General features: G+C 34.4%; 35 protein-coding genes (1 of these 35 running past the window's edge). 10 read left to right on the top strand and 25 right to left on the bottom strand.

Going from position 1 to position 57,671, the window contains the following annotated elements; translation table 11 throughout:
* Nucleotides 1–410: the 5' portion of a lysophospholipid acyltransferase family protein gene (locus tag NQQ59_RS24010; RefSeq protein ID WP_144216505.1), read on the bottom strand. It extends 337 nt beyond the left edge of the window; the window shows 410 of its 747 coding nt (coding positions 1–410); it begins with the start codon at nucleotides 408–410; the stop codon falls past the left edge of the window.
* Nucleotides 411–535: 125 nt separating this feature from the next.
* On the opposite strand from NQQ59_RS24010, the gene rnpA reads away from it, so the two are divergent.
* The 3 genes from rnpA (at nucleotide 536) to NQQ59_RS23995 (ending at nucleotide 3,505) form a co-directional block, all read left to right on the top strand.
* Nucleotides 536–940 carry a ribonuclease P protein component gene (gene rnpA / locus NQQ59_RS24005; protein ID WP_144216503.1) on the top strand — a complete coding sequence of 135 codons (405 nt, stop codon included), beginning with the start codon at nucleotides 536–538 and terminating at the stop codon, nucleotides 938–940.
* A 70-nt stretch (nucleotides 941–1,010) separates the two neighbouring features.
* Nucleotides 1,011–1,865, top strand: coding sequence for a DUF4349 domain-containing protein (locus NQQ59_RS24000; RefSeq protein ID WP_144216501.1), 855 nt, complete (start codon nucleotides 1,011–1,013; stop codon nucleotides 1,863–1,865).
* A 2-nt stretch (nucleotides 1,866–1,867) separates the two neighbouring features.
* Entirely contained in the window at nucleotides 1,868–3,505 is a 1,638-nt protein-coding gene (locus NQQ59_RS23995; protein WP_144216499.1) for a S41 family peptidase, read from the top strand.
* 424 nt (nucleotides 3,506–3,929) lie between these two features.
* Here NQQ59_RS23995 and NQQ59_RS23990 read toward each other — a convergent pair whose 3' ends face one another.
* The 16 genes from NQQ59_RS23990 to NQQ59_RS23915 all read right to left on the bottom strand — a co-directional run bounded on the left by NQQ59_RS23990 (nucleotide 3,930) and on the right by NQQ59_RS23915 (nucleotide 40,577).
* Nucleotides 3,930–4,571 (bottom strand): DUF1579 domain-containing protein, encoded by a 642-nt coding sequence (locus tag NQQ59_RS23990; protein ID WP_144216497.1) that lies wholly within the window; start codon nucleotides 4,569–4,571, stop codon nucleotides 3,930–3,932.
* A gap of 536 nt (nucleotides 4,572–5,107) precedes the next feature.
* On the bottom strand, nucleotides 5,108–6,076 hold the full coding sequence (locus tag NQQ59_RS23985) for a DUF4837 family protein (protein WP_144216495.1): 969 nt from the start codon (nucleotides 6,074–6,076) through the stop codon (nucleotides 5,108–5,110).
* Nucleotides 6,077–6,122: 46 nt separating this feature from the next.
* A complete protein-coding gene (locus NQQ59_RS23980; RefSeq protein WP_144216493.1) occupies nucleotides 6,123–7,937 on the bottom strand; it encodes a LysM peptidoglycan-binding domain-containing protein in 1,815 nt (604 codons plus the stop codon).
* Nucleotides 7,938–8,047: 110 nt separating this feature from the next.
* Nucleotides 8,048–9,235 carry a phosphoglycerate kinase gene (locus NQQ59_RS23975; RefSeq protein ID WP_144216491.1) on the bottom strand — a complete coding sequence of 396 codons (1,188 nt, stop codon included), beginning with the start codon at nucleotides 9,233–9,235 and terminating at the stop codon, nucleotides 8,048–8,050.
* A gap of 264 nt (nucleotides 9,236–9,499) precedes the next feature.
* A complete protein-coding gene (locus NQQ59_RS23970) occupies nucleotides 9,500–10,006 on the bottom strand; it encodes a hypothetical protein (protein WP_144216489.1) in 507 nt (168 codons plus the stop codon).
* A complete protein-coding gene (locus NQQ59_RS23965; protein ID WP_144216487.1) occupies nucleotides 10,003–10,707 on the bottom strand; it encodes a pirin family protein in 705 nt (234 codons plus the stop codon). Before NQQ59_RS23965 ends, NQQ59_RS23970 begins: the two co-directional genes overlap by 4 nt.
* 19 nt (nucleotides 10,708–10,726) lie before the next feature.
* A complete protein-coding gene (locus NQQ59_RS23960; RefSeq protein ID WP_144216485.1) occupies nucleotides 10,727–11,473 on the bottom strand; it encodes a dioxygenase family protein in 747 nt (248 codons plus the stop codon).
* 167 nt (nucleotides 11,474–11,640) lie between these two features.
* Nucleotides 11,641–12,330 (bottom strand): LytR/AlgR family response regulator transcription factor, encoded by a 690-nt coding sequence (locus tag NQQ59_RS23955; protein WP_144216483.1) that lies wholly within the window; start codon nucleotides 12,328–12,330, stop codon nucleotides 11,641–11,643.
* Nucleotides 12,327–13,196 (bottom strand): sensor histidine kinase, encoded by an 870-nt coding sequence (locus tag NQQ59_RS23950; protein WP_186299895.1) that lies wholly within the window; start codon nucleotides 13,194–13,196, stop codon nucleotides 12,327–12,329. Before NQQ59_RS23950 ends, NQQ59_RS23955 begins: the two co-directional genes overlap by 4 nt.
* A 385-nt stretch (nucleotides 13,197–13,581) precedes the next feature.
* A complete protein-coding gene (locus NQQ59_RS23945; protein WP_257698458.1) occupies nucleotides 13,582–14,550 on the bottom strand; it encodes a PorP/SprF family type IX secretion system membrane protein in 969 nt (322 codons plus the stop codon).
* Between the two features lie 43 nt (nucleotides 14,551–14,593).
* Nucleotides 14,594–32,161, bottom strand: a complete 17,568-nt coding sequence (locus NQQ59_RS23940; protein WP_144216477.1) for a T9SS type B sorting domain-containing protein — start codon at nucleotides 32,159–32,161, stop codon at nucleotides 14,594–14,596.
* 121 nt (nucleotides 32,162–32,282) lie between these two features.
* Nucleotides 32,283–36,686: a PorP/SprF family type IX secretion system membrane protein gene (locus NQQ59_RS23935; protein WP_144216475.1), complete on the bottom strand. Its 4,404-nt coding sequence runs from the start codon at nucleotides 36,684–36,686 to the stop codon at nucleotides 32,283–32,285.
* 1 nt (nucleotide 36,687) lies between these two features.
* Complete coding sequence (gene sprC, locus NQQ59_RS23930) at nucleotides 36,688–38,145, bottom strand: gliding motility protein SprC (RefSeq protein WP_144216473.1); 1,458 nt, start codon at nucleotides 38,143–38,145, stop codon at nucleotides 36,688–36,690.
* Entirely contained in the window at nucleotides 38,142–38,543 is a 402-nt protein-coding gene (locus NQQ59_RS23925; protein WP_144216471.1) for a hypothetical protein, read from the bottom strand. The genes sprC and NQQ59_RS23925 overlap by 4 nt, the downstream gene beginning before the upstream one ends.
* Before the next feature lie 105 nt (nucleotides 38,544–38,648).
* Nucleotides 38,649–39,938, bottom strand: a complete 1,290-nt coding sequence (locus tag NQQ59_RS23920; RefSeq protein WP_144216469.1) for a hypothetical protein — start codon at nucleotides 39,936–39,938, stop codon at nucleotides 38,649–38,651.
* A gap of 186 nt (nucleotides 39,939–40,124) precedes the next feature.
* Complete coding sequence (locus NQQ59_RS23915; RefSeq protein ID WP_144216467.1) at nucleotides 40,125–40,577, bottom strand: hypothetical protein; 453 nt, start codon at nucleotides 40,575–40,577, stop codon at nucleotides 40,125–40,127.
* A gap of 434 nt (nucleotides 40,578–41,011) precedes the next feature.
* On the opposite strand from NQQ59_RS23915, the gene NQQ59_RS23910 reads away from it, so the two are divergent.
* From NQQ59_RS23910 to recA, 4 genes are all read left to right on the top strand, one after another.
* Nucleotides 41,012–42,160, top strand: a complete 1,149-nt coding sequence (locus NQQ59_RS23910) for a DNA polymerase III subunit (protein ID WP_144216465.1) — start codon at nucleotides 41,012–41,014, stop codon at nucleotides 42,158–42,160.
* 8 nt (nucleotides 42,161–42,168) lie between these two features.
* Complete coding sequence (locus NQQ59_RS23905; RefSeq protein WP_144216463.1) at nucleotides 42,169–42,552, top strand: DoxX family protein; 384 nt, start codon at nucleotides 42,169–42,171, stop codon at nucleotides 42,550–42,552.
* Between the two features lie 92 nt (nucleotides 42,553–42,644).
* Nucleotides 42,645–43,154 carry an acyl-CoA thioesterase gene (locus NQQ59_RS23900; protein ID WP_012023073.1) on the top strand — a complete coding sequence of 170 codons (510 nt, stop codon included), beginning with the start codon at nucleotides 42,645–42,647 and terminating at the stop codon, nucleotides 43,152–43,154.
* Nucleotides 43,155–43,297: 143 nt separating this feature from the next.
* Entirely contained in the window at nucleotides 43,298–44,305 is a 1,008-nt protein-coding gene (recA, locus tag NQQ59_RS23895) for a recombinase RecA (RefSeq protein ID WP_125718440.1), read from the top strand.
* Between the two features lie 557 nt (nucleotides 44,306–44,862).
* Here recA and NQQ59_RS23890 read toward each other — a convergent pair.
* Nucleotides 44,863–45,609 (bottom strand): lysophospholipid acyltransferase family protein, encoded by a 747-nt coding sequence (locus NQQ59_RS23890; RefSeq protein ID WP_144216461.1) that lies wholly within the window; start codon nucleotides 45,607–45,609, stop codon nucleotides 44,863–44,865.
* Between the two features lie 246 nt (nucleotides 45,610–45,855).
* Between NQQ59_RS23890 and NQQ59_RS23885 the strand changes: the two genes are divergently transcribed.
* Nucleotides 45,856–46,233, top strand: coding sequence for a GxxExxY protein (locus NQQ59_RS23885; protein ID WP_144216457.1), 378 nt, complete (start codon nucleotides 45,856–45,858; stop codon nucleotides 46,231–46,233).
* Between the two features lie 187 nt (nucleotides 46,234–46,420).
* Nucleotides 46,421–47,395 (top strand): tryptophan--tRNA ligase, encoded by a 975-nt coding sequence (trpS, locus tag NQQ59_RS23880; RefSeq protein ID WP_144216455.1) that lies wholly within the window; start codon nucleotides 46,421–46,423, stop codon nucleotides 47,393–47,395.
* Nucleotides 47,396–47,658: 263 nt separating this feature from the next.
* Here the strand turns inward: trpS and dprA are convergent, their stop codons facing one another.
* A complete protein-coding gene (gene dprA / locus NQQ59_RS23875; protein ID WP_144216453.1) occupies nucleotides 47,659–48,759 on the bottom strand; it encodes a DNA-processing protein DprA in 1,101 nt (366 codons plus the stop codon).
* A gap of 237 nt (nucleotides 48,760–48,996) precedes the next feature.
* Here dprA and NQQ59_RS23870 point away from each other — a divergent pair, with 237 nt between their 5' ends.
* Entirely contained in the window at nucleotides 48,997–49,968 is a 972-nt protein-coding gene (locus NQQ59_RS23870) for an HU domain-containing protein (protein ID WP_144216451.1), read from the top strand.
* Nucleotides 49,969–50,031: 63 nt separating this feature from the next.
* Here NQQ59_RS23870 and NQQ59_RS23865 read toward each other — a convergent pair whose 3' ends face one another.
* The 6 genes from NQQ59_RS23865 to mnmG form a co-directional block, all read right to left on the bottom strand.
* Nucleotides 50,032–50,793, bottom strand: a complete 762-nt coding sequence (locus NQQ59_RS23865) for a hypothetical protein (protein ID WP_144216449.1) — start codon at nucleotides 50,791–50,793, stop codon at nucleotides 50,032–50,034.
* Nucleotides 50,794–50,872: 79 nt separating this feature from the next.
* Complete coding sequence (locus tag NQQ59_RS23860) at nucleotides 50,873–53,152, bottom strand: helix-turn-helix domain-containing protein (protein ID WP_144216447.1); 2,280 nt, start codon at nucleotides 53,150–53,152, stop codon at nucleotides 50,873–50,875.
* Nucleotides 53,153–53,255: 103 nt separating this feature from the next.
* Nucleotides 53,256–53,840, bottom strand: coding sequence for an OmpH family outer membrane protein (locus NQQ59_RS23855; RefSeq protein WP_144216445.1), 585 nt, complete (start codon nucleotides 53,838–53,840; stop codon nucleotides 53,256–53,258).
* Nucleotides 53,841–54,075: 235 nt separating this feature from the next.
* A complete protein-coding gene (locus NQQ59_RS23850; RefSeq protein ID WP_144216443.1) occupies nucleotides 54,076–54,924 on the bottom strand; it encodes a class I SAM-dependent methyltransferase in 849 nt (282 codons plus the stop codon).
* An 85-nt stretch (nucleotides 54,925–55,009) separates the two neighbouring features.
* Nucleotides 55,010–55,474, bottom strand: a complete 465-nt coding sequence (locus NQQ59_RS23845; protein ID WP_144216441.1) for a GNAT family N-acetyltransferase — start codon at nucleotides 55,472–55,474, stop codon at nucleotides 55,010–55,012.
* Between the two features lie 117 nt (nucleotides 55,475–55,591).
* The gene (gene mnmG, locus NQQ59_RS23840) at nucleotides 55,592–57,463 is read right to left on the bottom strand and encodes a tRNA uridine-5-carboxymethylaminomethyl(34) synthesis enzyme MnmG (RefSeq protein ID WP_144216439.1); all 1,872 of its coding nucleotides are present in this window, start codon (nucleotides 57,461–57,463) and stop codon (nucleotides 55,592–55,594) included.
* Nucleotides 57,464–57,671: the final 208 nt, after the last annotated feature.

Raw genomic sequence — 57,671 nt, 5'->3', positions numbered from 1 at the left:
GGTATCGCTTGTTTAGGGTCTTTTCGGTCAATTAAGACAGATCCTCCATGTTTCAGATTGTATGAAACACTTGGAATTCCGCTTCCTAATTCCTTCTTACTTACAAATTTACAATGAAAACGTCTAAAATACCAAATCATTGCCACGATATCGTACATACTTTGGTGATTTGCCACAAAAATAATCGGCACTCCCGTCGGAATTGTATCTCTATTTTCGATTGTATATCTTGTTCCCACAAGATTGGTACATCTTAAAAGGAAGAAGTTTAAATAATCAACACTTTTTTTGTGAGCTTGGTAACCAAAAACATTTAAACAAATCCACTGAATTGGATGAAAAACAGCCAAACATAAACCAAATAATAAATAGTAAATTACCGATATTGGATAAGATATAATTTTTTCCATGCTTCAAAAATTAATGCGCAAAAGTAATAAATATATTTTTAGACTTATTAAAATTAAAAACAATAACCGTTTTTCTGGTTTAATTGTACCTTTGTACCAAAATTTGCAAATTTTTTCTGAATTAAATGAACTTTACTTACCCTAAAAACGAGCGTTTAAAAAGCAAAACCACCATTGGATTACTGTTTTCTGAAGGGAAATCGGTTTCTAAATATCCGCTTCGTTTGGTTTACCGTCAAGCGGAAGAAAATTCAGAAGAACAGACTAAGATTGGCGTTTCGGTTTCTAAGAAATATTTCAAGAAAGCTGTAGACCGCAATTACTTCAAAAGAGTTTTGCGAGAAACGTATCGATTGAACAAACATTTGCTTTTGGATAATCTGGATCAGTCGTATTCGATTATGCTTTTTTATCAAACCAAAGACCGATTGTCTTACGAAGAAATCAACACCAAAATGATTCAGCTGTTTGAGAAATTTTCACTACAAATAAATAAACCTCTGGATTCTGAAACAAAAACAGAAGCGTAAATCCCAAAAAATAAGATTAATAAGCAACTTAGACAAAAAAATCGTAGTTTTAGCTCTAAATCGAAATTCTATGCGAAATCTTCTCTTTTTAGTTGTTTTTGTTTTAATTCTTTCTGGGTGTAATAAAGCTGATGCTTCAGCAGAAGAAAATTATGCTATTGCTACAGTACAGCTTCCTCCAAAAAGTGAATCTGCAGCTTATGATAAAAAACCAAGTCCCAACGATGCACTTCCTCCTCCACCGCCGCCGCAAGTAGATCAACAAATTGAGCAAAAAATTATAAAGGAAGCTACTTTAAAGTTTGAAACTGATAATTTAGAAAATGCTTTCGCTCAAATTCAAAAAGCGGTTGCAAATAGTAAAGCAAGAATAATAAATGATTCTGAGGGAAAAGATTTTGCAACTCTATTTAGAAATCTTACCATAAAAGTACCAAGTCAAAATTTTGACCGTTTTATAAATGATGTTTCAAAAGGTGTATCCTATTTTGAAGTTAAAAATATCTCTGCACAGGATGTTACTGAAGAATTTATAGATCTAACTTCTCGTTTAAAAACGAAGAAAAAATTGGAAGAACGCTATCTTGAAATTTTAAAGAAAGCCAATAAAGTCAGTGAGATTTTAGAAATTGAAGAACAAATTTCGAATATTCGCGAAGAAATCGAAGCCAAAGAAGGTCAACTGAAATATCTGGAAAGCCGCGTTTCTGACAGTACCATAACTATTGAATTTTATAAAACAATAGCAGAAAAAGAAGGAGTTAAAATATCATACGGTTCCAAAATTTGGAGCGCGATTGAATCCGGATTCTATAGTTTATCCGATTTATTGCTTTCGCTATTAAGCGCTTGGCCGTTTGTCATTTTATTTGTTTTATGTGCCTATTTTATTAGAAAAAGATTAAAAAGAAGAAAAAAAGAATAATCATGTATCCGTATTTCAAAAAGAAATTTATTATACCAGTCGCTGCGGCGGGAATGTTGTTTATTGGAACCAGTTTTAAAGAAGACTTTTTTGAGATTGCCAAACAGATCGAAATTTTCACCACTTTATTTAAAGCCGTAAATACGAATTACGTCGACGATACCAATCCAGGAGATTTGATGGACAAAGCCATTAAAAGCATGTTGGCAAGTCTGGACCCGTATACGGTTTATTTTAACGAACAGGATGTTGTCAATTTTAAAATCAACAATACGGGAGAATATACCGGAATCGGTGCTTTGATTTCCAGAAAAAAAGACCGTCTGATTGTTCGTGAACCTTATAAAGATTATCCTGCTGACAAAGCTGGACTTAAAGCAGGTGACGAAATCATTCAGATTGGTGACGTTTTAATTGCCGATTTTAAAGATGATGCTTCTCAATTATTGAAAGGAACAAAAAATACTAAAATCAATATTAAATATCTTCGTCAAGGAAAACCGAATACCACCGTTTTGGTTTTGGATGAAGTAGATATTAAATCGGTTCCATTTTACGGAAAAATTGATGATAAAACAGGTTATATTGTTTTAGCACATTTTAGCAGAAAAGCTTCGAATGAAGTGAAAGAAGCGCTTGAAAAACTAAAAGCAGACGGAGCCAAACAAATCGTTTTAGATTTACGTGGAAATCCTGGAGGTTTATTGAACGAAGCGATTGATATCTGTAATTTATTTGTTCCTAAGAATGAAGTGATTGTAACCACTAAATCGCGAATTGAAAAACACAACAATACTTATAAAACACAAAAAGAACCAGTTGACACACAAATTCCGTTAGCGATTTTAGTAAACGGAAGAAGTGCTTCGGCTTCTGAAATTGTTTCGGGTGCTTTGCAGGATTTGGATCGCGCTGTTATTTTAGGAAGCAGAAGTTTTGGAAAAGGTTTGGTACAGCGTTCTGTTGATTTAACTTACGGAACTCAATTAAAAGTGACTATTTCCAGATATTATACTCCTTCGGGAAGATGTATTCAAGCTTTGGATTATGCGCATAAAGACAAAAATGGCGTGGCTCAGAAAACAGATGCTAAAAACTTCAATGCTTTTAAAACCAGAAAAGGCAGAACCGTTTATGACGGTGGTGGTGTTTTACCAGATATCGAACTGGACGAAACCAAAACGAGTGCCATTGCTACAGCTTTGATCAAAAATGACGGCGTTTTTGACTATGCCACAACATACTATTACAAAAACCCAAACTTGGGAGATAAAATTCCAGTCATAACTGATGCAGATTATGTAGCTTTTAAACAATATCTAAAAACCAATAAAATCACTTTTGATACCGAAACAGAAATCGCTTTAAAAAATACTTTAGCTGCAGCTAAAAATGAAAAAATAGACGAAACTATTGCTCCTGAATATCAGCAGTTATTGGCCGCTTTAGAAAAAAGTGAAACTACTTTACTGGACAAAAACCAAAAAGAAATCAAAAGTATGATTCAGGAAGAACTGATTAAAAGATACCAATATCAGGAAGGTTTATATCAGTTTTATATCAAAAACAATTCAGAAATTAAAAGAGCGGTTGGTGTATTAAACAACCAAGCCGAATACAAAACTATTTTGAAAATGTAATTAAGATATTCTAAAAGGACTTTTTAACTAAAAACCATAAAAAAAGCCGTTTAGAAAAACTAAACGGCTCAAAAATACAATGGTTTTGGTTAGAAAAATTAGTAGTTTTTTAAATTTTTAATTATGAAATATTAGAAATTCGTTAACCTCTTTACAAAGAAACATTACATTATTTCTAAACACATCCAGAAGAAGTTTTTAAAATGATAGAAAAGGACAAATTTCCTTTTTAATACCACATTGCAGCTACAATTTACACTAAAACAACTTAGAACTCCTCTAACAACAAATAAACGCTAAAAAGGCTTCTTTTTTTTGTTGTTTTGCCACGAAGGCGCAAAGGCACAAAGTTTTTTCATTTGCTATTCTGGTGAAAAAACTTTGTGCCTTTGTAACTCTGTAACTTAGTAGCTCCTAAAAAAAACTATTTTTTTGTCATTACAATTTCCATGCTTTTATATTCGGAGCCGTCTTTTGTATCGTACATCTCCATTTTTCTTGTTTTTGGATCTACAATGGTGTAGACTTCTCGATAAGGTGTTTTTTTGCCGTTTACCGGATTTACCATTTCGCCTTTTAGCTCCATACTTTTTTTACTTTCATCGTATTTTCCCATGGCAACCATCATTCCAGTTCCCATATTATCTATGAATGTTGTGGTGTACTCTTCGCTGGCATTGTTGTAAGCTAAAGTGCTTTTTCCTTCAAATGGTTGTCCCATCATCGTTCCTTTATAATCGGCTTCCTGGTAACGTCCTCCCAAAATCATTCTGATTACAGCTACTGAAGTTGCTTTCTCTGGTTTCCCATTAGCTTCTGACCAAAACGTCATATCGCAATTCCAAGTTCCAACCTCGTCTGCCATCATTTTATGTGGATTTCCTGGAGTGGCATATTCTTGCCAAGCTTTCATTTGTGCGGCAGAATCTAATGGTTCTTCAATAAGTGGTTCTTCGGTTTTAACCGCTAAGGAATCGGTTGCTGTTGTGGTTTCGGTCTTTACTTCTTTTTTACACGAAATAAAGCACAAGGTTATTAGTACGAATGCGGTGGTTGCTTTTTTCATAACTATTTGTTTTTATGTTTGTTACTAATAAAAATACGAAAATTATTTTGTTTCAGGTTTCAAATTCTCTTTGAACTTTGTGGATATTCAACTTGAAACAATGCATAATGAATTGTAACGCAAAGCTCGCAGAGGATTTTCGCGGAGAACGCTGTTATTCTTTTCTGAGAAGGCTGAGATCGCAGAGAACTATTCTGTATGTTAAACGATAGCTATATTGAAATAGATTAACGTAAAACATATAATTAACTTTAGGAGAAAGCAATGTTCAACTTGAAACAATCCATAATGAATTGTAACGCAGAGCTCGCAGAGGATTTTCGCGGAGAACGCTAATATTCTTTTCTGAAAAGGCTGAGATCGCAGAGAACTATTCTGTATGTTAAACGATACGTATCCAAGGTTGAAACCTTGGGCAATATTGAAATAGATTAACGTAAAATATATAATTAATTTTAGGAAAAAAGTTCGCAGAGAATTTCAAAACTCTAGCACATAACTCATAATTCCTAACTCTTAACTTATAACTTCCAAATTTACCTCTTATCTACTTTTACTGATTTGATAATGGCTTCCAATTCTAGCATAAGATCACGTTCCTGATTGGAAGGTGAATAACAAAATCCTTCTATAACCAAAAGACGGTTATAAGCTTTATCTACAATCGCATAATTGATAAAAGGGCCTGCCATAAAATCGTTCTTGAGTTCCCAAGTTCCTTTCGTTTCGAAGGCATCTTTATTGTCTAATGTCACTTTTGAAAAATAAGGAGCATAAGCATCACTTGTAATCATTGGCGTATTGGGTTCGCGTCCTTTAATGTAACGCCCAACAGAGTCACGCATGCTTACAATCGAGTTTACGACATCTTTTTTCTTCTCAAATTTATGAAGTGGAATTTGGTAGACCAATAAACTGGTATTGCCACTGATGATTTCTTTCTTTAGCCAGATAAAATTCTTTTTATGCAGCATATATTCATATCCTGTCGGAATCTGAAGATCGATATGGAATTTATTCTTGATGATTGCAGGATTCAACAACGACTTACTGTTGTCTTCCTGTATTTTCTGAATTTCGGCATTACGAATTTGTCGTATTATTTCAGGCGAATTTAATTCTATACTGCAAATAATATCGTCTACAGATTTTCCGTAAATACGAAATGTATTGTGTGGAAGTGCTTTATTATGAATAACCTCGAACTTATCTGCTGCAGCTTTTTTAACTACAATTATGCTTCGGCTGTCGGTTACAAACCCTTCAAGTAATCGGGCAGGATATTGATTAATGGTAAAAAGCGGTTCTTCCTGAGTAAGTCCAAGAACCGGAGAAGCAAATTTATTTCGAATACTATCTCCTACCTCTCCATACCATAACTGATCATCAATAATGATAGAAATTGTATTGGTTTTTCCAGAAACTGATTCGTTCTGTTTCTCTCCTTTAAAACAGGAAATCAAGAAAAACGGAAGTAATAGCAATAAAAAATGGGTTTTATTCATTTTTTTAATTTATGAAATAAAACCCAAATTTAATAAGATTATTCTATTATCCGTTTATTTTAAGTTTCATTCCCGGTTTAATATCTTCATCTTTAATACCATTCCATTTTTTAATATCTGAAATTGTTACTCCAGGATATTTTTTAGAAATGCTATATAAAGAATCTCCTTTTTTAACGTAATAATCTTCGCTAACGTTTTTAGAAGGTGCTTTTTTCTTGAATGAATCAACCGAGTTTGATGCAATTGCTGTTGAAACAGGCTCTTCTATAACTATTGCTGCTTTAGAAATAATAAGTGTTTTTCCTAAAGTAATGTTATTTGAAGTTAAATCGTTAAGTTCTTTTAACTCCGCAATAGTCGTACCGAATTTCTTTGCAATGCTACCTAAATTATCACCAGCTACTACAACATAGTCCATATCGACTGCTGTAGGTTTCGTTTTTTCATCTGAAGAAGCAATAGCTTCTTCTCTTTTATCTACAACAGGAGCTGTTTTAACTGGAGTTTCGTCATCAGTTTTAATTTTCAGACTTCTTCCAATAGCAACCGCATTTGTTTTTAGATTATTCCATTTTTTAAGTTCGCCGATGCTTACATTGTATTTAGAAGCAATGGCTCCTAAATTATCTCCTTTTCTAACTTTATAGAACTCAAAATCGCTATTATTGATTGTTGCAGGTCTTGCAGATGCTGGTTTAGCTTTTGGAGCATATTTAGCAGCCAATCTCGATGAAGTCGTACTAATTTCAGAATCGTGTTTCACGTAAGCATAAATCTGATCTTCGTTGGAAACAAAAGTAGCTACTTTGTCTTTCGGAAGTCTGATAAAGTGCTGTTCTCCCTGATAAAAAGGAACAACATTCATTTTATAAGATGGATTTAAAAGCTGAATTTGTGATTGAGGCATGTCTAATAAATCAGCAATTTGTTTAAAAGACATTTGATTTTTTACACAAACAGTATCGGTTTCAAAGTTTTTAACCACTGCTCTTTCTGGATTAATTCCGTGTTCTTTATGATATTCAAAAAGATACATTGTAGCTAAGAAAGCCGGAACATAACCTTGTGTTTCTTTTGGAAGGTAATTACGAATGTCCCAGTATTTTGTTTTTCCTCCAGAACGACGAATCGCTTTGGTAACATTTCCTGGACCTGAATTGTAAGAAGCTAAAACCAGTTCCCAGTCTCCAAAAATATTAAACATTTTGCTCATGTATTCTGAAGCTGCGGCTGTAGCTTTAAGAGGATCGCTTCTTTCGTCTATATAAGAATCAATTTTTAAAGCGTATTGTTTTCCGGTTCCGTACATAAATTGCCAGAGACCCGTGGCGCCCATTCTAGAAACTGCTTTAGGGTTTAAAGCAGATTCTACAACAGCTAAATATTTTATTTCCAAAGGAACATTTTGTTTAGCAAAAGCGTCCTCAAACATTGGGAAATAATATTCTGATAAAGCCATTAATCGAGAAAACGATTTTTTACGGTTCTTAAGAAATGACTTTATTATATTTTCAAGACCTTGATTGTATTCAATTTCAAAAGGTGACTTTTGATTCATCGCCGCTAACCGCTGTTTTAGCAATTCGGTCGGCAATTCTTCATCGACAGTTACATCCTTGTTGATGGTTTGTATGTCTTTTGTTAAATCATCGTAAATATCGAGACTTACTAATTCATTCATCCATAAACTATCGACTTTTGTAGCCAGATTGTTCGTTTTGAATGTGCTTTTAATAGAATCTAAATACGACAACTTAATGTCTTGCTTAATCTCTTTTGGAAATTCTGCAGATTCCTGCGCAAACATCGATAAAGAGAATAAAGCTGTCACCACTAAGGATATTTTCTTTACAATCATATAACATTATTTTAAAATTCTGTAATTCAAACAATTACGAGAGTTGTATTTTTGCAAACATAAGCCCTTTATTCAAAAAAAGTGTTTAAAAAAATGTTAATTGTGATATTTTAGTCTAAAATCGCAGCGATTCCAGGTAAAATTCTTCCTTCTAACATTTCTAACATTGCTCCACCACCAGTAGAAACATAGCTCATTTTATCTTCAAATCCGAATTGTTTTACTGCAGCAACAGAATCTCCACCACCAACTAATGAAAATGCTCCATTTGCAGTAGCTTCTGCGATATAATCTCCTAATGCAATTGTTCCTTTAGAGAAAGTTTCCATTTCAAAAACTCCTAATGGACCATTCCAAAGAATTGTTTTTGATTCTAAAATAACTTTTTTGAAGTTTTCTCTAGATTTTGGGCCTGCGTCTAAACCTTGCCATCCGTCAGGAATTGCAGTTACATCTACAACCTGAGTATTTGCTGTGTTTGAGAAATCGTCTGCAGCGATAACATCAACTGGAATATGAACTTGTACTCCTTTTTCTTTTGCTAATCTTAAGATTTCTAAAGCCAAATCCAATTTATCATCTTCACAGATTGACTCACCGATTTTTCCGCCTTGTGCTTTAATGAATGTGAAAGTCATACCTCCACCAATAATCATGTGATCTACTTTATCTAAGATATTTTCGATAACCGTGATTTTAGACGAAACTTTAGAACCACCAAGAACAGCCGTTACAGGTTTTTCGCTGTTTTTAAGAACTTTATTTAAACTGTCAATTTCTTTTGCTAATAATGTTCCGAAACATTTTTTGCCTTCGAAAAATTGTGCAATGATTGTTGTCGAAGCGTGAGCTCTGTGTGCAGTACCAAATGCATCGTTTACATAAATATCTCCAAGAGAAGCCAATTCTTTAGCGAAAGCTACATCTCCAGCTTCTTCTTCAGCGTGGAAACGTAAATTTTCTAATAATAAAACTTCACCTGGCTGTAAGTTTTTAGCAGCTGTTTGAGCTGGTTCTCCAATACAGTTTTCAGCAAACTTAACCTCAACTCCTAAAATTTCAGAAGCTGTTTTTAAAATATGTTTTAAAGAATATTTTTCTTCAGCACCTTTTGGTCTTCCTAAGTGCGACATTAAGATGACACTTCCGCCTTGAGCTAAAATAGCATCAATTGTAGGCTTTGCTGCTTCAATACGTGTGGTATCAGTTACATTAAAATTCTCATCCAACGGCACATTAAAGTCTACACGGATAATTGCTTTTTTATTTTTAAAATCGAAATCGTTTAAAGTTTTCATCTAGATAATTTTTTAGTTTTTTTTAGAAAGAAAAACAAATATAGGACTTTTAGGTAACTAACAAATTCGAATAAACTAAAAAAGAAGCAGGAAAAAGAACGAAAACGTTATAAATTTATAAAAAAAATGCTTTATTTCAGAATAAAAACAATTTTAGAATAGTAATTCCATATCTATCACACATAAAAAAACCTTTTCTGTCAACAGAAAAACAGAAAAGGTAAAAAATGAATCTAGTTTATTTTTTGTTTTTGGAAGTTGGAATTAGTCTTCTGTCTGAATATAACAAATAGACAAATTATTCTGAACAGGAAACATAAGGGTTTCGTATTCGTTTTTGTTTTCTATATTTTTTGAAACCAGATAGTTTCCTTCTATAATTCCGAAATAATTTAATAACGGAGAATAGAAGGTCATTCCGATTTTATGCTTTGCGATATCTGTCACATCTGTGTTTATGATGTCTAACTGATAATTGATAAAAGGAAAATAATTGTTCCCTAAAACATCTGTCACGCGATGAAAATTTCCTTTTAATTGTTCGACGTATCCACTCGCAGCAATTCCTGTTAGAAAATGAAGTTGAATAGCTTTTTCATTTTCGCTTATTAATTCTCTAAATGTATTTTTTTTGTTTGCTCCAGAGTTAAACTGCTGACTTTGCATTTGATACTCTTTGAAAGTATCTTCAAAAACGTATTTATCCCACAAAAACGCAGACGATTGATCTATTACGATACGATAAGCCAGTTTTATTTTAGTTATTTTCATGCATCAAGTGATTTTAATGGAACTTCGATTACAATCAAAATTGCATTTTCTGATAGCGCTTCCCATTCGATTTTTTTGGTTTCTTTTAAAGCTAAACCATCTTTTGCCTCCAAGAGACGATCTTCTACTTCAAAAGCACCATTCAGTACAAATACAAAAACGCCGTTTTTAGAATTTCTCAACTTAAAAGAACCTTGTTTTCTTCCATCGTATATTCCGATAAATCCGAGAGCTCTTTCTACTTCAAATAAAGAATGTAGTTTGTTATGGTTATTAAAATCAAATTTATACTGCTGAAAATAGTTTTTGTAATACTGTTTTCCCATGTGAAACTCGATTTCCAAATAACTCACATTTTCATTTTCGTACGGATTAAAGATTTCAACTTTTAACTCGTCATCAGCAGCCAAAACTCGTATTTCGTCTACTCTTAAAAATTCTTCATTACCAATATTATCTTTATATTCTATTCCACCAAACAAAGGCAAAAGGATCACATTTGTTTTTGAATTTACAAATCTTGTAATGCGTTGCTGTGGTGCCAGTATGACTTCGTTTAAAATCTTAAGAGATCCAAATGCATTTCGTGATAAATCCTGATACTGTTCAAAATTAAAAGTAGCAAAACAATTGTGCTTCTCTGAATTGAAAAATCCTCTTGAATCTGACTTATAAATTTGGGTAGGAATCTGCGCTATCATGATAAACTATTTTTTAAAATTAACTTGCCACGTTGATCGTATGCGTTAAAACATATCCGTCGCTGATACTTCCGGTTACTGTGCCTAATTCGTTTGCAACTGAATCTGAAAAAACATTGTCCGATGCATTATACGTGTAACCCGACATTCCTTTTGTGTAACCGTTGGTGCTTGAAGCGTTTACCACTGCAACTGCGCTGTTTGTTCCTTCTGGAAAAGCAATTTGTGTTACCAACAAAGATGTTCCAGCAGAATTGTAAATGTGAACATGAACATGTGTTGCACGTCCAGAATACCATCCTGGAAAAATGGAGGTAAACGTTACCAAACCATTTTCGTCTGTCGTTTGTCTTCCTCTTAAAAAGTGAACTGATGTGTAATTTACAGATTGCATTCCTGTTCCGCCATATTCAGAATAATAACCGTCTTTGTCACAATGCCAAATGTCTACAATGGCATCTTTTAAAACTGCACAATTTGCTTTTGTGTTTTTAATAGTGATTTTAATAGTAAAACCTACACCTGTTCTGTCCATCACAATATTTGATTTTACTAAAGATGATGGTGAAATTGTTGGAAACGGACCTGCGGTTTCTGATGGTGTTACAGAACAACTGCTTGAAGAAGATCCAGAACCAGAACTTGAATCGGTTCCAGTTGATGATTCAGATGAATCACTATCCTTACTACATGAGTTTATGATTGGAATTGCCAAAGTACCAATTCCTACTAAACCCAAACCTCTTAAAAACTCTTTTCTTTCCATTTTTTGCTTTTTTTTAAATGTTATTCAATGAAATGATTAACAGTTATTTTGAAGTAAAATTATTGGAAATTGAGGCGTTGTAAAAAGTTTGAGGTAAACGATATTATTTATGAGGTAAACGGATGAAATATTTTTTTTTGCAGTAAATTTCTTAATCTAAATCTGAATCACTTTCCTTCAAAAAGTGTGAAAAAAGCTTCTTCGTAACTGGCACTAATTGGAATTTCGGCCTGTTCAATGTATATGATTTTATTTCTGATCTTTAATACTTTACTAATAGGAACGATAAACGAACGATGCACACGAATAAATTCTGTCTCTGGTAATTTTTGAAGAATTGCTTTTAAGGTCATACGAGCTACGACTGTTTTTTGATCTCGAATATGAATTTTTAGATAATCATCTAAGCCTTCTATGTATAGGATATCTGAAAACAGGATTTTATTAAGACTGTAATCGGCACGAATGAAAAGATATTGCTGTTCGATATTTTGGTTTTGCAATTTCCATTGTGAATAGGCTTTTTCTGTAGCCTGCTGAAATCTTGCAAGTGAAATTGGTTTTAATAAATAATCGGTTGCACTAAGTGTGAAACCTTCTACAGCAAATTCAGAATAGGCTGTGGTGAAAATCACCATAGTTTTGTGTGGTAATTTTTTGTAGAAATCCAATCCGGAAATGGATGGCATATTGATATCCAGAAACAATAAATCGACTGGATATTTTTTTAAGTATTTGAATGCTTCATCAGATTTTGTAAATGTTTTTCTGAGTTCAATGTAATCAATAGTTTCACATAAACTCTGAAGGATTTCTAATGCCAATGGCTCATCATCTAGTGCAATTGCTTTTATCATCGAATTTTAATGCTCAAATTTACTACGTATTTCTCTTCTGAATCTTCAATCATCAAAGCGTGTTTATTAGGATACACCAATTTTAATCTTTCGATTGTGTTTTGTAAACCAATACCTGAATCTGACTGAACAGAGAACGTCTTTTTATTAGAAACGTATAAAGTTAAGATTTCTTCTTCAATATCTATTTTAATATAGATTTCTGAAGTCTGATCAGGATTAACTCCATATTTGAATGCATTTTCAATAAAAGAAATTAAAATAAGCGGTGTTACCACTTTACCAAAAGTACTTCCGATTACCGAATAATGGATAGTAACGGTATTTCCTAAACGCGTTTTTTGTAGTGAAACAAAATTATTGATGTAATTGATTTCTTTCGTTAAATCGATAACCTCATCATTAGAATTAGTCATAATGTAACGCATCAGTTCCGATAACTGTACTACAGCATCTGGAGTTTTATCGTCTTTTTTTAAAGCAAGTGCATAAATACTGTTTAAGGTATTAAACAAAAAATGCGGATTAATTTGTGCCTTTAAAAATGCTAATTCTGATTTTACTTTTTCTTTTTCGACACTTTGTAATCTTCCTGAAATAGCAAAAAGTAAACTTGTCGCTACTCCAATCAAATACACCAAAATGGTATGATTGTATTGTGTTGGTGGGCCTCCGTTAAATGCGAAAGACATTGGATGGTTACCATGCGGAGGTGGAGGAAATTCTCCATGAAATGGTGCTGGATGACCGGCAAACTTTCCAGAATGATATTCGAAATCCAAGAAATTACGGCTCGGATGATCTAAAACAGTTGAGATCCAAAGAAAGAATAAAAGAAAAATAATTATGGTTACATAATATAACACTTTCTTCTCTGAGAAATATAGCTTTGGAATTAAATAATAATAGTTGAAATAAAAAAAACAAAGGAGCGCAAAGTAAAGAAACAAATAAATTCTGTCATGCGCATTGGAGTACAAATTGGGTAGTGAAAAAAAAGTATTCGTTGTCGTAAATGCATACGGCAAAAATAAAAAAGCGAGGCACAATACTATGTGTTTCGCATAAAGTGAAAATTTTGTTTTCATGATCAAATTCGATTTATACCTTTTTGAAAAACAAAACGATAAGACTCAAATTTAATGTTATTGAATATTTATTTCAAATTATTGCGGTAAAAACACCTAATGTTGCGACTCGCTTTATATTAATTGCCTTTTTTAAGGCTTTAAATCATCTTTTTAAGACTCCTTAATCATGAACCGGACCTTGTGTACAAGGACAGTTACTGATCGATTGTAAGAAATCAAATCCGATAGTGATAGAATGCGTTCCTGAGTTATAAGTTCCAAGTCCGTTAAACATCAACTGGTAAGAATAAGCAAAATAGAATTTTGATTTCATAAAACCAGCCATTGGTCCAGCTGCTAAAGGTTTTGGAAACTGATCGTTTAAGAAACGATACGAAACTCCAATCCAGTAATAATCTTCGTAACGGTTATAACGTCTGTACTTAAAGTTAAAATCGGTTGTAGAACGTTGGTCACTCGCAAAATACTGCAAGAAAACGGATGGTTCGTATTCGATTCGTCTGTTTTCGCCATCTTTAAAAGTAAATCCAGAATATAACTGAAAGTTAGAAAGCAAATCTGGTTCGTTTGTTCTATCCCTTGTCAAATTTTTCTTTAAAACGTTATTGGCATTGAAACTTAAAAAAAATCCTTTTTGACGATACAAAGCACTAATATCAAAGTTATTATTTGAAGTTTGACGATTATCTGTTACCGAAGGATCAAGACCGCCTCCGACTCCTTCAAAATTACCTGTTTCTAAACGAAAGGTATTTACGTTATACGAGATACCAAATGATAGATATTTTTCAGAATAATAATCTAAAATTAAGTGGTGCGCAAACGAAATCTTAGCTCCTGTTTGTTTCGTATTACCGTTACTATCGTTGTATAACGAAATACCAACTCCCGAACGATCTAGGACACGAAAATCTGCATACAATGATTGGTTATCGGGTGCATCCTTAATTCCGACCCACTGTGTTAAACCATTGGCTCTAATTCGGAGGTTATCTCCAATACCCGCATAAGCTGGCGAAAGAATAAAAGGGTTATCAGCTAAATACTGTGTAAACACCGGTAGGTTTAACTCTTGGCTGTAACTTGTTGTTACAGCCATGAGTACTAAGGATAAAATAAGCTTTTTCATTGTAATAATTTTTTTAGATAACATCATTGGGGCTATAATTTTGTTATCTGTATAATGTGAAATGTCCAACAAACTCTCTAGGATCTTTAGGATCATTCAGTTTAAGAACATACCAGTAATCTCCTGTTGGTAATTCGTTTCCGTTGTATCTACCATCCCATTTACCTCCAACTCTATATTTACCAACTACACGACCGTATCTGTCGTAAACATCGAATGTAAGGTCTTTGTAAGCTAATGCTCCACAATCAGGACCAATAGTTGTATTACCATTTCCACCGTTTGGTGTAAAGTAGTTCGGTAGACAGAAGTCGTAGAACGTACCTTTAACATCTATCGTAGCTTCACAACCATTTTTGTCTCTTACAATCACTTTATAAATACCTGATTTATAAATTCTGTAACTATTAGATGACGTGAATGGTTCACCATTGAAACTGTACTCATAAGGAGCAAAACCACCTGAAGCTTTTACCGTGATGGTATTAATATCTGTAGTTTGTTCTGTCACATCGATTAGAGTAACAGGATCAACTGCATCTACATCAAATAAATCTGTAGTTACTTCGCATCCATTAGTATGTCTTACTACCATGTAGTGAGGTCCTGCTGCAACATCTGTAAAGATATTACTTGGCTGGAACGTTCCATTGTTGTCAAGAGAATACGTTACTTGCGTTGGATCTGTGTTTGACGGATCTATTGTAACAATCACCATATTAGCCTGTGCATTGTTCACACAATCATAATCTACTTTAATAGTTGGATTAAGCGTCACTGGTAATGCCATATTGATGGTAATTTCCTGTGTACATTTATTTGCATCTAAGATGTAAACTGTATGTGTTCCTCCTTCAAGGTTATTGAATACAAACCTTGTCTGAGCAGCATCTCCAGCCGTAAACGGTCCTCCTTGATTATCTAAACTATAGCTATAAGGCATTGTTCCTCCTGCTACTTCGATTTCAAAAACAGCATCTTTATCACCAGCACAATGTTCTTCTTGTCTTGATGCTTCGATTTCAATGATTCCAATTGGATCTGGTTCTTTAACTTCCACATTTTCGATGAAGAAGTAACAGTCATTTTCATCCTGAACTAATATATCATAGAAACCTGGTTTCAAGTTTTCGAATACATTTTTGTCAAAGAACTGTTTGAATTCTGGTTCAATAGCATATTTATATGCTCCTACACCACCTGTCGCATTTACAGTAATTTTACCATTATTGTAACCGTTACAAGTTAATGGCGTTGCAATAGCAGCTGCCAATAAAGGATTATCAGGTTCTGTTAATTCGAACAGCGTTGATACTGTTTTACAATCAGAGCTTGTCACTTTTACAATATAATTACCTATTGGTAAATGTGTAAATGTACCTGGAATATCCTGCGTCGGAGCTGGAGTAATGTCTGTTCCAGAAGCATCTTGTAAAGTATAGATATAGTTTCCTAAACCTCCTTTAGCTACTACAGTGATAGAACCTGTGGCTCCTCCTTTACATTTAATATCAATTTCACTTGAACGCTCAAATGTTAATTCTGGAACAGGTGAGAATTCACTATAGTTCGACTCATAACTACGACAACCATTAGAATCTTTTACAAAATACTTGTACTCAACTTTTGTAGTTGTTACAGGTAACGTAATATCTACATAAGAGCTAAATGGACCAGTATAAGTTACATCGTCAGCACTATAGTAATAAGGACCAACACCACCGATAGCTGTTAATCTAACAACAGGAACTACTTCACATGTTTCTGTTCTTTGAATTTCTAAAGTTGCTTTTACAATTTCTGGCTGATCAATTGTCACTGTATTAGAATCATTTGTACAATTCCATGTATCATTTACAGTAACATAATAAGTTCCAGCTTTTAAATCTGTAAACTGATTTGCTCCTTGTGCCTGTGCAGTAATAACCGTTCCATCAACTAATACTCCATGTAATGTGTAAGTATAATTTCCTGAACCTCCATTTACTGTATCAATTGTTAATACTCCATTTTCATTGTCATAACAAGTAAGCATTGGAGTTGCACTAATTGAAACATTAATCTGTTTTGGATTTAATAAACTAGCGTCAATAGAGCTTTCACAACCATAACCATCTTTAGCATAAACAGTATAGTTTCCTTCTGTTAGGTTTTCGAATATTGGAGAACTATTGTATCCTTTAACAATAGTAGTTCCTAATCTCAACTCATACAAATATTCACCTGGCCATCCTCCAGTTGCTGATGCTACAATCTTACCATCATTGTTACCTGAGATACAAGTAATTTCAGACTGTGTTGTTGTAACCACTAACTCTGTAGGTGGTTGTTCGATCGTGAAGATTTTCTCCACTGTACATTCTGGTTTACTTACCAATCTAGCCACAACTTTGTATTGACCTGCTTTTAGATTTGAAATCCAAATTGGACCTGCATCAGTTGTTACATTATTTATTAAAGTTAAACCTCCAGTAATTGTATATTCAAACGGACCTGCATCGTTTGTTGGATTTGGCTGATTATCAACAAAAGTTAATTGAACTCTTGTAGTAGCATCGTAACAAACTTTATCATTTTCAGGTGTTGCAATAATTTCAAACGTGTTTGGATCATCTACAAAATGGAATGCTTGTAGTGTACATCCAGTTACAGTATTTGTCACTGTTGCGATATAATCACCGATTGCTAAATCTGTAAAGACACCATCTGTGCTAGGCGTTGGACCATAAACGGTTCCGTTTGTTCCGCTTAAGCTATAAGTATACGATCCTGGTAAAGTTGTACCGTTACTAGCTTTAACCGTTATTGAAATATCTTCAAGGTTAGTACAAGTAATAGCGTCATCTACATTAATAGCAAGTTTATCCATTGGAACAAATGCTTTAATTTCAAATGTTCCCACTGCAGAAGCACTACACTGATTAATATCAGAAACGTTTATCGTGTAAATTCCTCCCTTATAATCCATTTCTGTATACACATTTCTTGGACCTTTGTAAACCTGAGTTCCGTCTTTAATAAACTCATAAGTATAATCTCCTGTTCCACCAGTAACTCCGCTAACTGTAATAGTTGCATAATTACTAATATTCTCCTGGATACAACCGTATTGGCTTACAAGTGGATCTCGAACTACAATCTCACGTGGTTCAGTGATTTCTACATCCATATCGGCTTCACAACCTCTTCCTGAAGTTACAGAAACATTATAAGTTCCTGCTCTTAATCCTTTAAATACCGGATTGTCTTGTGGTGTTCCACCATCCAGACTGTACATGTATTTAGGATTATCATTAACACCATCACTTATTGGAGCTAAACTTACTGTAATTGTACCGTTGTTTCCACCGTTACAAGAAACATGAGTAGGAACTGCATCAAATCCTGTAATAGGAGTAGCTGGAGCTAATTCAAATTGAACCTCATCTGTACAATTATTTGGTGTTCCAAGATCTGTTACCACAATGGTGTGTGAACCTGAACCTACTCTATCAAATACAGCAGGAGTAGTAGTTGTTAAAGTTCTAACTCCATCAAGAGTATAGCTAAACGGACCTTTACCTCCTGTTGCAGATGCTGTTACCTGACCATCGCCATCTGTACAGCTTGGTAAGATATCTTTTATTACATCTAAAACTACTGGCTCTAAAATTTCAATTAAAGCAGGGAATTCAGTTTCACAACCAAATCTGTCTCTTACTACAATATCGTAAGCTCTTGGATCTTTTACAGTGAATTTCTCATCTGTTTGGAATCCGTTTCCGATACTGTAAGTAAATGGTCCCATTCCAGTACCAGGAGTAATTACGATTTCGTAATTTCCATCTGCATCAGGACATTGTGATGTTACCGAAGCAGTAAATCCTGCTGGTAATGGATCTGTCTCAATATCTACTGTAATTGGAGCAGAAATACATCCGTTTTGATCTTTAGCATACACATACCATGAAGTAGCATCTGCTGGTTTCAATTCTCTTGTTGCTTCAGATTCAAATGTTCCTGGAGTTGCTGTTGGACTTGCCGGAACAAAAGAATACGTATATCCTGGAGTTCCTCCGTGACCTGCAACCGTAACTTTTGCACCTGTATTACAATTAGCATTGACATTATCTTCTTCTGTAATTGTTACAGCGATAGGGTCATTAACAGTAACGCTGAATTTTATGTCACAGTTTGTAATATCATCAATAACACTAATTTCATAAGTTCCTGTAGCTAGATTTGCTAAAGTAACTTCTGAATTAGAAGTTGTATGTGGACCATCAAATGCCACAGTATTTCTAGTTACTGAGTACGTATAAGTTCCTTTGAAATCAGAAATTGTAAAGACTGCTTTTCCGTCATTAGTACCGATACAAGATTTCGCAAATGCTTCACCTGTAGCCTGAATTCTAACAACATCTTTAATTGTTAGTATATCAGCGAAAGTACATTTATTACTATCCGTTACTTCAAATTTATATTCACCGAAAGGTAATCCTGTAAACACCGCCGGAACTGCGCTTCCTGTTGTTGGAATCATCGCATACATAGTTGTTGGTGCTCCGTTGAATTCTATAATTCTAAATTCTAATGCACCTACACCATTTGTAGCTGTAACTGTAACATTACTGCTTCCAGAAGCACAAGTAATAGCTGTTGGTAAGAACGTTAACGCTGATGGTTTGTTTAATGGAACGATTGGAACTGTTACCGGAGCTGTTGTACATCCATTTGCATCTCTAACGGTATAAGTAACTGAAGCCACTGAACCATCATTAGGTACTGAAATACGATCTGCATCATCATATCCTTTACCAAAGTCATATTGGTACGTTCCTTTTCCACCTATACCTGTTACCACAATTTCAGTAGTTGTACTACAAGATGAATTTGGTGTAACTGAATGATCCTCTTCTAATAAAGGTGGTTGAATAATTGTAATATCTGCTGCAGCTGTACAACCTTTAGCATCTGTTGCAACAACGTGGTAATCACCCTGAATTAAATCTGTATAAATTCCATTAGTATCTCCTGTAGTATTTGCACCAGTACCTGTACTTGTAAGTACAAATTTATAAGGAGCAACTCCACCTGAAGGTACAACTGTTAAACTTCCATTGCTATTATTAAAACAGATCACATCTGTTTGTGATGGTGTAAGCGTAATCGTTCCTGGTACATTAACTGTTACAGGCGATGTTGTAAATATACATGGTACATTACTGTCTGAGATTGCAAAAGTGTAAACGCCTGGAGCAGTTACTAATTCTTCAAAATCACCAGTCGCTGGTTTAGGAAGACCAACTGCACTTCCGTCTAAGTACATTTGATACGTATAGTCTTTTTTACCACCTTTCACTTCCACAACAATTTTGGCTGCTTCATTACCTGTCTCACAGTAAAGGTCTTTCTCTACTGTTGCAGTCGCTGTTAATCGTTCTTCAATTACATAATCTATCTCTGCAGGACAACCATTATCATCTGTCAAGACAATTTTGTATGAACCTGCTTTTGTAAATGTTATGTTGTTCGTAGTTGGTAAACCATCAACTGTAAACTTTTTAATATTGTTGTATGTTGTTGACAATGCGGCATTACTAAAATCAATTGTAATATCTGTACCAACAAAACACTGCTGTGCTGGCATATTAAGAACAGGAGCCACATCGTGAGTAATGTTAACACGAACTGGCGCAGAAATACATAAGTTACGATCCTGAATGTAAACATCCCATGCTAGGTTTGTTAAGTCAGTATCTACTACTAAAGGATCAGTAGCTGGTGTAAAAGCCGTTGGAACTTGACCTGCTATAACTGCAGCATAAGAATAAGCTGAAGTTCCTCCAGTTATGTTACTAATTGTAATTGTAGAATTATCTTCTGTACAATATACGTTGCTTCCAACTGCATCAAACAAAATTGGAGCAGGCATTGTAATTGTAACAGATGCGCTTTGTGAACAATGCGTTATATTATCTTCTACAGTTACAGTATAAGTTCCTTCTGACAAACCATTTAAAGTTATAACATCATTAGCTACACTTGGTGTAACAATTGGCAATGTTGTTGGATTATATGCAACTGAAACAGTATAATCTCCACTCACACTAAAGTCAGAAACTGTAAAAGTTGCTGAACCGTTATTGCTAGTTCCATTTAGTGTATTACAACTTACATTAGTAAATGATGTTCTCACAATATTAATTGGAACAACTGGAGCTACTGTATAGTTACCCTCAATGTAACAACCATTGGCATCGGTAACTCTAAATAAGTAGTTTACATTTGGTGCCAATCCTGTAAATGTATCTGAATTTAAATTATCTCTGGTTATAGGAGAAATAATTTCATACTTCGCATAAGGAGTATATCCTCCTGTCACATCCACTCTAATATCAGCAACATTTCTTGAACAAACTGGTGCTGTTACAACTGCAAAATCAATAGTTGCTAATTGCTGATATGGATTAACATCAACAAAATTACTGTAAGTACAACCATTACTATCCATGACGTAATAATTAATCCTTTGTACTGTTGTATCATCAGTAACAAATAATTCATTATCGTCAGTATAAGTCGTTCCTCCATCAAAATTATATTTGTATGATCCTGATCCACCAGTACCTGTAACTCTTACAACTGCTTGTTGTACAGTATTACTAGGATTACAGTTATAAGGATCAACAGCTGCAATTGCACCTACTGCTGCCGTTGGTTGATCCACATCAAAAGTATGTGTGGTCGGACATCCTTTTCCAGAAGTCACAGTTATTGCATAACTTCCTTGTGGAACATTTGTAAATTTATTTCCTATCAATACAATTCCTAAAGGAAGTGGATCAGCTGTAGCAGATGCTATAGCATATGTATATGGCGTTTCTGTGTTTCCTGGAAGTAAATTTACTGTAATACTTCCTGTAGCACCATTATAACAAGCCACATCTACAACATCAGCATCAAAAGTAACTGGGATTGGTGCTTTCAATTCAACAGGAACTGTTGTGTTACAGTAACCATCAGTAACAGTAACAGTATAGTTTCCATAAGCTAAATTTGAAATTACATTATTTGTTACAGTTGCGCCAGCAGCGTCAATAGTATAAGTATAAGTACCTGTACCACCAGTAGTTGTTAATGTAATACTACCACCATTAACTGATGTACAAGTTGGGTCTGTTGAAACTACAGCAGGCTGTAAATCAAGTGGTGCATTAATGTTTATATCTTCAAAATCAACACATCCATTAGCGTCTTTAATATAAATTCTATGAGAACCGGAAGTCAGATTCGTTACAGTATATGGTAATCCTCCTGTAAGAGGTGAATAAGAATTATCACTATCTACACTTATAGAATAAGCTCCTTTACCTGCAGTAGTCTCGATAACATTTACTGAGAAATTACCTTCAGTAGCACATCTATCCACAATCTGTAAATCAATATCTGGACTAGAATCTACAGGAATTATTTGTGCTCTTCCAACTTCACATCCTTTTGAATCTCTTACTACAATGTTCCAATCTGTTCCTGAAGAAGGATCTAATTCTATAACATTATTTGTACTTGTAAAATCTGTTGGCATTGCAGGTGAAACTGCTACACCATAATAATATGGCGCTGTACCTCCAGTTGTTCTCATAGTTACAATAGCACCACTATTACAATTTGCAGGTACTAGATTAGTAATAACAGAGTTAAGAGGTTGAGCTGGTTGATCAATTCTAAATGTATATGAAGTTGAACAAAGCGTACCACCAACTTCAGTTACTTCCAGTGTATAATTACCCGCTGGTAGATTATTAATAGTCTCTGATACAGGTCCTCCTGCAGGTCCAGTTAAATCATCTCCAATTGGTGTTGTAAGTGGCAATTGAGTTAATTCATCTAATATTCTATAACGGATAGTCGTTACTGTAGGATCATAATCCTCAACAGTAAAGTTTAAAATACCATTTGCACTTCCTGCACAAGTTGCATCAGTTTGTGATGTTGCTGTAATTTTGATAGTAGAAGGTGATGGAGGAGTAATTTCTTCTGCTATAGAAATACAGTTATTCTTGTCTTTTACTTGCAAATAATAAGTTCTATTGTGTGCTAAACCAGTAAATGTATAACTATTGCTTGCTATAGGAGCCGTTTCAGCTTGACCAAAAATAGAATATGTATATGGTCCTTCTCCTCCAGTTGTGGTAACAGTAACATTAACTCCTGTAGCACAACTAAAAGAATCTGCTGTTGTTGTAATTTTTAAATATGGAGGTGTTTCAATTCGAAGTCTTGATGTTTCAAATTTACATCCATTAGCATCTACTATTGTAACATAATAGTAACCAAAATTTAGTCCTGCGAAAGTGTGAACAGCCGTTGGAGAAGCAGAAGTTTCAGTATATGTCTGTAACTGATTACGGTTACTATCATATAATGTATAAACAAACGGAGCTACTCCACCTGAAAGCACACTTACTTTAAACGTACCTAATGTATTAAGGTCACAAATAATTGGAGTTCCCTCAACAAGTCCATCGATTGGAGCTGGTTCAGTTAAAACAGCTGTACCATTAAACTCACATCCTTTAGCATCTCTAACTGTATAAGAGTAACTTCCAGCTGTTAAGCCTCCAAAAATATATTTATCTCCGAATCCTAATCCGTTAAAATTATATTTAAATGGTGCTTCACCAGCAGTTCCACGCAATTCAACAACACCATCTGTACCTGCATTACAAGTAGGATTTGTTGGTGTGTAAGTAGCAGTCACAGTTGTAGTAGGATTAACAATAACTGTATTCGTTAGTTTAGGACAATTATTTCCATCTGTTATTTCAAACTCATATGTTCCTGCTGTTCCTGTGCTATAAACAAAAGATCTAGTTGATGTAAAAGGAATTGGAGTTCCAGTAAATGCTGCTGGCAACATTCTTACTCTATATCCAAAAGATGGATTTCCTCCCGTTACATTAACCTCAATACTTGCATCTGTTGGTGAAATCGCCGTACAAGTAAGATCTTTTTTTCTAACTGCAGTGGCAATCATTGCATCATTTACAGTAACTGTTTCTGTATTTGTACAACCATTTGCGTCTGTAATTGTTACTACATAAGTTCCTGCTCCCACAGTAAATGTATTTGCCGGACTAGGAGCAACTCCTGTATTAATTGTGTATGTATAAGGTACAACCCCATTTGCTCCACTAGCTACAATTGTAAATGAAGTACCAGAAGCTGAACATTGATTTGGAACATCCAAAGTAACTGTTGGCTGTGTATCTCTTGCAATTGTAACGTTTCTAGATACAATACATCCATTAGCGTCTTTTGCGTAGATAACCCAGTTTAAGTCTGCACCTGAATTTGAATTGATATTAAATACAGGATTTGGACCATAGATTGGTGTCGAAGTTGTATCGTCTGCATCTAAAATAGCATATTGATAACCTGAACCTATTGTTCCTCCTGTAGCATGAACTGTTACAGTAGAAGTAATTATACCACAATTTGAATTTACATTAGAATCTATAACTAAATCCAAAGGATTATTAGGTTCAAAAATTTCAACTTGTTCTGTAACTGTACAATTTGTAGTTTCATCTACAAATACAACATTGTAAACACCTACAGGACGATTTGCCAAAGTAAATACAGTTTCGTTTCTTCCTGTTACAGTTGGTTCGCTATTAACTTTATAACTATATGTTGAAGTAAAGTTTGTAACATTAAATCTAATATTTCCGGTACTACCACCTTTACAATAAACATCATTCAATTTAGTTGGTGTAGCTCTAATAGCAACGACTGCTGGAATATTTTTAGAAAAATCCGCATAACAACCGCTTCCATCTGTAACTCTGAAAACATAGCTACCAGGAGTAAGATCTTTAAACTCTCCATCTGTAGCGCCTGTAGTATTTATTGTTGGTCCAGAAACAATTGTATAAACTACCGTTCCTGTTCCTGTTCCAGCTGTTAAATTTACTTTAACGGTGCTAGTTCTGCTTCCAATAGGATCACAATAAATTACACTTGCATTAACCGACGTAATTTTTGGAGGGTTAAGAGGTAAAATATCTAATGTTTCAACTTGTGTAGTACAACCATTGGCATCTTTTACAGAATAAGTAACTGATTGTGGGTTTCCATTATCTGATACTGAAAATGTACTGTCATCACCATAAGAACTTCCATTGAAACTATATGTATAAGGAGCTACTCCTCCTGTTACTGTAACAGTTACATCTTTAGATTCTTTAGCATTTGTAGGGCTACATGTAAATGGATCTATAGTTGCATTAGCTTCAAGTAAATCTGGTTGCAAAATAGTAACCTGTGCAGTACCCGTACATCCTATATGATCAGTAACCACAATATCATAAACTCCTGCTGTTAAACCTGTAGTCAAAGCAGTTGTTGAAACTGGAATTGTTGCTTTAGTTACACTATAAGTATAAGGAGCTTTACCAGCTGTTGTTGAAATAGAGATAGTTCCTGTAGCAGCTCCGTTACATTTTACATCCGTTTTACTTGGATTAATTGTGAAAGTAGTCGCTTTTAATGTAACAGGAATATCTGCTGTATATGCATAACAAGTTGGGTTTGCACTATCGCTAACTCTAAATTTATAAGTTCCAGCTGCTGTTGCAGTGTAAGGACTCGTTACTGTATTATACGTTCCATTATCAATAGAAACCGCATAAGAACGAGTTCCTGTTCCTCCTGTAGAAGATAAACTTATTGTTGTTTCTGTTGTACAAGTAGCATCTGGTACAATAGCCGGAGTAATTGTTAATTGCTCAGGAACTACATAATTGATAAATGCTTCACAACCAAATTTATCTTTTACTGTTAATTTATATGTTCCAGGAGTTAAATTAAATGTATCTGATGATTCAAATTTATTACCATCTTTACTAAACGTTGCCGGTCTTGCAAACGTACCATCTATCGTTACAGCAATAGGACTACCTGGATAACATTGCGCCGCAATCGGATTAATTATTGGAGCATCTTCCGTTAGAATAGAGATAGATTTCTTAACCGCACAATTATTTACATCTTTAACATAAACGTCAATATTGGTAGTTAATACTGCAGTATCAACTGTTAAACTTGTTCCATAAGTAGTAGGAGCTGTAGCATCTTTACGCACAAATGCATAAGTGTAAGTACCTTTTCCTCCCGATATATTTGAAATTGTTAATGTTGCTACTGTATTGTTACAACTAATTTTTGTAGCATTAACCGTGAAGTCAATTGCAGTTGCTGCACCAACAGTTACTTCTACACTTTCTGACACACATCCTGTTGTACGATCTGTAGCAACAAAAGTATATTTTCCAGGTGCCAGGTTAGTACGTGTGATTGTATTTCCACTAACCGATGGAGTACCTGAATTTGGAGTAATCGTATAATCAAAGTTTCCTGTGCTACTTACGTCTGACACTGTAAATGAAACAGAACCATTTTTAGCTTCAAAACATTTTTCATCTGTTTTCGAACCTTCAGCCTTAATTTTAACACCTTGTGCAATAGTTTTTGATCCCGTAGTAGTACAACCTCTCGCATCAGTAACTTTAAACTCATAAAAACCAGCAGTTAAACCAGTAAAGGTAGCTGTATTTCCTGTTATTGCTGTTGGTGTAACTGGTCCAGAAGTAACTTCATACGTAAATGGAGCAATACCATTTACTGCTGTTAATGTAAGACTAGTTGTTGTACCTCCTACTTTACATGTAATGGCAGCTGGATCAGAAATGTCAATTCTTGTCGGCGGGTTAAATGCCGGAACTTTAACTTCTCCTTCTGCTGTACATCCATTAGCATCTTTTACATAGAATTTAACCGTTTGCTCAGCATTTGTTAAAGTAATAGTTTTAGTTGTCGTACCATTATAATTAGAACCTCCGTCAAAATTATATTGGTATGTACCTGTACCACCATCTCCAAGGATAGTAACAACTGTTGTAGTGCTACAAGTGGTATTCGCTTGGAAAGAACCTGAAACCGATACTTTTGTAGGGTTTGTTAGAGTAACTTCATAAACTGGAGATTCACAACCTTTACTATCTTTTACCTGATAAGTATAAGTTCTGGTATTTACTGCTCCAACAAATGCATTTAAATTTGAATAGGTAGCAGAGGCACCGTAATTACCTCCATTAAATTTATATTCATAAGTAGGCCCAGATCCACCAGCTGCTTGAACTGTAAACTGACCTGTAGATTCATTATTACATTTTGGATCTGTTTGACTAACAATTGAAGCTGTAGGCGTTAATTTAGCATTTACATTTACAGCGCTAGTCGTAACAGAACATCCTTTTGAATCTGTAACTTTAAAAATATAGCTTCCAACTTTATCCGCTTTATAAACGTTTGAAGTCATATCGGCAAAATTATTTCCGCCATCTGTTGATACTTGATATTTATAAGTAGGATATCCTAATGAAGCATGAATCGTAATTTCTGCCTCTGGACTTGACGTACAGTCTAATAATTTAGTGATTTCTGGTACTGCTTTTATTTCTTTAGCAATTTCAATTCCTGTAATTGCTTCAGCAACACATCCGTTGGCATCTGTTACTGCAATTGAGTAAGTTCCAGGTCCAACTTCAAATTTATTATTATCTTTTTGAGCATTACCTCCATTCAAACTATAAAAGAATGGTGCAAGACCTCCTTCTACTTTAACAACAAGCGTCGCTTTGTTTGCAGCATCATAACACAAGTCTGAAGATCCATCTAAAGTTATTCTTGGTGGAAGTGGTCTTTTTACATCAATAGGGTCTGATGCAGTAGAAGCACAAGAACTCTTATCTTTAACAATAACATAATACGTACCTTCAGGTACATTTGTAAATGTAGCCACTGTGCTACTTTCATAAAGTGTACCATTAGTATAATAAAGTTCATACTGATAAGCTGGAGACCCTCCTTGTGGCACTGCAGTAATAGAAGCCCCTACAATACAAGTCGCATCTTTTGTAATACTTGCTGTTGTTGTTAGTGTAATAGGCGCTTTTATTTCTTTATCGAAAGTACTTGTACAGAAACCTGCATCATCATTTTTAACGATAATTTTATAATTCCCTTTCGGTAATTTTTCGATAGTAACAGGAGAAGTTGTAGAAGTATTCCAATTTTGTCCGTTATCTATAGAGTATTTAAATCCGTTTGTTGTATCAAAATTTTCAACAGCAATTGTGATTTTTCCATTATTCACATCTCCACATGTTGCGTCATCGATTTCTGGTTCTGAAACTTTAAATGCTTTGTTCGTTTCAATGATAACCTCCATTTTTCTCTCAGCAATACATGATTTAGGAAGCTGATATACTAAAATATCATCAACACATAAGTCGTTTCCGTCTTCTCTGTCACTATTTGATCTGATTACGAAATCTAAAGAACTGTTTGGACCAGGATTAATCGTTAATCCGTCAATTAAGTTCCATTGTTCGTTTTGAAGAATATCTGCAGTGTTTACAGACGCACCTGGTATTGCAACACCATTTTTGTGTAATTCAATAGTAAGGTTTGGTTTTACTTTCTGATTGTCTTTTAGTAATAAGTTTAAAGCATAAAACTCTACTTTAATATCCTGATTTGGTATAATATCAACAATTGGTTTAGAATAAATAATTCCTCCAATACCAACTGCTCCACCAATATTTACAGCTAAATATCTACCGTTTATATCACTTCCATTACTAGTATGATCTACTGGAATTACCCATCCAAAGTCATTTCTGTGATCAGGAAGAATTCCTTTAGTAACTACATATTCTCCATCATTTAATAAATAATCATGCCATAAACCATGACCACAATCTGTAATATAATCTTGTTTTTCCCAACAATAATTTGGGTGAATACCTGTTAGTTTTTCATCTTTACCGCTTCCAAAATCTTCTTTCAATAAATTACTGAATGTCGTAGCAGCAACCAGCTTATATTTTACTGTAATTTCATGTTTACCTGTTGGAACATTTGTAAATACATTACTGGTTATAGGAGTATTCGGTTTAGTATCGATATAATATTCATAAGTGTAATTTGCACCACCCGTATTTGTTACAGTAATAGTGGTATTACCTGTTCCGTCGCAATTGTAAACCACAACAGGATTTGGATCTATAGACGGATCTGCCGGCTTTTCATCCAAAACAATATTTGACATTGCATAAATACACTCATTTTTGTCTTTTACATAAACCGTATATTTCCCAGGATTTACATAAGCTTCATTCTCATCTATCCAAGTTTTTTGGTCATCAAAACTATATTTATAAAGAGGTGTACCTCCTTGTACGTTTGTAATTCTAATTTTTCCTTGTTTTTCAAATCCTGTCGGACCACAACCAGATAATTCTGAAACTCCTGCAGAAGCCGTTAACATTCCTGCCGGACCTCCAATTTTTACAGTTTGTGGAGGATCAGTACATTCAACACCAGCATAAACATATTTAACCACTACAGAATGATCTCCAACTGCTAAATTAGTAATTGGTGAAATAGAACTGAAACTTCCGCCATCTACACTATAAGAAACAACATAACCTGGACTTGTAGCAGTAACAGTTACATCAATTTGGCCACTGTCAGTTCCATAACATCTTACATCATTACCTTTAAATGTCACTGTTGGTTTTGCAACTGGTACCATTTTTATAGGTGGAATTGTTACAGAACATCCTTTATCATCTGTAACTACAATATTGAAAATACCATCTGCTGGTAATGTTTCAGGCGTTACAGTTAGTACTGGATTAGTAACAAAATCTGCACTATCATTTATGTAATACATATAATAAGGTGGCGGTCCAGTACGTGGTGTTCCACCCGTAACTGTTATAGTAATTTCTCCGTCTCCACATCCCGAAAGGTCTTTAGTCACTTTTGCCTGAGCGCTCAAACGATAATCAAATACTTCAATTTCTTTTGTTTGCTTACAACCGTTCTTTGCTGTAGACATATCAACTTCATATACTCCAGGTTCAACCCCTGTAAATACTTTAAAGTTGTCATCAATCAATCCAGTGTTTTGAATCTCTGTTGTACTTCCTTTCTTTCTAAGTACAAATTTATACTGACCCGGAACTGTATTTATACTTGCAGTAATAGTTCCTAATTGCCCCGTACAAATTGGGTGAGTTGCACTAATGTCTGTAGTTAAAACAAGTTCTTCAACATTTACATCTACAAAGAATGGACATGCAGACATCTGGCCGTCAATTAGCACAGTTTGTCTAATCTGAACTTTATAACTTCCTTTTGCAACATTATTGAAAGTACTCGATGTTTGATAATCTGTTCCGTTTAAACTATAACTGTAACCAGTATTTTCTGGTGGATTTGTAATTGTAATCCTTCCTTTAGTATCACAAACGATATCTTGTTTTTCTGCTTTTGGATCTAATTTGTTTTGGTAAACATTAAAATAATGAGTTACCACACAAGTATTCCCATAGTTTACCACAATTCTAAAAACACCAGCTCTGTCTGCGGTAAATTTCGTATTGTTATCAACAATTGTTGTCCAATTTGTTGCTCCTTCATAAGGACAACTCTCCGGATTAGGTTGATCATCAGGAGGAACATCTTTTGTTTCCTGCCAGGTTACTTTTGTTGCTCCAGTAATCTTTGTATCAATTTCTCTCTTGTCGTTAAGGCCACACAAGAAAATTTTTGGAAACGGTTTATTATCCCTCACACAGGCAAAAGCAAGTCCAGTTGCTGGATCAATATTGTCTCCTTTAACTGGGTTTTCAATTTTCCCTGCAAGATAATCTGTAACATTAAACGTTTGCTGAATAGGTTCGCAATTTTCGGCACCGCTATTATTAACCGTATACTTTCCAGGTTTATTAATAGTAACCGTTCTGTTGTTCCCTCCAAAAATTACTCCGTTTGGATCTCTCCATACATAAGTTTTATATCCTAAAGCTGCAGTTAATGTAGCGGTTCCACATATAGAAACATCTCTACTAAATAAACACTTATCAATACCAACTAAGAAGTTTGTTGCTGTTGGTTCTCCAACATTACATTGTGAAATCGTAGAATAACTTCCTTCTCCAAAACCTTCAGGAGTAGTATTCTTAACACCATAATATTTTGAGAAAGCTATGTTTTCAATTCGGTTAGCACAGGCATCAATCAACTCATTACAATCATCTACTACCCTTACTTTAAATTTAATAGAGTATGGTGTCGCCGCACCGTTTGCAACAACCATTGCATCAGGTACCGTAAAAACAAGTTTTCTGGTTGTTGCATCATAGGTTGCAGTAATTCTGGAATCCATTGTAATACTACCAAGACCACCGAAAATTACATTTTTAGGAAGCTCATCTGTTATCGTAAAGTTCTTGGCATTATCATTTCCTTCATTTCTAAAATTAATTTCGTATTGAAGTTCTTGATTTAATGTTACCGGTTGTCCATTAATATTCTTCCCATCTTTATCAAGAGCATTCTTTCTTAAGACAATTTTAGGCGCAATAATTTCTACTGCCAATGCATTAAAAAACATATAATAAGAATCTGAAGAAGTACTAATCCTAAGAGTAGCACTAGTCTCATCATTCTGTATTATCGAATTATTTCTGTTGTCTATTTTTACAACACCCGCATCGTAACCAAGTGTATTTTTACTATTTGGTACACGATCCATCATGTAAACATCTCCATCTGAGATACTACTATTAAAAAAGTTTGGTGTTGATCTTCCACCTGAAACTCTAATTGGTCGAACTAGTGAAGATATTGCACCCCATGTAGTTGATTTTGCACCTTTAATAAAAAGACCGTCTCCCTCTAATGGATTATCACCCTCTAATGCACTAAATGCTAATTTTACATTTACATCTCCAAACGGATTGGTTCTAAACCCTGAAATAGGAATATCTAACGGATCATCACTACTTCTAATAATACTAAAACCGTCATAACTGGTAATATATTTATTTGGTAGTAAAGGATCTTTATAAATTACAAAAATAGACCACCCTGCGGCACTCGCTCCAGGTTGATATTGTCCCTCGGTAGTAACAATATCAGCAACTGTATAAACACCTTCTTTAGCTGTTTTAACAGCATCTGTAATGTCTATAAAACAAGCATATGGTTTTGCTACATATGGATTTGATACTCCGGCACCTCCCTCATCAAAAAGTAATGTTCCAGTGAGTTTTTTGTAATCACTATCTGTAGGTGATTTTAATTTAACCTCGTTTATTTTGCTTCGGTTGGAACCACGATAAGTTGCCCCCCAATACAAAGCTGCATATTCAATTTCGTAACAAGCCTTACTTGCTTGTGGAATTGTCAATTTTGCAGAACTTGAATTGTATGTATCGCTGTCACTATCAATATCAATATACTTCATATTGAAATTGTCATTTAGCTTACTGTTTGATCCAAGATCATTATAAGGATCTTTAGGACGTTGTCCATTTCCATTATCCCTATTTAAGATATTGTTTCCAATAACTAAAATATCTCCATTTAAGCTTGTTGTTTTACGCGGATTAAAATTCTTTCTTAACTGGGCGTGAGAAGAAATACTAAGCAATACGAGCAAAGCTGCAATAAATACTTTAAAAATAGTAGGTTTTTTCATAGTCTTCATTTTGTTTTGGCTAACTTTTACTTTTTAAGGGGCATTAAAAAATAAATTTTAGCATTCTGAAACATTTATTTTATTGTCCTTCCAAAAATTGAGAAGGACTAATTTTTGATATACTTTATAATTAATTCTCCACTTTCACAATGGCCATTTTACCGTTGTATGGTTTATTTCCTTTTGATTCTAATGCTTTTGTTGCCTCCTGTAAACCATCGAACTTTTCATAGTAGATGTAATACTTACTTGTCGCCACATTATAAAAGAAATTAATATCTGTACGTCCTGCTGCTACCGCTTTAGTTAAGAATTCATCACGTTTCTCAACACTGTTGTGGACAGCTACGATTAAGTAATAACCATTATCAGAGTTTTTAATATTCTTAATGATCTGCATATTTGACTGCTCTTCTCCAAAATCAAAATCATTTGCTGTCAATGCTGTATTACTCAGTTTTGTTGTTTCTTTAATACGTTTAAGAGCGGCAACGTCCTGTGCATATCTTCCCTGATCATTCTCATAAGCGGCACGTTTAATTCTACGTTTACGCTCAATTTCAGTTTCTGCTTTGATACGCTCTAAATCGGCAATTAAAGCTGCTCCATCTCTCTCCATTTTCAACTGAGCTGCTTTCAATTCGTTTATCTTATCCAGATACGCTTTGTTTAACGGATCGTTTTTAGGGAACTTTTTAAGTCTGTCATTGTACAGTGCCGTCAATCTATCAATCTCATTCTTCATGCTTTTGTTTGCATCGGCAATCTGAACTTTTAGTGATTCAATTTGACTGTTTTCTGCCGCTACACTTTTGAATGGTTTTGGCTCTCTGTAAATTCCTCTTTCACTTAAATCGTTCTCCTCTTTTAAATCATTTAAGTCTTTTTGCTTGTTGGCAACTGTTGCTTTAAACTGATCTAATAAATCGCTTTGAATTTTACTTGTATTTTCAACTGATTTCGTTAAACTTTCAATTGCTTTTCCTGTTTCGTCATTTGCTTTTGCTGCCAGAGCTGCTGCTTCTGCATCTGCTTTTGCTTTTTCAGCTGCTAATCTTGCCTGACGTTCTTCCTCTTCTTTCAATTGTCGAGTTTCTTCTTCAGCTCTTAATTTTTCAGTTGCTTCAGCATCTGCTTTCGCTTTTGCATCTGCTAATAATTTCGCCTGTAGCGCTTCCATATCTGCTTTAGCTTTAGCATCAGCAGCTAGTTTAGCTTGAAGCGCCTCTGCATCTGCCTTAGCTTTTGCGTCAGCTGCTAACTTTGCTTGACGAGCTTCTTCTGCTAATCTGGCTTTTTCGTCAGCAGCTTGTTTTGCTTTTAGTGCATCAGCATCCGCTTTAGCTTTTGCATCTGCTGCTAATTTCGCTTGACGAGCTTCCTCTTCTTGAAGTTTTTTCGCTTCTGCATCTGCTTTAGCTTTTGCGTCTGCTGCTAACTTCGCTTGACGAGCTTCTTCTGCTTCTTGTAATTTTTTCGCTTCGGCTTCAGCTTTTGCTTTCGCTGTAGCTTCTGCATCTGCTTTTACTTTTGCATCAGCTAATAATTTAGCTTGTAATGCGACCATATCAGCCTTAGCTTTTGCTTCTTCTGCCAGTTTAGCTTGAAGTGCTTCTGCATCTGCTTTTGCTTTCGCATCTGCAGCCAATTTAGCTTGACGAGCCTCTTCTTCTACTCTTGCTTTTTCGTCAGCAGCTTGTTTAACTTTTAAGGCTTCAGCGTCCGCTTTTGCTTTCGCGTCTGCAGCTAATTTCGCTTGACGAGCCTCTTCTTCTACTCTTGCTTTTTCGTCAGCCGCTTGTTTCGCTTTTAAGGCTTCAGCGTCTGCTTTTGCTTTCGCATCTGCAGCTAATTTCGCTTGACGAGCCTCTTCCTCTACTCTTGCTTTTTCGTCAGCGGCTTGTTTTGCTTTTAAAGCTTCGGCGTCTGCTTTTGCTTTCGCATCTGCAGCTAATTTCGCTTGACGAGCTTCTTCTGCCTCTTGTAATTTTTTCGCTTCAGCTTCCGCTTTTAATTTTGCTGTAGCTTCTGCATCTGCTTTCACTCTCGCGTCAGCGATTAGCTTGGCTTGTAAAGCTTCCATATCAGCTTTTGCTTTTGCATCAGCAGCCAATCTTGCTTTTTCAGCTTCTGCATCCGCTTTGGCTTTAGCCTCTGCAGCTAATCTTGCCTGTTGCGCTTCTGCATCTGCCTTCGCTTTATTTTCTGCTTCTAATTTCGCTTTCGCTGCAGCTTGTGCATCGGCTTTCGCTTTGGCATCTGCCACAAGTTTAGCCTGAAGTGCTTCTGCATCTGCTTTCGCTTTCGCGTCTGCATCTAATTGTGCCTGACGAGCTTCTTCTGCTTGTTTTAATTTTAAAGCTTCAGCATCAGATTTAGCTTTTGCTTCAGCAGCGATAAGAGCTTGTCTTGCTTCTTCATCTGCTTTCACTTTTGCATCAGCAGCTAATTTTTCTTTAAGTGCAGCTTCTTCAGCAGCTTTAGCTTTTGCATCGGCAGCTAGTTTAGCTTTGTTTGCTGCATCAATAGAAGCTTTAGTTTTAACTTCTGAAGCAGCTTTAGCTTTAGCTTCTGCAGCCAATCTTGCCTGTAAAGCATCTGAATCTGCTTTAGCTTTTGCATCTGCAGCTAATATTGATTGCATATCTGCTGCTTCGGCTTTCGCTTTTGCATCGGCTTTACGTTTTGCTTCTGCAGCATCAGCTTTTGCTTTATTATCTGCTATTAATTTTAATCTTGCAGCTTCTGCATCTGCTTTCACTTTTTCTGCAGCTGCTAATCTTGCCTGTCTTGCAGCTTCTGCGTCAGCTTTTGCTTTTTCTGCAGCTGCCAATCTTACTTTTGCTGCAGCTTCAGCATTTGCTCTTGCTTTTTCTATTGCTAGTTGTGAAGCTGTTTTTTGTTGCGTTGGTGCCGCTGCATTTGCTGCTGCCGCTTTCGCTTTTGCAGCTTCTGCATCTGCTTTTGCTTTATCAGCTGATGCTAGTTTTGATTGTAACGCTTCGGCATCGGCCTTAGCTTTGGCATCTGCAGCTAATTTCAATTTCATTGCTTCAGCATCAGCTTGCGCTTTATCTGCAGCTAATTGTTCTTGTGTTTTTTGTGCAGCAGCTTCAGATTTATCTGCAATAGCTTTTGCTCTTGCCGCAGCTGCAGCATCTACTCTGGCTTTGTTGTCTGCGGCCAGTTTTATTCTGCGCTGCTCTGCATCGGCTCTAGCCTTATCAGCGGCCAATTGTGCCTGTGTTTTTTGTGTTTCTGCAACCGCTCTGTTTGCTGTTGCGGCTTGTGCTCTGGCTGCAGCGGCGGCATCGGCTTTCGCTTTTGCATCTGCAGCAAGTTTTATTTTAATAGCTTCAGCATCTGCCTTCGCTTTATTGTCTGCTTCTAATTTGGCTTTCGCTTTTGCTTCAGCGTCAGCCTTAACTTTTTCGGCTGCAGCAAGTCTTGCTTGTTTTGCTTCTGCATCGGCTTTTGCTTTCGCATCGGCTGCCAGCCTCTTCTGTTCTGCTATTTCAGTTCTATTAACCTGAGTTGCCTCTGATTTTGGCTTAGCTGGAACTGATTTTGGTTTCGCTGGATCAATCAATGATCCTTCATCATCATCTCCGTAATAATAGTTTCTATTTTTGAATTTGTAGGCAATCGTGAATTCATGTGATGCGCCCATATTAGAGAAATTACCCATTCCTCTTTCGTAATTGTATTCTATAGCGATGCTTGGTGAAATATTAATTCCAAGTCCTGCTGAAGCTCCATACAGTGTGTTGTATCCTGCCTGAGCCCAAACTCCTTGCTGAAGAGTCAACATTGCCAAACCAGAAATAACTGTTTTGTCCTTTTTAATTTCTGTTCTTACAATTCCTGAGAATTTACTTCTGTCGAAAAAGCCATAACTGTCAATGTAACCTGTATACATTGCGTGTAACTGAATCGCTCTTTCTGGATCGTCTTTTACCATTCCTGATCCGAAATTGTATAACACTAAGTTGTTAATTGCTAATCCGAAATCTAGAAATTCTGTACCATAATTAATCCCAGGATTTACTGTCAGCATTGTGCTCTTTGGAAAATCTCCCTGTAGAATAGTAGTATCATCAGAAATGATTTTTCCAGTATTTAAACCACTTTGATAAACTCCAACGTTTAAACCAAAAGTCAAATTACTGTCTTGTTCTAAAACAATATTATGAGCAAAGTTTCCAATAGCTCCAAATACAGTCATTAATCCGTAATTCTGTTGAAAAAGACCTGCAGCAAAAGCTTCATTCTCTCTAAAACGTCCAGAATAATTAAATAAATAACTCTGTGGCGCATTATCAAACTGAACCCATTGTCTTTTGTTATAAAAACTGATATATGGATTTGATTCACGAACAAAACTGAACGCAGGGTTAATGATATATCTATTAAACTTTAAAGAATTTCTGATAGGTAATGAAAACGAAACAACTCCATCCTCAGAACCATCCTGAGCATAGAGTACATTTGATAAACCGTAAAATAAAGTGATGAATAGTAGGATTTTCTTCATATTATTTTATAACAGTTATTGATCCTTTTTTTTCACCTGTGTCCGACTGAATGACATAGTAATAAACGGGATTTACATTTTTAAAATCTATATTGCTTTGAGGCCAATCGCCTTGATAATTTACAACGTCCAAAACCATATCTCCATTTGAACTGATGATCATTACTTTAGTTGAGGCATTTTTGTACTCATCAGGAATATTCCAATATGGGTTCATTCCACTTAATTTTATGATATTCGGAATAACACTTGAAGGGCCAGAATCTCCATTAATTCTAAAAGAGAACTCCTTACTTGCGGTACATCCAGATACCTGAGAAATTTTTACTTTATAATTCCCTTTAACAGAAACTACATACGAACTTCCGGTTTCACCAGAAATAAGATTATTGTTTAAATACCACTCAAAAGTCGGGGCCGCAGCATCTGTAGTAATATTTACGTTTAAAGTTTCTCCTTCACTTAATTTGTAACCATCTTCAACATCAATGCTCGCATCAAAACCATTGCTTTTAAGATCGATTGTTCCTGTTGCTTTACATCCACCAAAATCAACATCAACTGTATAAATTCCAGATTCGTTTGTAGAATAAGTACGAGTAGTAGCTCCTGTAATTACAGTACCATCCTTTCTCCATACATAACTATTTCCCGAAGTAGCTGTTAAAACAGTACCAGATCCGCTGGCACAAAATGGGTTTCCTAAGCTTGATTCTATGGTAACTGAAGAACCAGAAGCTGCAGATGTCACAGTAACACGATTCGAATAAGATCCAGAAGTACAAGTACCATAATTTGTTTCTACATAATAAATCCCAGGAGAAGTAACTGTATAGCTAGGTCCGGAAGCACCTGCAACTAAAGTTGGAAGTGTTGTTGCTCCGTTATCTCTATACCAGTTATAAGTCAGAAATTTATATTTTAATGGAGAATCATTTACAGGAGTGGTAGAATCAGGATCTATTGTTAACACATAACTGCCTCCTGCACAAAATGCCGCAGTACCACTAAAGTTATTAATGGTATATTGTCTATCATGTGCTCTGTAATAAATTGGGAAAGAATTTTTAAGTCCAAAAGAAACAAATTTACTACTTGAAAAACCTGTAGTAGAAACTCTTAAACTATAAGTATCAGATCCTGGGAGATCTGTAGGAACAGAAAAAAGTATTCTTTTCTGATTAGTCGCAGGATCTGATACTGAAATTGTATTAGCAGTGATTATACTACTGAAATTATTTGTAGAAAGTTCCACCACAAAAACTGTTTCTGCAGGAAATCCACTGTAAGTAAATGTTGCACTATATTCATTACCACCAGGCCCAGCACAAATTCTGTCAAAGTCTAAAACTTGCGGATTTATTGATTTAACCTGGGCATAACAATTTGATTCAGCAAAAAATAGCATGCCGAATAAAATTAATAATTTGGTAAAAGATAAAGTAATTTTTTGAATCATATAGTGCGTGTTCTGGCTAAATCTATACGCTCAAAAAACAAAATATCTATGAATGTTTCTGAAAAATCATACTTATAGTTTTCGATAATATCTTTTGCAAGAATCGAAGTTGCTGTAAGAGATGAATCTTCTTTACAATCGTTTGATACTGTATTAGGTTCAGCTGCTATAGTAAGGCTGTCCTTGGGGGTGGACATCCCTACTATAAACTGATTAATATTGTCTGAACTGCTGTTTACTACAGCATTATTTGTATTCTTCTGATTTACGCTAATAAACGTTGTACAACTATCAGAATCAGCTTTAGTAGATTTTTCTGCTGTATTCTGGGCACAAACTGTTAAAATAGGCGCAACCAAAAATATTATATTTAAAAAATATTTTCTTGTAGATACCATTATGTTTTGATCTTTATTTGGGTCCGTTGTAGACGTACATAAATTGTGTCTGGGGACTTTATTAATAAAATTTACGCGTGGAAATAAAAATCGAAATCTATTTATCTATTTGCCGCTTGAAGCCGTGATTTTTCCTAACTGTAATCTGTAATCTGGTTTTTTAGGATTCGCAATGTCAATGAATGTTTCATTGTTACTACTTTGAGAATAAACGTTAAAGAATACGCTATTTCCATACCAGCTCTCTAAATCTTCATTGTTAGAATTATACTCTGTAAAGATGTTTCCGTTACATAAGTTAAAGTACATTTCTTCAAATTTGATTTTCTTAAGATTAGCATCGTTGATCTCAATTTTACTGTCTAATAAAACAGCAGGATTAAATCCAGAGATTACGCTACGTTTTAATTCAAGAGAAGCTGTTTCTGCAACATAAACACATTCTTTAACTAAACCAGCTTGGATATCAGCTTTGATATTTTCACTGTCATTAAGCATAGTAATATTTGTAGCAGCTACAAGAGTTTGTTTTTTTGTAAAGTCAGTTTCGTTCTTTTTCTCATAAGATTTCACCTCCATACAACGAGATCCGTCTTTGTTACTAGATAAGTAAGAAGATCTAACTGCTAAAGAGTTGAATAAACGACATTGAACACCTTGTGTAAATTTAAAGTCGTCGTTGATAGATTTATAAGAAACTAATTTAGAAGCATTCACATCACCTCCGAAGAAAGCAAATGAGTCACCTCCAGAATAGCTTACCATTACGTTGTCGATAATTGTTTTGCTACCAACTCCAGCAACAGTTAAACCATTAAAAGTATCTGCACCTTTCACTTTTTTACCTGCGAATTCGATTCTAACAAATCTTAAAATTCCAGAGTTTGATGCAACATTGTCTCCACCATAAGTAGTAAGAGTCGGATCAAGATCAAGGTTGTAAGAACCTACGTTTCCGAATTTGTTAATTGGAGCATCTCCAAGAACTACAACTCCACCCCAGTCTCCAGCTTTTTTCATGCTGCGGTTTGAAGTAAATACGATTGGATCTGTTTCTAAACCATCTGCAATAATTTGCGCACCTTTTGTAACTACCAATGTTCCTTTTGTTTCGAAATCACCAATAATTAAAGTTCCTGGTTCAATAGTTAAAACAGCATTGTTTGTAACATATACGTTTCCTTGCAAAACGTAGATATTTCTTTTTAGCAATTTAGTATTAACAGAAATGTTTCCTGCTAAAATTTGGTTTGCTTCTCCATAGTCCACTTTGTTAGGCTTAAATTCGGTCCAGTTATTCAACCAATTGTTGTAGCCCATAATTCCTTTCTCTTGTTGAGCACTCATACTCGTAACCGTCAAAAGAACGCAGATTAATTGAGTAATTTTTTTCATGATAAGGGGGTGTTAGGTTTAATAATAATTTGGGTATGCGTAAACGAAAAAACTCCTCTCGAGTTTTCTGGGTCAGAATACTCGAGAATGAGTTTTTTTTTTATTTTGTTTTAAAAAGCATCCACTTAGATTTTATCCATCTACGTAAAGACTTTGAAAAAGGTTTTAAAAAAAATTAATCATTTATTACATTTCGTTCAAATCGTTGAACTCGTGTAATGATTTCAATGTACTTTCGTAAAATAAAATAGCTGCAATCAAATTTGATTTATCAGAGTAAGGCATCATCTTTCTTTGAAAATCTACCGTAGTATCTAAGAAAGTTGAAGTTCCAACTGCCTGAGCATCTAAAACTTTTTTGTGATCGTTATCGTCTGGAATACCAAGGTCGGCCATAGTAACGCCAGGTTTTGTTACCAAAGCAATGTAAGGAAGAGTTTTCACTAAAACTTTGATACGTTCAATGTATAGCTCTAAAAGTTCCCCTTTTTGCATACCACTTAATTCTTTTTGATCATGGTATTTACGAATAAGAGCTGTTGTACTAATAATACTTCTTGGCGCGTTTTTAGCCTGTGCCGAAACGGCTGCAGTAGTTAAGATAAAAAGTGCACTTAGCAGAGTAATTTTCCCTTTCATAGATTCTTATTTATAATTGGTTGTTGATAAAAACAAAAATATAGAAATTAACTTAAACTCCAACTTTAATGATTTATTTTTTCAAAAAAAAACCTTAAAAAAACCTTAAAAATCAGTCTTATGTCGAGAAAATGTGCGTTTTAACGTGCTTTTTGTTAAAATCGTTAAAATCAAATACGTAAGATTATCGCTATAAACAAATCGAATTCTTTCTTTTAAATAATAAAAAAAAACTTACGTTTAGTGCTCTATCGAAAAAAAATATTAACAAAAACATCTTGATATCTGCTCATCTTGAGCCATTTATTAACAAAATTGTGTTGAAGATGAACTAAAAAAATCGTCAAAAAGCATTTTCAATTTCAAAATTATCAGTAACAAATAATCTTAACACGAAAATTTTTGACTACATCATTTTCTTCTATCTTTGTTCCATGCAATTTTCTCAAATTTTAGGTCAAGATTACATCAAAAGCCACTTGACAAAAAGTGCTGCTTCTGGTAGAATTCCACATGCCCAATTGTTCGTTGGTCCGGAAGGAAGTGGCACGTTAATCACTGCCATTGCTTATGCTCAATACATTTTATGCGGTAATACAGACGATGAAAATTCAAACGGAAACGATTCCTGCAATCTGAAGTTTGACAATATCTCTCATCCCGATCTCCATTTCATTTATCCGACAGTTACAACTGAAGACGTAAAAACAAAACCAAAAAGTTTAGATTTTATTCAAGACTGGCGCAGTTTTATTCAAGAAATGCCTTACGGAGGTTTGTTTGACTGGTACAAAATTCTTGGTGTGCAAAACAAACAGGGAGAAATTCGTGTAGAAGATGCGCAGGAAGTTTTAAAATCACTTGCCCTAAAATCTTATGAAGGCGGATATAAAATAATGATTATCTGGATGGCCGATAAAATGAATATTGCCGCATCCAATAAACTTTTGAAACTTTTAGAAGAGCCTTCGGAAAAAACCATGTTTATTCTGATTTCTGAAAATGAAGAAGATATTATCCAAACCATACGTTCGCGTTGTCAGGTAATTCATTTTAATGGACTTCCCGAAAAAGTAATTGCCGAAGCTTTGGTTTCGCAAGAAAATACAGATCCGAATCTGGCCAAAAAAATTGCGCATCAGGCACAAGGCAATTTTAATAAAGCCTTGCATTTGTTGAAAGAAGACGACGATGATCTTCCTTTTGAGCAATGGTTTGTCAATTGGGTTCGTGCTGCTTTTAGAGCAAAAGGAAATGCTGCAGCCATTCAGGATTTAATTTCCTGGAGTGAACAAATTGCAACGCTGGGACGTGAAAGTCAGAAAAAATTTATCCAGTACTGTATCGAGATGTTCCGACAAGCACTTATGCTAAATTACCAAGCATCAAGTCTGGTTTATATTGAGCCTAAGGTGGATAAATTCAAACTCGAAAATTTTGCTCCTTTTGTTAATGGAAATAATATTCATGAAATATTTAAAGAACTTTCAGATGCGATGTATCACATTGAAAGAAACGGAAATGCAAAAATTATTCTAACCGATTTATCAATCAAATTAACTCGTTTAATTCATAAAAAATAAACTTCAAAATGAACAATGTTGCCTCAATCTTAATTTTAGCTTTTCTAGCTTTAACTTTCTTACAGTCAGGTTATGAAAAAATATTTTACTGGAATGATAATGTAAGCTGGCTTAAAGAACATTTTTCTAAAACGAAATTAAAAAATCACGTTCCGTTGGCGTTAATGCATCTTTTAATTGTAGAATTAATTTCTGGAATTTTATGTGTTGTTGGAGGAATTCAATTATTCACAAATAACGGAAGAGAATTTGGATTGTATGGCGCCATTTTTTCTTGTATTTCTTTGTTAATGATGCTTTTCGGACAAAGACTAGCAAAAGATTATGATGGAGCGAGAACCATTGTGATCTATTTCATACCAGCTGTGATAGCTGTTTATTGGTTGAATTAACAACCTCAATTTTTTAAAAATAAGCCTAAAGTTATTATGGCGAAAAAAGTCCAATTGATTGGACATCAAAAACAAATTTATTATTCAAAAAAATGAATCCAAAACATCCTTCAGAATCTCTAACTATTTTAACTGACTTAGTTTTACCGAGCGAAACTAATCCTTTAAACAATCTTTTTGGTGGCGAATTATTAGCCCGAATGGATCGCGCGGCAAGTATTGCAGCCCGAAGACATTCACGCCGAATTGTAGTGACAGCTTCTGTAAATCACGTTGCTTTTAACAGAGCAATTTCGCTTGGAAGCGTTGTAACTGTCGAAGCAAAAGTTTCGAGATCCTTCAAAAGTTCAATGGAAGTATTTATTGATGTCTGGGTAGAAGACCGCGAATCTGGAAATAGAACAAAAGCAAACGAAGCCATTTATACTTTCGTTGCTGTAGACGATACGGGAAGACCAGTTGAAGTACCGCCAATTGTTCCAGAAACAGAAATTGAAATTCAGCGTTTTGATGCTGCTCTTCGTCGTAAACAATTGAGTTTACTTTTGGCAGGAAAGATAAAACCTTCTGATGCGACAGAATTAAAGGCTTTATTTCTATAGAACGATTTTGTGACAATTTGGAACAATCAAACTTCGAAAAAAGAAGTAATTTTACAAATTGTAAAACAGATCAATATTTTTACGGAAGAATTTTCTTATTTTTATCCGGAAAGCAAAATAATAATTTAGATATTTAGAAAAAAATGAGTTCAGACAAAGAAGCCAAATTAAAAGCGCTGCAATTAACGCTTGATAAACTTGACAAAACCTACGGAAAAGGAACCGTAATGAAAATGGGCGACAGAGCCATTGTAGAAGTAGAAACGATTTCTTCTGGCTCACTAGGTGTTGATTTAGCTCTTGGAGTTAATGGTTACCCAAAAGGAAGAATTATTGAAATATATGGTCCAGAATCTTCTGGAAAAACTACCTTGACGCTTCACGCAATTGCAGAAGCTCAAAAAGCTGGTGGTATCGCTGCTTTCATCGATGCGGAGCATGCATTTGATAGAAACTATGCTGAAAAATTAAATGTTGATATTGAGAATTTAATCATTTCTCAACCAGACAACGGAGAGCAGGCATTAGAAATTGCTGAAAACTTAATACGTTCTGGAGCTATTGATATTGTGGTTATTGACTCTGTTGCTGCCTTGACTCCAAAAAGCGAAATTGAAGGTGAAATGGGAGATTCTAAAATGGGTCTTCACGCACGTTTAATGTCTCAAGCATTAAGAAAACTTACTGGAACTATCAGTAAAACAAATTGTACTGTTTTCTTTATCAACCAGCTGCGTGAGAAAATTGGTGTAATGTTCGGAAATCCAGAAACTACAACTGGAGGTAACGCATTAAAATTCTACGCTTCTGTTCGTTTAGATATTCGTCGTTCTGCTCAAATTAAAGACGGTGAAAACGTAATTGGAAACAGAACAAAAGTTAAAATTGTTAAAAACAAAGTGGCGCCACCTTTTAAAACTGCTGAATTCGATATTATGTACGGAGAAGGAGTTTCCAAAACAGGTGAAATCTTAGATTTAGCTGTTGAATTTGACATCGTTAAAAAAGCAGGATCTTGGTTTAGCTATGGTGATACTAAATTAGGACAAGGTCGTGACGCTGTTAAAACTTTGATTAAAGATAATCCAGAACTTGCTGAAGAACTGGAAATTAAGATTAAAGAACATATCAAAGAATTAGCTAATGCTTAATTTGATATAAGTTGAAAAAAGACTATTTCTGAGTCCGATAGATTATAAAAATCTATCGGACTTTTTTTATTTTTAAAAAAGTAAAAATCAGACGCAACCTTTTCACGAAACCAACATCTATATAAAAAACAGGTCTCAAAATTGGTAAGCCATATATCAATTTGGAGTTTTTTTTAGAATTTACATTGGTTGGTTATTTGAATTAAAATCCGTTAGTAATTGGGTACTAACGGATTTTTATCAAATTTTTTTTACTTTTTTTATTTTCCAACGCAACCTTTTTTGTTTTTCTTCATCTATACTAATGTGACGTTAACTTGAGTTACTATTAAACTCTTTATTATCAACCATTAATATTTTTAACCATGAAAGAAAAAATGGAATTGTTGTACAATAAAAACCGAAGAAAAACCAAATTGAAATTTAAAAAAGTATTACGTTTTATTTCAGAAAAGATCATTCACAGATAACTTTTGAATAAAAATAGGGGGTTTTTAATTCAAAAAAAGCCGGTAGATTGAATAATCTACCGGCTTTTAAATTTACAGAATGTTGGTCTATTTTGTTTTTTGAAAATCTAGTAAACCATTGTATATTAAACTTCTAACCTGATCTTTAAGCTCTTTTCTATGATCAATGGTTACACCTTTCGTTTCTATAAAAGGAAGAATTCGCGCACGCATTCTTCCAGGACTTCCGCTTAAAAAAGTATACGAAAAACGTTCTTTATTATCTGGGAAAACAATTGGAACAATTGGAATTTGATGATCGATTGCCAATCTAAAAGCTCCATCTTTGAACTCGTCTAACAAAATACTTTCATCATCTGGAACACCGCCTTCAGGGAAAATACAAATACTTAGGCCTTGGTTTAATCGACTTTGTGCTCTTTTGAAAACTTCATTTTTACTTTTGGATGAATTTCTATCCACTAGAATACAGGTTCTTTTGTAGAAAAATCCGAATAAAGGAATTTTTACCAATTCCTTTTTCCCAACAAAAACAAAAGGATTTCTAATTAAGGCCAACATAAGCATAATATCGGTCATCGAGGTATGATTGGCCACAATCATGTAACTTTTGCCTCTAATAAGCTTTTCTTCGCGTTTAACGGTATAATAAAAGCCCATTCCGAAAAGGATAAATTTTGCCCATATTCGGGCCATTTTAAAAAAATACGGATATCCTTTTTCTGAAATAATAGAAATCAATAAAAACGGCAACATAATCAATATCGGAACCGCCATTAAGACGTAAAACCAAATGCGCCAAAGAATCCAAAAAGCAATTTTAAATATTTTCATAGAATCAAATGTAAGAAAGAGAAATGGATAATTTTATTGGTTGGATAAAACAATTGTTGCTTTTTTGTTACGCAGAGAACGCGGAGTTATTTTCGCAGAGTACGCTGAGTTTTTTTTGAGAGAATGCTTAAGCATGAGTTCACAGAGTTTTTGAAAGTCTCTAATCTTTTTTTCAAAAAAGATTTCTCATCTTGAGTAATTTTGATATTTTTATACGAAATTATTCGTTAAAATAACAAATCTGTCATGAATGAAAATGAAATCTCAACAATCATAATTGGCTTAGCTATTCAAGTTCATAGGACACTTGGGCCGGGATTGTTGGAAAATGTTTATAAAGAATGTTTGTTTTATAAAATCAAGCAATGTGGACTTATTGTTGAGAAAGAAAAACCGATGCCTTTGGTCTTTGAAGAAATACAATTAGACTGCGGTTATCGAATTGATTTATTGGTTGAAAACAAATTCGTAATTGAAATTAAAGCCGTTGAATCTCTCACAGTAAATCATCTAGCACAAACCTTAACCTATATTAAATTAGGTAATTACAAACTTGGATTACTAATAAATTTCAATGAATCTCTCCTCAAAAACGGAATCAGAAGAGTTGCAAATAATTTATAAGTCCATCTAAAATAATCTCTGTGATCTCCAAAAAATATAAAAACTCTAAAAAACTCAGCGTACTCTGCGAAAATAACTCCGCGAACTCTGCGTAACCTACACAACGTAAAACAAACAAAAAAAATCTTCGCGTTACTTAGCGGTTAGAAAAAACATTACGACATTTGCATTTAGTAAAAAATTGAGAATGGCAAAAATACTTACTGGTGTTCAAAGTACAGGAACACCACATTTAGGAAATTTATTAGGAGCAATTATTCCGGCAATTGAATTATCAAATGATCCGGCAAACGAATCTTATTTGTTTATTGCTGATTTACATTCAATTACTCAGATTAAAGACGGAAAAACTTTAAGAGACAATACTTACAGTACAGCAGCTGCTTGGCTTGCGTGTGGTTTAAATCCTGAAAAAGTAACATTTTATAGACAATCTGATGTGGTTCAAACTACTGAATTGACCTGGTATTTAAGCTGCTTCTTCCCTTTTCAAAGATTGACTTTAGCACATTCTTTTAAAGATAAAGCAGATCGTTTAGACGATGTTAACGCTGGTCTTTTTACTTATCCGATGTTAATGGCTGCCGATATTTTATTGTATGATGCTGAATTTGTTCCAGTTGGAAAAGATCAGTTACAGCATTTAGAAATTACGCGTGATGTGGCTTCTCGTTTCAATCACCAAATGGGTGAAACGTTTGTGCTTCCTGAAGCAAAAATTCAGGAAAACATTATGTTGATTCCGGGAACAAACGGAGGAAAAATGAGTAAATCTGCCAATAATATCATTAATATTTTTCTTGATGATAAAGCATTACGCAAACAAGTCATGAGTATTGAAACAGATAGTACTCCACTTGAAGATCCAAAAAATCCAGATACTTGTAATGCATTTGCTATTTATTCTCTGTTAGGAAACGAGGAACAAATTGCCCAAATGAGAGCCAATTATTTAGGCGGAAATTATGGTTATGGTCATGCGAAACAAGCTTTGTTTGAATTGATTACAGAAAAATTTAAAACAGAAAGAGAGAAATATAATTACTACATCAACAACTTAGAAGAGGTAGATGCTTTATTGAAAAAAGGCGCTTCAAAAGCTTCTGTAATTGCTGATGGTGTTTTAGCAAAAGTGAGAGAAGTTCTTGGTTTTGGAAAATAAACCGTAATTCACTTTCACACCAAAAAACAAACGTTGATCAGTTTAAAATTGGTCAACGTTTTTTATTTCAAGGCAAATATTTTTTCGTAACTTCATATAAATTAATCCTTTAAATTTAAAAAAGATGGATAAATATATTGAAAACTACGATGTTCCATCCTACTTATTTCAACTCCTAAATATCTTTTTTGGAGTACTTCTGATATACATTTTATATCGATTGTATAAACATTTTACCAAAAAATAAAATAAGATTTTCTGCGTTAAATTACTTCAAAAAGTTTTCCTGGAAGCGGTCTTATAACACCTTTCAATTCCATATTAATTAAAATCGAAGACATTTTAAAAATGGGGAAATCACATTGAATTGCAATACTATCAAGCAATTCCTTTCCGTTTAATTGTAAAAAATCATATATTTTTTGCTCTTCAGGTTCCAACTCAACAAAAAGCTGTTTCTGAATTGTCTTTGGCTTTTCCTTGATATCCCAATTTAACATATAGACCAAATCAGCTGCATTAGTTAAAACGTTTGCTTTCTGTGTTTTAATCAAACTATTACAACCCTGACTGAATTTATCAGTAACTCTTCCTGGTACAGCAAAAACATCTCGATTATATTCATTTGCCATATTGGCTGTAATGAGTGATCCGCCTCTATCGGCAGATTCAATAACAATTGTTGCTTCGGTCATTCCCGCTACAATTCGGTTTCGACGAACAAACTTCTCTTTATCAGGATTAGAATCACTCCAAAACTCTGTTATAAAACCTCCATTTTCCTCCATCCTCGCCATGTACTTTTTGTGAGATTTGGGATAAATCTGATTTAGTCCATGAGCTAAAACTCCAATCGTCTGAAGATTATAATCCATTGCAGCCTGATGGGCAACTATGTCAACTCCATAGGCAAAACCGCTGACAATAACCGGATTTAAAGGCGCTAAATCTTCAATAAGTTTTCGGCAAAATTCTATTCCATAAGAAGTAATCTGCCGTGTACCCACAATGCTGATTAATCTTTTATTCTTAAAATCGATATTTCCCGCAGTAAAAATTAAAATGGGTGCATCAATACAATGTTTTAAGCGATCTGGATAACTTTCATCCTGAAAAAAAGAAACCTGTATTTTGTTATTTTCTATAAAAGACAGTTCTTTCTCGGCCTTTTCAAATACGCTTTTATCTTTCAAATTTTTTAATAAAACTGTTCCAACTCCATCTATTGCAGCAAGCTGACTACTTTTGGCTCTAAAAATGGACGATGCATCACCAAATGAACTCAATAATTTTTTCCCGATTATATCTCCCACTCCATCAATCTTTAGCAAAGCCAAAAGATAAAATAATTCCTGTTCGTTCATTTTCTTAAAACATTATGTAAAATAGAAAAATATTTTCACCATTTTCGAAGTGCAAATATCAATAAAACAAAGTAATTTCTTAATAAAATATACTACAAAAATTGTATAAGATTTATCTTCTTCTAAAAACACAGTTCTAAATATCTGAAAAAGAATAATCTAAAAATAAAACTCAATTGTTAATAAAAATTGTGAATAAAATTTTGATAACTATGCTCGTTCCATAACTTTGCTATTATGAAAATCGAAGTATATATCTCTCAGTTATTGTATCGTTATCAGTGTGTAACGGTTCCAGGTTTTGGTGCGTTTTTAACCGAAATTCATTCAGCGCAACTTAATCAAAGTACTAATTCGTTTTTTCCTCCAAAAAAAACACTTTCTTTCAATAGTCGTTTAAAAAATAATGACGGATTGTTAGCAAATCATATCGCTCAAGCAGAAAAAACTTCTTATGGTTTTGCTGTAAGTGCTATTGCATTTGAAGTTTTAAACTGGAAAAAAACATTAGAAGAAGATGGCGTAATTTCTTTAAAAAATATTGGAGAATTGCGTTTAAACTCTGAAAGCAATATTATTTTCACGCCAAACGATCAGACCAATTATCTGGCAACTTCTTTTGGATTAAGTCCTTTTGTTTCTCCAATGGTGAAAAAAGAGGTTTTCGAGAAAAAAATCGAAAAGATTGCTGCAAAAGAAAAAGACGTTGTTTTATTAGATTCTAATGACGAAGAAACTAAGTCTTCAAATCCTTTCTTGCGTTATGCTGCAATTCTTGTTTTAGGACTTGGAATTACAGGAAGTATCGGTTATCCATTATACCAAAATCAAATTGACAACCAAACACTTGTTGTAGAACAGGCAGTTCAGAAAAAAGTTCAAAATAAAATTCAAGAGGCTACTTTCTTTATCAAAAGTCCACTTCCTGCAGTAACACTTTCTGTAGATTCTGCTAAAGTTGAAACTGCTGAACCGACGATGCCTTATCACATTATGGCTGGAGCATTTAGAAGTGAACAAAATGCAAGAAAAGCTTATAACCAATTGATTAAAGATGGTTTCAAAGCTAGAATGCTTGGAGAAAATAAACACGGCTTATTTCCTGTTTTGTACGGAAGTTATGCTACAATGAAAGAAGCTGAACAAGCTCAAAGAGAAATACAAAAAGGCGAAAATCCAGATGCTTGGATTTTGGTTGAAAATCTATAAAAATTAAAAAATCCGATTCAAAAGAATCGGATTTTTTTTTGCTTCAAACTTATTTTTAAATGTTTATCGTGAAACAATTTTAGCAGTCTGAGAAAGAATTTCTTTTCCAGATTGCGAAACTGTTAATACTGCTGGTGGCGAGTCTTTTTCGCCCAAAACAATAAAATAACATTGGTATTTAAAATTCCCTTTTTTGAATTCGTAATAGTGGTTTCCTCCTGTTCCGTCTGCTACAAAAATCCCTTTTTCGATTACAAGATCTGGAGTATCCGTCATTTTCTTTTTGATTGACCAGGAAGCGTAGCGATAATTATCATTTCCTAAATCATCGATTCTAATTCTGAATTTGGAAGTTTCCAAAATAGCAACGGGTTCTTTAAAATTTGAAATAGAAGTATTTACGCTTTTTTTCTGTTTCGCGATTAACGAATTTTTCAGTTTTAATTCTTCTTCCGATTGGTTGTTGATGCTAATAATTCTTCCATCAATATCTATCCACATATCTCCTCGATTCAGCATGATTCCGCGCCAACCTACTTCTGACCAATCTTTTTCAGGATCCGATTTTGTAATTTTCTCAATCAAAACTTTATCAAAAATTTGGTTGTATCTTTTTATAAAATCAGCCTTGTCTTTTACCGAAGGAATTGGATAATCCCTTTTAAAAGGAAATTTTATTCGTTTCGAAATCGCTTCTTTGTCTCCTGTTTTAACTTCCAAAATAAACTTAGAAATAAATTTTTGATACTCTGGTTTCAAATCTTGCGCATGCAAAAGTGGAGAACATAAGATCAGAATAGCAAGAAATATTTTTATATTTTTCATATCAAAATTGAGTTAATGCATTATTATTTAAAACTTTGAAAAACAAAAAGTATTGTTTCAGGTAGGACGTTCATAAAAATTAATTGATACTTGCTTTGAACATTTTTAATTCATCCCAGGTAAATTCATCTCCATATTTTTCTTTCAAAGGACTCAAAGATTCTTCTTGATAAAATTGGAACGCTTCTCTTAAAGCCAAAATTTTATCATACGGCAGAACATCGCCAATTTCGATTTTTTTCGCCTGAATCAATTTGATCAAATGTCCTTCAATAGTCTGAACGTTTAATTTTCTCATTCTTGCAATATCTTCAACCGAATTTTTGTCTAGCCACAAATCATATGTTTCTTCGACTGTCGTTTTTTTAGACGTTTTAAGCTCGTTTTTCTCCGTCTTGGTTGATTTGTATCGAATAACAGGTTCTTCGGTCCTAAAAATGTCTGTATTTGTTGTTCTCAGCTCTTCTCTTATTCTTTCTGCTTTGTTAGTTTTGTAATTTTTGATATTTTGCGACGTTAGCTTTTCTTTACTGATTTCTTCACCAGCAACGACAACTTCAATCAATAACTTGGCTTTCATCAATCGCAAAACTGCTTTAGTTTGGAGATCTTCTAAAAAATTAAGCTCTTCGTAGAACTCTTTTACTTTTTTAAATTTTTGAATTTCAGCTATTTTGTAAATCAGATCATCGACCAATTTGTCCATTTGCTTGAAGAAATAATCATAGGCAGCATCTACCCTTTCTTTCACAAAAAACAAATCGACCGTTTCTTTGATGAAAATTTTGTTGAGTTGCGCAATGAATTTCTGCGAAGGGTCTAAAAGCTGCTCAATAATTTCCATTCGTTTATGTGCCCAAACTGCGTGTTTCGCTTTTTCGGAACCTGCCGCATTTTCGTTATAACTAAAACGATGATTTCGCCATTCCTGAGCCAATTCTCCCCAATTAAAACTGTTAACCAAATAGTTATGAATAAAATTTTTAGTTTCAAAGTGAAGTGCTTTCTCTAAAGTTTCTTCCGTTGCTCTATTCAAAGCGTAATCCATCACATCTTGGTCGTTGGAAATACCATTCATCTGCATCGGAGAAAGCAAAATAAGCCCGTTTAACGAACGTAAACGCGAAAGTGCTACATAGGCTTGTCCAGGGAGAAAAACTTGCGATACATCGAGCGCTGCTTTGTCAAAAGTTAAACCTTGGCTTTTATGCACTGTAATCGCCCATGCCAGTTTGATCGGGTAATGAGCAAAAGTTCCTAAAACTTCTTCTTCAATATCTTTGGTTTGTTCGTTGACTTTGTATCGGATATTTTTCCATTCGTATTTTTCAACTTCGAGTGTCATATTCTCTTCCGGAAAGTGAACAAAGATTTCTTCGTCTGAAAGGGATTTGATTACGCCCATCTTTCCGTTGAAATATCTTTTCTCAAAAGACAAGTCATTTTTGACAAACATAATCTGTGCTCCTACTTTCAATTTCAGTTCTTCTTCAACAGGAAAGATCTTTTCTGGAAAGTCTCCCACAACAAATGGCGTATAAACGTATTCTTTACCATCTAAATCATTGATTGACTGTGAGTTGATAGCATCCGCTTTCGCATTATGCGTTGTCAGCGTGATATATCCTTTGTTCTCTTTGAAGTCAAAATCAGGCTTAACATACTGATTTAGAATAGCTATGTCTTCTGGAGTGATCTGATTATTTCGAAGATTGTTCAAAACCGAGATAAAAGCATCGTCGGTCTGGCGATAAATTTTTGACAATTCGATATAAATCGGCGGATACGTTTGCAGAACATGAGAATGGAAAAAGAATTTTCCACGGTAATAATTTTTGAGCGTTCTCCATTCTTCATCGCGAATTACCGGCGGCAATTGAAGCAAGTCTCCAATAAACAAAACTTGAACTCCACCAAAAGGCTGAGTGTTTCTTCGAACGGTCTGCATCATGAAATCTACTGCATCCAACAAATCGGCACGCATCATACTGACTTCATCAATCACAAGTAACTCCATGTTTTTGATAACATTTCGTTTTACATTGTTCATTTTAAAATGACGACGCAAAGACTCTTTGTTTTCGAACTTCACCGTTTCTGTGAATTGTGCACTCGCATCGTACGAAGGGATAAATGCAGAAAATGGTAATTGAAACATCGAATGAATCGTAACACCGCCCGCATTCAAAGCGGCGATTCCGGTTGGTGCTACCACTACAGTATTTTTGTGTGTTGTTGCAATGATTTCGCGTAAAAGCGTAGTTTTTCCAGTTCCTGCTTTTCCCGTGAGGAAAATAGATTTTTGCGTTTGATTGATGAATTGTAAAGTGTAAGCTGCCGCTTCTGAAACGTTTTGCATTTGGCCTGTATTAAATAATAAAATTACCGCATTTTTATAAAAAGAAAAAACCTAAATCTTAGTGGATTTAGGTTTTCAGTAATTTAGTTAGTTTGGTAGTTTTTTATTTTTTTGCTTCACCTTCTTTAGTTTCAGCTGCTGGTTTTGCATCTGCTTTAGGTGCTGCTTTGTACTTATCGTTTAATTCTTTGATAATCTCTTTTGTGATATCATATTTGTCTTCAGCATACAAAACAGTTGCAGCATCTCCTGTCCCGTAGATGTAAGAGTAACCATTTTTCTTTCCGTATTCTTTGATGAATTTTTTAACTCCACTAACAAGAGAATCCATTTCTACACCGCTTTCTTGTTGTAGTTGTTGTGCTAATGCTTGTTGAGCATAACCTAATTGCTGCTCTCTTTTTTGCAATTCAGCTCCTCTTTGCTGTGCCCAAGCTTGACCGTTTGCTTGTGCTTGGCTTTGAAAACTAGCAGCGTCTTGTTTAAAACGTGAAATCTCAGCTTGTAATTGTCTACCTTTTTCTTCCGCTTGAGCTTTGTACTTTGCCTCTAAATCTTTTGCCTCAGTGTATTCTTTCATCAAAACCGAAGTATCCACGTAAGCTGTTTTTACTTCCTTTACCTCTGCTGTTTTGTTACAAGAAACTGCGAAAACTGAAAGTGCGATAATAACTAATGCTTTTTTCATTTTTTTAAATTCTATTTTTTTAAGTATGAAAGACAAAAATATAAAAAATTCAATAGGATTAACATAAACTTTAAAAAATGCACAAATTTTATGATATTGATTTTATTTATAGAAAAAATAATAGCAATAATCCGTCGCTATTGCAATGAAATCAGTATTTTTCAACGATTTTATAAAATAAAAAAGCCATTTCATCAGAAACGAATGAAATGGCTTTTTAGTATGATTTACTATTTTATTTATTTTTCAAAACATAAATATGAGATGAATATTCTTTTGAACTTTTTGCTTTCCAATTTGATTTCAAACCAACTAAAAAAGCTTTAATATAATTCATTTTTCCTGTTTTATATTTTTCAGATAAAAGACTCACATAAAACGAATCAAACTTCATTGGAAGTATTTTTTCCAATTTCATATCTACTCTTTCAAAAAGCACTTGAATCGATTTTTTTGAAAAATGCCAAAAGTGAATCGGTACATCATAAGCAGCCCAAAACGTTTGATAATGGTTGGCATCAAAAGATTTATAATTTGGAACCGCAACAATTAATGTTCCAGTTGGTTTTAATAAACGCTTCAATTCCTGGATCTGATGTTCCAAATCTGGAACATGTTCCAAAACATGCCACATTGTAATTACATCCAAAGAATGATTTTCTAAAGCGCTAATTTCTTCTACAAATGAAATTCCTTTTTGCTTTGCAATATTCTTTGCGCGATCGCTCGGTTCTACTCCAATCGTTTCCCAACCATTATTTTTTGCTGTTAAAAGAAAATCTCCTGTTCCAGCACCAATATCCAACAATTTGCCTTTTTGTGGTTGTTCTGCATTTATTAGATTTAACTTATTTTGAAGGGCAATATTTTTTACAAAATGATAGGCTTTTTCAAATAAGGAACGTTTGTTATCTGTATGCGAAATATAATCTTCACTTTCATAGTATTTACCCAAATTTTGAAGTTCAGGTTGTGGAGAAGTAATCAACATGTCTAATTCTTCATCATAATACAAATCGAAAATTTCTTTTGAAACAGAATGGTCTTTTACGGTAAGAAAGTGTTTTTTGTTTAAAACGTCCATTTTTAAAATTATAGTATTGGTTTAATTTATAGCAAATCCTAAAAACGATATAATTTCGTTTTTAGGATTTTTATTTTACTTTTTGTTATATTCTCCAGTTTATCTTTACAGCTGAAATTTTCTCGTTTTCAATTCTCGAATTTTCTAAAACAGAAAAATCATTTAAAATATAAAACTGCACAGGCGAAATATATTTCTGATGATTTCTTTTTACATCATTTTCATGATCGATAACCCAACCATTCAAATCTGTATTATTCTTTTTTAATTCTTCTAATAGAATTCTTCCGTATCCTTTTCCTTGAAATTGATAATTCAACATAATTGCAAACCAAATTTCATTATCACGAAAAAAGGTATAAGCCCAACCTTGAATTTTATTTTCATCATCAATCAACATATAATTCTTTTGCTCCGCAATTGAGTTACAATATAACTCAAACTCTTCAAAAGTTTCATGCCCAAATTGAATTGGATATTCATTGTTACGAAGTTGCCACAATTGTTTCTTTTCTTCTTTCGAAAAAATATCTTTTTGTACAACTTTCATATTGATTTGATATAATTTTTATAAAAAGGTTTCACGTGGAACATTTCTAAGTATTCAGTCGCAGTCTTCAGTCTCAGGAAAAACCTGAATACTGAGCACTGCGACTGCAAACTTTTTCTATCTTCCCATATAAATCAAAAGCACGGAAATATCACTTGGTGATACTCCGCTGATTCTTGAAGCTTGAGAAATGGTTACAGGACGAATCTTGCTTAATTTCTGTTTTGCTTCAATTGACATTGATTTGATTTTGTTATAATCAAAATTGTCTGGAATTTTTACTTCTTCCAAACGATTCAACTTGTCTGCATTATTTCTTTCCTTTTCGATATATCCAGAATATTTCACCTGAATTACGGCTTGCTCTACAATTTCTTCGTCAAGCTGATTCTCTTCGATATAAGCTGAAACTTTTTCAAATTCCAACATATCTTCCAATTCAATTTGCGGACGAGAGAAAATCTTGAACATTTTATCACCTTGAGAAATTGGCGCAGATTCTTTTGCTTCCAAAATTGGATTCGTTTCTGCAACACTTACACTTGTTTCTTTGAAGAAGGAAACCATCTTTTCAGACTCGTTAAGTTTCTTTTCCATTCGTCGCAAACGAGCTTCAGAAGCTAAACCAATTTCGTATGACATTGGAGTCAATCTGAAATCGGCATTATCTTGACGCAACAATGTTCTGTATTCTGCTCTTGATGTAAACATACGATATGGTTCTTCTGTTCCTTTCGTAATCAAGTCATCAATTAAAACTCCGATATATGCTTCATCACGTTTTAAAATTAATGGATCTTTTTCGTGAACTTTCAAGTGTGCATTTATTCCGGCCATCAAACCTTGAGAAGCTGCTTCTTCATATCCTGTTGTTCCATTAATTTGTCCAGCAAAATACAATCCTTCAACTAACTTCGTTTCCAACGTATGTTTCAATTGTGTCGGCGGAAAGAAATCATATTCGATAGCATAACCAGGTCTAAAGAATTTTACGTTCTCAAAACCTGCTACCGAACGAAGCGCTTTAAATTGGATATCTTCTGGAAGTGAAGTTGAAAATCCGTTTACATAAACTTCACAAGTATTCCATCCTTCTGGCTCAACAAATAATTGATGACGCTCTTTATCTGCAAAACGATTTATTTTATCTTCAATTGAAGGACAATATCTCGGACCTAAACTTTTGATTCTTCCGTTGAACATTGGAGAACGATCAAATCCTTCTCTCAAAATATCATGAACGTTCAAAGACGTGTATGTCATGTAACAAGAACGTTGATGCGTTAACGGAGAAGTCACATCTGAATAAGAAAATTTATCTGGCTTTGCATCTCCTTTTTCTTCGTTCATTTTAGAATAATCTAAAGAACGTCCATCTACTCGAGGTGGCGTTCCTGTTTTCATTCTTCCAGCTTCAAAACCTGCTTTGATCAAATCTTCTGTAATTCCGGTTGCAGCACTTTCTCCTGCTCTTCCTCCTCCGAATTGTTTTTCTCCAATATGAATTAAACCATTTAAAAAAGTACCATTTGTCAAAACAACAGATTTGGAACGAATCTCCACACCAAGTGAAGTTCTAATTCCTTTTATCTTTCCGTTTTCAATAATTAATCCTTTTACCATTTCTTGGTAAAAATCTAAATTTGGAGTTCCCTCCAACATCATTCTCCATTCTTCTGCGAAACGCATTCTATCACTTTGAACTCTCGGCGACCACATTGCAGGTCCTTTTGATTTGTTCAACATTTTGAATTGGATTGCAGTCTTATCTGAAACAATTCCTGAATATCCTCCAAGCGCATCAATTTCACGAACGATCTGTCCTTTTGCAATTCCTCCCATCGCAGGATTGCATGACATCTGTGCAATGTTTTGCAAACTCATTGTAACCAATAAAGTTTTCGATCCCAAATTTGCAGCCGCAGCCGCAGCTTCAGAACCAGCATGGCCTGCACCAACCACAATTACATCATATTCTTCTAAAAACATTTTGTTTTATTATTCTCCAAAAACCGCTAACGCGGTTTCTAGAATTACATTTATATTTTTCTTGTTCCACGTGGAACGTATTCTTTTTGTTTCAGGTTTGAGGTTTCATATTTCAAGTTCAAACTAGAATCTTCAAACTAGAATCTTCAAACTAGAATCTTCAAACTAGAATCTTCAAACTAGAATCTTCAAACTAGAATCTTCAAAC

This window comes from Flavobacterium panacis (genome assembly GCF_024649945.1).
Classification (GTDB): Bacteria; Bacteroidota; Bacteroidia; order Flavobacteriales; family Flavobacteriaceae; genus Flavobacterium; species Flavobacterium panacis.
This window is presented reverse-complemented; position numbering and strand designations above follow the sequence as displayed.

Excerpts from the sequence above, each read along its gene's own strand:
- NQQ59_RS23945 (WP_257698458.1), bottom strand. The coding sequence starts at position 14,550 with ATGAAAAAGCTTATTTTATCCTTAGTACTCATGGCTGTAACAACAAGT.
- trpS (WP_144216455.1), top strand. The coding sequence starts at position 46,421 with ATGGCAAAAATACTTACTGGTGTTCAAAGTACAGGAACACCACATTTA.
- NQQ59_RS23920 (WP_144216469.1), bottom strand. The coding sequence starts at position 39,938 with ATGAAAAAAATTACTCAATTAATCTGCGTTCTTTTGACGGTTACGAGT.
- NQQ59_RS23885 (WP_144216457.1), top strand. The coding sequence starts at position 45,856 with ATGAATGAAAATGAAATCTCAACAATCATAATTGGCTTAGCTATTCAA.
- NQQ59_RS23935 (WP_144216475.1), bottom strand. The coding sequence starts at position 36,686 with ATGAAGAAAATCCTACTATTCATCACTTTATTTTACGGTTTATCAAAT.
- NQQ59_RS23865 (WP_144216449.1), bottom strand. The coding sequence starts at position 50,793 with ATGAAAAATATAAAAATATTTCTTGCTATTCTGATCTTATGTTCTCCA.
- NQQ59_RS23960 (WP_144216485.1), bottom strand. The coding sequence starts at position 11,473 with ATGGAAAGAAAAGAGTTTTTAAGAGGTTTGGGTTTAGTAGGAATTGGT.
- NQQ59_RS23990 (WP_144216497.1), bottom strand. The coding sequence starts at position 4,571 with ATGAAAAAAGCAACCACCGCATTCGTACTAATAACCTTGTGCTTTATT.
- NQQ59_RS24000 (WP_144216501.1), top strand. The coding sequence starts at position 1,011 with ATGCGAAATCTTCTCTTTTTAGTTGTTTTTGTTTTAATTCTTTCTGGG.
- NQQ59_RS23855 (WP_144216445.1), bottom strand. The coding sequence starts at position 53,840 with ATGAAAAAAGCATTAGTTATTATCGCACTTTCAGTTTTCGCAGTTTCT.
- NQQ59_RS23955 (WP_144216483.1), bottom strand. The coding sequence starts at position 12,330 with ATGATAAAAGCAATTGCACTAGATGATGAGCCATTGGCATTAGAAATC.
- NQQ59_RS23905 (WP_144216463.1), top strand. The coding sequence starts at position 42,169 with ATGAACAATGTTGCCTCAATCTTAATTTTAGCTTTTCTAGCTTTAACT.
- NQQ59_RS23985 (WP_144216495.1), bottom strand. The coding sequence starts at position 6,076 with ATGAATAAAACCCATTTTTTATTGCTATTACTTCCGTTTTTCTTGATT.
- NQQ59_RS23845 (WP_144216441.1), bottom strand. The coding sequence starts at position 55,474 with ATGAAAGTTGTACAAAAAGATATTTTTTCGAAAGAAGAAAAGAAACAA.
- recA (WP_125718440.1), top strand. The coding sequence starts at position 43,298 with ATGAGTTCAGACAAAGAAGCCAAATTAAAAGCGCTGCAATTAACGCTT.
- NQQ59_RS23940 (WP_144216477.1), bottom strand. The coding sequence starts at position 32,161 with ATGAAGACTATGAAAAAACCTACTATTTTTAAAGTATTTATTGCAGCT.
- NQQ59_RS23995 (WP_144216499.1), top strand. The coding sequence starts at position 1,868 with ATGTATCCGTATTTCAAAAAGAAATTTATTATACCAGTCGCTGCGGCG.
- NQQ59_RS23900 (WP_012023073.1), top strand. The coding sequence starts at position 42,645 with ATGAATCCAAAACATCCTTCAGAATCTCTAACTATTTTAACTGACTTA.
- dprA (WP_144216453.1), bottom strand. The coding sequence starts at position 48,759 with ATGAACGAACAGGAATTATTTTATCTTTTGGCTTTGCTAAAGATTGAT.
- rnpA (WP_144216503.1), top strand. The coding sequence starts at position 536 with ATGAACTTTACTTACCCTAAAAACGAGCGTTTAAAAAGCAAAACCACC.
- NQQ59_RS23870 (WP_144216451.1), top strand. The coding sequence starts at position 48,997 with ATGAAAATCGAAGTATATATCTCTCAGTTATTGTATCGTTATCAGTGT.
- NQQ59_RS23980 (WP_144216493.1), bottom strand. The coding sequence starts at position 7,937 with ATGATTGTAAAGAAAATATCCTTAGTGGTGACAGCTTTATTCTCTTTA.
- NQQ59_RS23860 (WP_144216447.1), bottom strand. The coding sequence starts at position 53,152 with ATGCAAAACGTTTCAGAAGCGGCAGCTTACACTTTACAATTCATCAAT.
- NQQ59_RS23850 (WP_144216443.1), bottom strand. The coding sequence starts at position 54,924 with ATGGACGTTTTAAACAAAAAACACTTTCTTACCGTAAAAGACCATTCT.
- sprC (WP_144216473.1), bottom strand. The coding sequence starts at position 38,145 with ATGATTCAAAAAATTACTTTATCTTTTACCAAATTATTAATTTTATTC.
- NQQ59_RS23975 (WP_144216491.1), bottom strand. The coding sequence starts at position 9,235 with ATGAAAACTTTAAACGATTTCGATTTTAAAAATAAAAAAGCAATTATC.
- NQQ59_RS23965 (WP_144216487.1), bottom strand. The coding sequence starts at position 10,707 with ATGATAGCGCAGATTCCTACCCAAATTTATAAGTCAGATTCAAGAGGA.
- mnmG (WP_144216439.1), bottom strand. The coding sequence starts at position 57,463 with ATGTTTTTAGAAGAATATGATGTAATTGTGGTTGGTGCAGGCCATGCT.
- NQQ59_RS23915 (WP_144216467.1), bottom strand. The coding sequence starts at position 40,577 with ATGAAAGGGAAAATTACTCTGCTAAGTGCACTTTTTATCTTAACTACT.
- NQQ59_RS23910 (WP_144216465.1), top strand. The coding sequence starts at position 41,012 with ATGCAATTTTCTCAAATTTTAGGTCAAGATTACATCAAAAGCCACTTG.
- NQQ59_RS23925 (WP_144216471.1), bottom strand. The coding sequence starts at position 38,543 with ATGGTATCTACAAGAAAATATTTTTTAAATATAATATTTTTGGTTGCG.
- NQQ59_RS23970 (WP_144216489.1), bottom strand. The coding sequence starts at position 10,006 with ATGAAAATAACTAAAATAAAACTGGCTTATCGTATCGTAATAGATCAA.
- NQQ59_RS23890 (WP_144216461.1), bottom strand. The coding sequence starts at position 45,609 with ATGAAAATATTTAAAATTGCTTTTTGGATTCTTTGGCGCATTTGGTTT.